46 protein-coding genes (1 of these 46 running past the window's edge) are annotated in these 57,671 nt (G+C 33.8%); 27 read left to right on the top strand and 19 right to left on the bottom strand.

Annotation, left to right across the window (positions count from 1 at the left end):
• Together PQO00_RS06625 and PQO00_RS06620 are read left to right on the top strand one after the other, a co-directional pair.
• A protein-coding gene (locus tag PQO00_RS06625; RefSeq protein WP_274184048.1) for an OmpA family protein crosses the window boundary here: on the top strand, nucleotides 1–1,758 show its 3' portion. 162 nt of this gene lie to the left of the window's left edge; the window shows 1,758 of its 1,920 coding nt (coding positions 163–1,920); its start codon lies beyond the left edge, outside the window; the stop codon is at nucleotides 1,756–1,758.
• A gap of 226 nt (nucleotides 1,759–1,984) precedes the next feature.
• The gene (locus PQO00_RS06620) at nucleotides 1,985–3,907 is read left to right on the top strand and encodes an OmpA family protein (protein WP_274184047.1); all 1,923 of its coding nucleotides are present in this window, start codon (nucleotides 1,985–1,987) and stop codon (nucleotides 3,905–3,907) included.
• Between the two features lie 7 nt (nucleotides 3,908–3,914).
• On the opposite strand, the gene PQO00_RS06615 is transcribed toward PQO00_RS06620, so the two are convergent.
• The 3 genes from PQO00_RS06615 to pdxH form a co-directional block, all read right to left on the bottom strand.
• Nucleotides 3,915–4,046, bottom strand: coding sequence for a hypothetical protein (locus PQO00_RS06615; protein WP_274184046.1), 132 nt, complete (start codon nucleotides 4,044–4,046; stop codon nucleotides 3,915–3,917).
• A gap of 384 nt (nucleotides 4,047–4,430) precedes the next feature.
• The gene (locus PQO00_RS06610; RefSeq protein ID WP_274184045.1) at nucleotides 4,431–4,928 is read right to left on the bottom strand and encodes a CAP domain-containing protein; all 498 of its coding nucleotides are present in this window, start codon (nucleotides 4,926–4,928) and stop codon (nucleotides 4,431–4,433) included.
• Between the two features lie 164 nt (nucleotides 4,929–5,092).
• The gene (pdxH, locus tag PQO00_RS06605) at nucleotides 5,093–5,740 is read right to left on the bottom strand and encodes a pyridoxamine 5'-phosphate oxidase (RefSeq protein WP_274184044.1); all 648 of its coding nucleotides are present in this window, start codon (nucleotides 5,738–5,740) and stop codon (nucleotides 5,093–5,095) included.
• A gap of 394 nt (nucleotides 5,741–6,134) precedes the next feature.
• Between pdxH and PQO00_RS06600 the strand changes: the two genes are divergently transcribed.
• Nucleotides 6,135–6,584, top strand: coding sequence for a hypothetical protein (locus tag PQO00_RS06600; protein WP_274184043.1), 450 nt, complete (start codon nucleotides 6,135–6,137; stop codon nucleotides 6,582–6,584).
• A 168-nt stretch (nucleotides 6,585–6,752) separates the two neighbouring features.
• Here the strand turns inward: PQO00_RS06600 and PQO00_RS06595 are convergent, their stop codons facing one another.
• The 5 genes from PQO00_RS06595 to pyrR form a co-directional block, all read right to left on the bottom strand.
• On the bottom strand, nucleotides 6,753–7,658 hold the full coding sequence (locus tag PQO00_RS06595; RefSeq protein WP_274184042.1) for a ribonuclease Z: 906 nt from the start codon (nucleotides 7,656–7,658) through the stop codon (nucleotides 6,753–6,755).
• 3 nt (nucleotides 7,659–7,661) lie between these two features.
• Complete coding sequence (locus PQO00_RS06590) at nucleotides 7,662–8,132, bottom strand: DUF3291 domain-containing protein (protein WP_274184041.1); 471 nt, start codon at nucleotides 8,130–8,132, stop codon at nucleotides 7,662–7,664.
• A 1-nt stretch (nucleotide 8,133) separates the two neighbouring features.
• Entirely contained in the window at nucleotides 8,134–8,466 is a 333-nt protein-coding gene (locus PQO00_RS06585; protein ID WP_274184040.1) for a ribonuclease Z, read from the bottom strand.
• A gap of 3 nt (nucleotides 8,467–8,469) precedes the next feature.
• Nucleotides 8,470–9,399 (bottom strand): aspartate carbamoyltransferase catalytic subunit, encoded by a 930-nt coding sequence (locus tag PQO00_RS06580; RefSeq protein WP_274184039.1) that lies wholly within the window; start codon nucleotides 9,397–9,399, stop codon nucleotides 8,470–8,472.
• A gap of 117 nt (nucleotides 9,400–9,516) precedes the next feature.
• Complete coding sequence (gene pyrR / locus PQO00_RS06575) at nucleotides 9,517–10,056, bottom strand: bifunctional pyr operon transcriptional regulator/uracil phosphoribosyltransferase PyrR (RefSeq protein WP_274184038.1); 540 nt, start codon at nucleotides 10,054–10,056, stop codon at nucleotides 9,517–9,519.
• Between the two features lie 434 nt (nucleotides 10,057–10,490).
• Between pyrR and PQO00_RS06570 the strand changes: the two genes are divergently transcribed.
• The 9 genes from PQO00_RS06570 to PQO00_RS06530 all read left to right on the top strand — a co-directional run bounded on the left by PQO00_RS06570 (nucleotide 10,491) and on the right by PQO00_RS06530 (nucleotide 18,920).
• Nucleotides 10,491–12,098 carry a phospholipase D-like domain-containing protein gene (locus PQO00_RS06570; RefSeq protein WP_274184037.1) on the top strand — a complete coding sequence of 536 codons (1,608 nt, stop codon included), beginning with the start codon at nucleotides 10,491–10,493 and terminating at the stop codon, nucleotides 12,096–12,098.
• Nucleotides 12,099–12,141: 43 nt separating this feature from the next.
• Nucleotides 12,142–12,681, top strand: coding sequence for a hypothetical protein (locus PQO00_RS06565; RefSeq protein ID WP_274184036.1), 540 nt, complete (start codon nucleotides 12,142–12,144; stop codon nucleotides 12,679–12,681).
• Nucleotides 12,678–14,357 (top strand): GMC oxidoreductase, encoded by a 1,680-nt coding sequence (locus PQO00_RS06560; RefSeq protein ID WP_274184035.1) that lies wholly within the window; start codon nucleotides 12,678–12,680, stop codon nucleotides 14,355–14,357. The genes PQO00_RS06565 and PQO00_RS06560 overlap by 4 nt, the downstream gene beginning before the upstream one ends.
• The gene (locus tag PQO00_RS06555; protein ID WP_274184034.1) at nucleotides 14,296–15,432 is read left to right on the top strand and encodes a ferritin-like protein; all 1,137 of its coding nucleotides are present in this window, start codon (nucleotides 14,296–14,298) and stop codon (nucleotides 15,430–15,432) included. The genes PQO00_RS06560 and PQO00_RS06555 overlap by 62 nt, the downstream gene beginning before the upstream one ends.
• Nucleotides 15,433–15,491: 59 nt before the next feature.
• A complete protein-coding gene (locus PQO00_RS06550; protein WP_274184033.1) occupies nucleotides 15,492–16,058 on the top strand; it encodes a DUF1566 domain-containing protein in 567 nt (188 codons plus the stop codon).
• A gap of 90 nt (nucleotides 16,059–16,148) precedes the next feature.
• Complete coding sequence (locus tag PQO00_RS06545) at nucleotides 16,149–16,598, top strand: SRPBCC family protein (protein ID WP_274184032.1); 450 nt, start codon at nucleotides 16,149–16,151, stop codon at nucleotides 16,596–16,598.
• A gap of 10 nt (nucleotides 16,599–16,608) precedes the next feature.
• Nucleotides 16,609–17,010, top strand: a complete 402-nt coding sequence (locus tag PQO00_RS06540; protein ID WP_274184031.1) for a hypothetical protein — start codon at nucleotides 16,609–16,611, stop codon at nucleotides 17,008–17,010.
• A gap of 713 nt (nucleotides 17,011–17,723) precedes the next feature.
• Nucleotides 17,724–18,257, top strand: coding sequence for a hypothetical protein (locus PQO00_RS06535; protein WP_274184030.1), 534 nt, complete (start codon nucleotides 17,724–17,726; stop codon nucleotides 18,255–18,257).
• A 45-nt stretch (nucleotides 18,258–18,302) separates the two neighbouring features.
• On the top strand, nucleotides 18,303–18,920 hold the full coding sequence (locus PQO00_RS06530; RefSeq protein ID WP_274184029.1) for a TMEM175 family protein: 618 nt from the start codon (nucleotides 18,303–18,305) through the stop codon (nucleotides 18,918–18,920).
• Nucleotides 18,921–19,050: 130 nt separating this feature from the next.
• Here PQO00_RS06530 and rpsA read toward each other — a convergent pair whose 3' ends face one another.
• Nucleotides 19,051–20,883, bottom strand: a complete 1,833-nt coding sequence (gene rpsA, locus PQO00_RS06525; protein WP_274184028.1) for a 30S ribosomal protein S1 — start codon at nucleotides 20,881–20,883, stop codon at nucleotides 19,051–19,053.
• 356 nt (nucleotides 20,884–21,239) lie between these two features.
• Here rpsA and PQO00_RS06520 point away from each other — a divergent pair, with 356 nt between their 5' ends.
• Nucleotides 21,240–21,620 carry a LysM peptidoglycan-binding domain-containing protein gene (locus PQO00_RS06520; protein ID WP_274184027.1) on the top strand — a complete coding sequence of 127 codons (381 nt, stop codon included), beginning with the start codon at nucleotides 21,240–21,242 and terminating at the stop codon, nucleotides 21,618–21,620.
• A gap of 352 nt (nucleotides 21,621–21,972) precedes the next feature.
• Here the strand turns inward: PQO00_RS06520 and cmk are convergent, their stop codons facing one another.
• The 4 genes from cmk to PQO00_RS06500 form a co-directional block, all read right to left on the bottom strand.
• Nucleotides 21,973–22,665 carry a (d)CMP kinase gene (cmk, locus tag PQO00_RS06515; protein WP_274184026.1) on the bottom strand — a complete coding sequence of 231 codons (693 nt, stop codon included), beginning with the start codon at nucleotides 22,663–22,665 and terminating at the stop codon, nucleotides 21,973–21,975.
• Nucleotides 22,666–23,505: 840 nt separating this feature from the next.
• Entirely contained in the window at nucleotides 23,506–24,525 is a 1,020-nt protein-coding gene (gene porQ, locus PQO00_RS06510) for a type IX secretion system protein PorQ (protein ID WP_274184025.1), read from the bottom strand.
• A 284-nt stretch (nucleotides 24,526–24,809) separates the two neighbouring features.
• Entirely contained in the window at nucleotides 24,810–27,260 is a 2,451-nt protein-coding gene (gene lon, locus PQO00_RS06505; RefSeq protein WP_274184024.1) for an endopeptidase La, read from the bottom strand.
• A gap of 189 nt (nucleotides 27,261–27,449) precedes the next feature.
• Nucleotides 27,450–28,100 (bottom strand): rhomboid family intramembrane serine protease, encoded by a 651-nt coding sequence (locus PQO00_RS06500; protein ID WP_274184023.1) that lies wholly within the window; start codon nucleotides 28,098–28,100, stop codon nucleotides 27,450–27,452.
• A 62-nt stretch (nucleotides 28,101–28,162) separates the two neighbouring features.
• Here PQO00_RS06500 and PQO00_RS06495 point away from each other — a divergent pair, with 62 nt between their 5' ends.
• The gene (locus PQO00_RS06495) at nucleotides 28,163–29,041 is read left to right on the top strand and encodes a lysophospholipid acyltransferase family protein (protein ID WP_274184022.1); all 879 of its coding nucleotides are present in this window, start codon (nucleotides 28,163–28,165) and stop codon (nucleotides 29,039–29,041) included.
• Between the two features lie 415 nt (nucleotides 29,042–29,456).
• Here the strand turns inward: PQO00_RS06495 and glmM are convergent, their stop codons facing one another.
• The gene (glmM, locus tag PQO00_RS06490) at nucleotides 29,457–30,851 is read right to left on the bottom strand and encodes a phosphoglucosamine mutase (protein ID WP_274184021.1); all 1,395 of its coding nucleotides are present in this window, start codon (nucleotides 30,849–30,851) and stop codon (nucleotides 29,457–29,459) included.
• A gap of 79 nt (nucleotides 30,852–30,930) precedes the next feature.
• On the opposite strand from glmM, the gene PQO00_RS06485 reads away from it, so the two are divergent.
• From PQO00_RS06485 to PQO00_RS06475, 3 genes are all read left to right on the top strand, one after another.
• A complete protein-coding gene (locus PQO00_RS06485) occupies nucleotides 30,931–31,530 on the top strand; it encodes an acyl carrier protein phosphodiesterase (RefSeq protein ID WP_274184020.1) in 600 nt (199 codons plus the stop codon).
• A gap of 561 nt (nucleotides 31,531–32,091) precedes the next feature.
• Entirely contained in the window at nucleotides 32,092–33,780 is a 1,689-nt protein-coding gene (gene ggt / locus PQO00_RS06480) for a gamma-glutamyltransferase (RefSeq protein WP_274184019.1), read from the top strand.
• A 73-nt stretch (nucleotides 33,781–33,853) separates the two neighbouring features.
• Entirely contained in the window at nucleotides 33,854–34,576 is a 723-nt protein-coding gene (locus PQO00_RS06475; protein ID WP_274184018.1) for a hypothetical protein, read from the top strand.
• A 149-nt stretch (nucleotides 34,577–34,725) separates the two neighbouring features.
• Here the strand turns inward: PQO00_RS06475 and PQO00_RS06470 are convergent, their stop codons facing one another.
• Nucleotides 34,726–35,250 carry a hypothetical protein gene (locus PQO00_RS06470; RefSeq protein ID WP_274184017.1) on the bottom strand — a complete coding sequence of 175 codons (525 nt, stop codon included), beginning with the start codon at nucleotides 35,248–35,250 and terminating at the stop codon, nucleotides 34,726–34,728.
• A gap of 266 nt (nucleotides 35,251–35,516) precedes the next feature.
• On the opposite strand from PQO00_RS06470, the gene PQO00_RS06465 reads away from it, so the two are divergent.
• From PQO00_RS06465 to PQO00_RS06435, 7 genes are all read left to right on the top strand, one after another.
• Nucleotides 35,517–35,891: a hypothetical protein gene (locus PQO00_RS06465; protein ID WP_274184016.1), complete on the top strand. Its 375-nt coding sequence runs from the start codon at nucleotides 35,517–35,519 to the stop codon at nucleotides 35,889–35,891.
• Nucleotides 35,892–36,024: 133 nt separating this feature from the next.
• A complete protein-coding gene (gene uvrA / locus PQO00_RS06460; protein ID WP_274184015.1) occupies nucleotides 36,025–38,871 on the top strand; it encodes an excinuclease ABC subunit UvrA in 2,847 nt (948 codons plus the stop codon).
• A gap of 132 nt (nucleotides 38,872–39,003) precedes the next feature.
• Nucleotides 39,004–39,693 (top strand): TIGR00730 family Rossman fold protein, encoded by a 690-nt coding sequence (locus PQO00_RS06455; protein WP_274184014.1) that lies wholly within the window; start codon nucleotides 39,004–39,006, stop codon nucleotides 39,691–39,693.
• A 125-nt stretch (nucleotides 39,694–39,818) separates the two neighbouring features.
• Nucleotides 39,819–42,647 (top strand): metalloprotease, encoded by a 2,829-nt coding sequence (locus PQO00_RS06450; protein ID WP_274184013.1) that lies wholly within the window; start codon nucleotides 39,819–39,821, stop codon nucleotides 42,645–42,647.
• A gap of 163 nt (nucleotides 42,648–42,810) precedes the next feature.
• Complete coding sequence (locus PQO00_RS06445) at nucleotides 42,811–45,222, top strand: thiamine pyrophosphate-dependent enzyme (RefSeq protein WP_274184012.1); 2,412 nt, start codon at nucleotides 42,811–42,813, stop codon at nucleotides 45,220–45,222.
• 502 nt (nucleotides 45,223–45,724) lie between these two features.
• Entirely contained in the window at nucleotides 45,725–47,329 is a 1,605-nt protein-coding gene (locus PQO00_RS06440) for a class I SAM-dependent methyltransferase (RefSeq protein WP_274184011.1), read from the top strand.
• Between the two features lies 1 nt (nucleotide 47,330).
• Complete coding sequence (locus tag PQO00_RS06435) at nucleotides 47,331–47,801, top strand: hypothetical protein (protein ID WP_274184010.1); 471 nt, start codon at nucleotides 47,331–47,333, stop codon at nucleotides 47,799–47,801.
• Between the two features lie 12 nt (nucleotides 47,802–47,813).
• Here the strand turns inward: PQO00_RS06435 and PQO00_RS06430 are convergent, their stop codons facing one another.
• Nucleotides 47,814–49,472, bottom strand: a complete 1,659-nt coding sequence (locus tag PQO00_RS06430) for an energy transducer TonB (protein ID WP_274184009.1) — start codon at nucleotides 49,470–49,472, stop codon at nucleotides 47,814–47,816.
• Nucleotides 49,473–49,707: 235 nt separating this feature from the next.
• A complete protein-coding gene (locus PQO00_RS06425) occupies nucleotides 49,708–50,919 on the bottom strand; it encodes a redoxin family protein (RefSeq protein ID WP_274184008.1) in 1,212 nt (403 codons plus the stop codon).
• A 153-nt stretch (nucleotides 50,920–51,072) separates the two neighbouring features.
• On the opposite strand from PQO00_RS06425, the gene pheT reads away from it, so the two are divergent.
• Both pheT and PQO00_RS06415 read left to right on the top strand, forming a co-directional pair.
• The gene (gene pheT, locus PQO00_RS06420; RefSeq protein WP_274184007.1) at nucleotides 51,073–53,499 is read left to right on the top strand and encodes a phenylalanine--tRNA ligase subunit beta; all 2,427 of its coding nucleotides are present in this window, start codon (nucleotides 51,073–51,075) and stop codon (nucleotides 53,497–53,499) included.
• An 82-nt stretch (nucleotides 53,500–53,581) separates the two neighbouring features.
• The gene (locus tag PQO00_RS06415; RefSeq protein ID WP_274184006.1) at nucleotides 53,582–54,361 is read left to right on the top strand and encodes a phosphatase PAP2 family protein; all 780 of its coding nucleotides are present in this window, start codon (nucleotides 53,582–53,584) and stop codon (nucleotides 54,359–54,361) included.
• Between the two features lie 546 nt (nucleotides 54,362–54,907).
• Here the strand turns inward: PQO00_RS06415 and PQO00_RS06410 are convergent.
• Entirely contained in the window at nucleotides 54,908–55,534 is a 627-nt protein-coding gene (locus PQO00_RS06410) for a hypothetical protein (protein ID WP_274184005.1), read from the bottom strand.
• Nucleotides 55,535–55,881: 347 nt separating this feature from the next.
• Here PQO00_RS06410 and PQO00_RS06405 point away from each other — a divergent pair, with 347 nt between their 5' ends.
• Complete coding sequence (locus PQO00_RS06405) at nucleotides 55,882–56,121, top strand: DUF2007 domain-containing protein (RefSeq protein WP_274184004.1); 240 nt, start codon at nucleotides 55,882–55,884, stop codon at nucleotides 56,119–56,121.
• Between the two features lie 275 nt (nucleotides 56,122–56,396).
• Here PQO00_RS06405 and PQO00_RS06400 read toward each other — a convergent pair whose 3' ends face one another.
• Nucleotides 56,397–57,167, bottom strand: a complete 771-nt coding sequence (locus PQO00_RS06400; RefSeq protein ID WP_274184003.1) for a hypothetical protein — start codon at nucleotides 57,165–57,167, stop codon at nucleotides 56,397–56,399.
• Nucleotides 57,168–57,671 lie beyond the last annotated feature (504 nt).

Here is a 57,671-nt window from a genome sequence, read left to right as displayed (position 1 = left end):
AAAGATTATGCAACCCGTCAATTAGCAGACTGTTATGCTTATTTAAGAGATCCTAGAAATGCGTCCAGATATTATAAAAATGTTGTTAAACAAGAAAATGTACCTATAGAATATTACTATAAATATGCGCAATCTCTTCGTGGGATGAAAAAGTATGATGAATCTCAAGTTTGGTTAAAGCGTTTCAAGGACTCTGGAGGTGTAGTAAGTGCTAATGATTTCTCAAAAGACATCAATTTTATTACCAGTGTTTTTGGAGCAAAGCAACAGTATTTTCTAGATCGAGTGCGTTTCAATTCAAAATATAGTGATTTTGGCGCTTTTGAACATGATGGTAAAGTGTACTTTGCCTCTTCCAGAGACGAAGGCGTTTCCATAAAACGTCTGTATGGTTGGAACGAGCAACCTTTTTTAGATGTTTACGTAACAGATGTTGGGTCTAAAAAAAATGTTGACCATACCGGAAAAATAAAAGGAGATGTAAATTCCATTTATCACGATGGACCAGTAACTATCACAAAAGATGGTCGTACCATGTATTTTTCAAGAAACAACTTTACAGAAGGCGTAGAGGTAAAGGATAAAAAGGGCTTGACAAATATGAAAATATATAGAGCTACTTTGGTGGATGGTCTATGGACCAACATTGAAGACTTACCGATCAACAGTGATGATTTTTCAACACAGCACCCTGCTTTAAATATCGATGATACCAAACTGTACTTTACATCAGATAGACCTGGCACAAAAGGAGGTTCGGATATTTGGGTTATAAATATAAACCCCGATGGGACCTTAACGGAATTACAAAATGTTGGAGATGTGGTAAATACAGAAAATGCCGAAGGGTTTCCATTTATAAATAATGAAGGCGTGCTTTTCTTTTCTTCAGATGGGCATACAGGTTTAGGGTTATTGGACATTTTTGCCACTATTAAAGGAGAAGACGATGACAGTATCGTAGATGTCATAAATTTAGGAGTCCCTGTAAATTCCAATAAAGATGATTTTTCATTTGCCATGAATCCAAATGGAATTACCGGTTATTTTGCTTCGAACAGACAGGGTGGCCGCGGAAGTGATGATATCTATGCCTTTCATAGAAAGCCAGTTTTACATGTTGAAGGTGTCGTAACAGATGCTATCAATACAAACCCCATAGCTAATTCGGTCATTACTCTATATGATGATAATGGCAACGAAATAGCCAATATGGTAACCGATGAAAACGGCTATTATCAAATAAATATCGATAGGAATAAAGATTATAAAATTGTTGCCAGTCAAGATAAATATATTGATGACTACAGAACATTTACATCCAAAAACATTCAGACCGAACTAACAACTATTACGGCCAACTTGTTGTTAAACCCAGAGCCTAATGTTATAAAACTTGCAGAACTAAACACTATATACTTCGATTTCAATAAATATAATATCAGGGAAGACGCTGCTTTAGAGCTGGATAAAATTGTTAACCTGATGCAAAATGATTATCCTGAGATGGTCATAAGAATTGAGTCCCATACCGATTCAAGAGGTAATCTAACGTATAATGATAAATTATCTATAGATAGAGCAAATTCAACTTACGAATATTTAATTTCCAAAGGTATTGCTCCTGAAAGAATTACGGAACATCAAGGTTTTGGTGAGCGTAGATTGACTAATGGTTGCGAGGATGGAGAAGACTGTGAAGAAGAAGACCATCAATTAAACAGACGTACCCAATTTATAGTTGTAAAAATGGAATAGTAAACACAACCAATTGTGTTTGAATAAAAATAAACCCTAGGGCGCAAGCCTTGGGTACTGACAATAGATCCAAGGATCGAGGTGTTGAACCTGGGATCCCGCTGAAAAAAAGGTATTAGTTCAACTATCTGTTTTAAATTCATTGCTTCGCAACTTTTCAAAACAGAGTTTCACTAATAAAAACTATCACTAATTAGTATAGGTTTTTAATTAAAACTATGACCCCATGAGATTAAAAAAATACATATTAACTAGTATTATATTGATGGCAAGCTTCCCTACACTTGCACAATATGGTTCCCAAAAAAGAGCAGACAACCTGTTTAATAAGTTTTCGTTTGTTAATGCTGCCCAAATGTACCGTAATCTTATAGAGAAAGACTTTAATGCAGATTATGCAACCAGACAATTAGCAGATAGCTATGCGTTTATGAGAAATCCAGATAGTGCGGTCGTATACTATAAAAAAGCGGTAGAACAACCCAATGTACCCATAGCTTATTATTACAATTATGCACAAGCACTAAGAGGTATAAAAGCCTATAAAGAGTCTCGGGTTTGGATGAAACGCTATAAAAATGCTGGCGGAAAAATAAATGATGAAACCTTTTCTAAAGACTCCGATTTTATTAATTCCATTTTTAACGCGAAACAACAATATTTTTTAACAGAAGTTCATTTTAATTCAAAATATAGCGATTTTGGGGCTTACGAACATGACGGTCATATTTACTTTGCCTCTTCTAGGGGCGAAGGCGTTTCAACAAAACATATTTACGGTTGGAACGAAGAACCTTTTTTGGACATATATGTAACCGCCAAAGACGCTAATGATAGTATTGTAGATCATAAATCCAAACTAAAAGGAGACGTAAATTCTATTTACCATGAAGGCCCAATTACCATAACAAAAGATGGGAAAACCATGTATTTTTCCAGAAACAATTATGCCAAAAATACTTTAGAAAAAGATAAAGAAGGCATCTCAAACCTTAAAATCTATAGAGCCTCCCTAATTGAAAATGAATGGACAAATATTGAAGAACTTCCTTTCAATAATAATAACTTTTCTAATGGACATCCTGCTTTAAACAACGATGAAACAAGGTTGTATTTTGCTTCTAACATGCCAGATGGCTATGGAGGCACAGATATTTACTATGTAGATATAAATAACGATGGTTCTGTTGGTTCTCCCAAAAATTTGGGAAATGTAGTAAATACAGATAAAAACGAAAGGTTCCCTTTTATTAATAGCGAAGGCGTGCTTTTCTTCTCTTCCGATGGTCATCCCGGATTGGGGCTATTGGATATTTTCGGAACTGTTCTTGACAAAAACGATCATATTACTGGTGTTCTTAATCTTGGTGTTCCTGTAAACTCAAGTAAAGACGATTTCTCATTTTTTATGAACGAAGATGGGCTTTCGGGATATTTTGCATCCAATAGAAACGGCGGTGTTGGTAGTGATGATATTTATGCATACGACAGAGTTCCACAGTTAAAAATAGAAGGGTCCGTAACAGATGTTACTACAAAAGAACCTGTACCTAATGCCATGGTAGCCCTGCGCGACAGCAATAATAAGCAAATTGCGTATGTAGAAACAGATGAAGATGGAAATTACGAAATAAATATAGATAGAGATTCCGACTATATCATAAACATTAAAAAGGATAAATATATAGAGGATACAAGGCACGTTACCTCTAAAGGTATCGAAAATAAAGTGACGAGCATCACTGCAGATTTTAATTTAAATCGCGTTGTAGAAAAAGTGACTCCAATTACCGAACTCTATCCTATTTATTTTGACTTTAACAAGTTTGACATTAGACACGATGGTACTGTCGAATTAGATCGAATCGTTAATTTAATGATGAATACATATCCTAATATGGTCATTAAAATAGAATCGCATACAGATTCCAGGGGCTCTTCAGAATACAATGATAAATTATCTGTAGATAGAGCAAATGCCACATACAAATACTTAATAGATAAAGGTGTGGATCCTGCCAGAATTACCGAATACAAAGGCTCTGGCGAACAAAAACTAACCAACAATTGTGATGGTACCGTACCTTGTACAGAAGAGCAACACCAAGCCAATAGACGTACGCAATTTATTGTAGTAAAAATGGAATAATTTAAGCCTAGTTCAATAACAATAAAAGACCATCAAAAGATAAATCTTCTGATGGTTTTTTATTAACCCTAAGCCAAATTAATTCGTAACACTTCATTCCTGCAAAAATAGGAATGACAAGAATAAAATTATACGACATGGCCTCTTTTTAAATAATTGGTATAAAATCATACTGAATGTCCGTAATCATGCATAATGATATTTTTGTCATTCAGAACGAAGTGAAGAATCTGTCGATAATCAATGAGATCCCTCGTTGCCTCGGGATGACAAAATCAATATATTTTTAGGTTTATGGCAAATTACGGACAATCAATAAATCATATAATAAATAGGTAATAACAAACAAAAATCCTCTCAATTTTTTGAGAGGATTTTTTACCTAAAGCTAAATTCAATAACACAAAGTTATCAATAAATAACCTATTCAATTCTACATAGCATAATTAAAACCATGCCAGTTTTGCTAAAAATTTAGTACATCAAATTAGGTTAAGTTTTCATGGCTTTTATAAAAGCGGCTTTACTTTTTTATAAAAATATTAGTGTAATACCACCTGCCATTTTCATTTTTCTCAGCAGAAACATCAAAGTCTGTAAAGTCGCCTTCTATAGTCCCTCTGTGTCCTTCACTCTTAATCCAAGCCTTTACGACAGTTTCGGCAGAACTATATCCGTATGCAACATTTTCGGATACTTTTTTTGCTCCAGCATTCGCTTTTAAATAGTTACTACGGGTATAAAAATTATCATGTGATACTTCATTTTTATCTACCATGTAGTCCGTATGACTATATGCCACAGACTTCACCACGGACATATCATTTAAGGCTTTCAACCCTAATGACACCCTATGCGCATTAATCAGTTCAAGTATCTCTATTTCAATGTTTTTTGATTCTTTTGTAACAAGGCTTAATTCAATAGCATCAGCCTTATCATCCATGCTGTCTGTTGAACAAGAAGTAAATGTCAACATAGCAAACAATGCCAATAATGGCAGTTTAAATAATGACTTCATAAGTAGGTAATTTAGATTAGGTTCTGTAAAATTAGCAGCCTACTTGGAAGTAAATGTTAAAATAATGTTAAAATCGATTAAAAACACGTGTTTTGTCGTAATATATTGCTTTTAATCGATGAAATGCCATTTGTAATAAAAATATTATGAATTTCAACGATCATTTAAGGAGATAATCGATCTATTTTCCAATTATAGTCCGTTTGAAGTGTAAATCTAATTCTGTCGTGTAATCTATTTGGGCGACCTTGCCAAAATTCAATTTCTGAAGGTCTTACCATATACCCTCCCCAATTTATTGGTCTTGTTATTTCTTTTCCTTCAAATTCTTTTTCTAATTTCAAGAGCTTCTTTTCAATGACATCCCTACTCTCTATAACTTCGCTCTGATTTGAAGCTAAAGCACCTAATTGACTGCCTCTGGGTCTAGATTCAAAGTAACCATCACTTAGGTTCTCTGCAATCTTTTCAGCTTTGCCTTTTATAATAACCTGGCGTTCGGCTCCATGCCAAAAAAAAGATAAACATACGTTTGGATTTTTATCTATCGCTTTTCCCTTTTCACTGTTATAATTTGTGTAAAAAATAAAACCTTCATATGTAAAGCGTTTTAGTAGCACCACTCTATTTTTTGGAAAGCCATCCAAACCAATTGTAGAAACCGTCATGGCATTAGTTTCATCCTCAATAAAGAATTTGTCTACTTCATAAAACCATTTTTGAAACAACTCCATTGGGTTTTCTGGTACATCTTTTAAAAGCAACTCTTGCTTTTCGTAAGATTTTCTATAGTTACTCAAATCCTTTTCCATAGGGCATATATTATTTCGTAATAACTTTCTTTTAATTAAAGCAAAAAAAGTAATGATTTTAAATAAAATACCAATTTATGAAATTTGAAGATTCTAGGTGCTACAATCCCGTAATTTCAAAAAAAATTACTTTAAAATTAGTCTTTTTACTTTTCTAAACATTTCTGTAAATCTTTTAAAACACTAGAATATATTGAATAATGATCAAACAAAGCATCGACAATTTCATTGGGCTTTCAAATACTTTATTAAAAGCAACGCCCTTTTTTGTATCACTTTCTATTGTTGCTTAAACGCTCTTCCGCAGATTACAAAATAGTAAAAAATAATGCTTGCTTTACCATTAAAGTTTTATGAAACATTGTAAATTAGTAGTGCCCTAAAATACCTTTTTATGAAATTTGAAAATTCTACCTACAGTAAAACCCTAAATCATTATAAACTAGAAACATCATTTGGAAATTTTTATTTCTGTGAAAAGATTTTAATCGCAGAGTTACATACCGGTGTGCACTTTGATTGGCCCAAGATTGAAATACTGTTCCATAAAATTATAGAGTTTTATGGTAAAGGCGTTAAATTGGATTATATATCCAATAGGGTCAATTCTTATTCAAATGACCCACAAAATTGGATAAAAATCGAACAGTATAATATAATTATGAGGAGTGCCATTGTATGTTACAACGATATGATGTATATGAATGCTAGTTTAGAAAAACACTTTTCCAAAAGTAAAATCAACCCTTGTACATCTTTAAATGAAGCTATAGAATGGATTCTGAAATTGAAAGAAGTAAACCTTGGACGAAATAAATTAAAACCCAAAAAAGAATCATCTTAATATAATTCTATACTAGAACTTATTTTTTATATTTTTTAATCGCAGCATTATATGCTAGTATGGGGTTTAGATTAGTTTAAGACTAAAATACGACCTAAAGAGATGTTTATAAGATTTTCAAGAAGTAAAATATATCCTTGTATATCTTTGAACGAGGCTATAGAATGATCAAAACTCAAAAGTTTTTCCATCTTCACATAATTCTACATTATCAAAAACTTCTTGCGCTTCTTCTTTAAAAGCATTTAAGTTATCGTATCGCGTTGAATAATGCCCAAGCAACAATGTGCCTACATTTGCCAACTTTGCTATTCTAGCGGCTTCTTTTGCAGTAGAATGTTTAGTTTTAAGGCCTAAATGGGCATGTTTTTCCAAAAAAGTGGATTCATGATATAGCACCTCTACATTTTTAATAATGGATACAATATCTTCTTTATACATCGTATCACTACAAAATGCATAGCTTTTTGGTTTTGAGCCAGATTTAGTGACCGATTTATTTTTTATAGTCTTACCACTTTCATTTATAACATCAAAACCCTGTGTTAGTTTTCGGTAATAAGCAACATTAATGTTAGCAGCCTCAACCGCCTTAATATCCAACTTTCGGTCGCCTTCTTTTTCTTTAAACAAATACCCATTCGTATAAACTCGATGATTTAATGGAACGGTATGTACTTGCACCTTGTCATCTTCAAAAATCAATTCGGATTTGTCTGAAGTTAATTCATGAAATATAAGGTTATAATTAGTCCAGGAATCTGCTAATTTCATTTGTAGCGTCACAACTTCTTTAATGCCTTTAGGTCCATAAATATGTAAATCCGTTTCCCTGGTAAGCAATCTAAAAGTTGATATTAGGCCAACCAATCCAAAAAAATGATCACCATGTAAATGAGAGATAAATATATGCTTAATACGATTAAACTTTATTTTATGTTTGCGAAGTTGTACCTGTGTACCTTCTCCGCAATCAATTAAAAACATATGCCCATTAATCTCTAATACTTGAGATGTCGTATTGTTTAGTGTTCTTGGGGTCGCACTATAGCAGCCTAAAATCTTGAGCTTCATATATTACAAAAGAGGTTTGTAATTTAATGAGTCCATTGCTGTGAATTTACTTTTAAAGCCAAAAGCATAAGGGGTATCTCCATGTTTATTTATATAATCTAATCTCTTTTTAGCACCTTGAAATGTTGGCTCATACCCTTTTGGAACGTACCAAAATGCCATATGGACCATCTTCATTTTACTAAACCATTCCTTTTTGCGTTTAAAAACTTCAATATGGTCCGATTTATAGGTATAATTAAACAATGTTTCCAAATTTTCCCATACAGACATATTAATAAGTAACGTATCATCCTGGAATACTTGGGCTGCTAGGTCTTTATCTTCATCTTTTAAACGCCACACGAAGCCTTCACTTTCATCTGCTAAAGCATTAATTCTATCTAAGTTGTCTACAAAATCTTTCATGATGGGATCCTCCATTGGAGCTAATCTTTTTGCAATATTTATCTGTGCAAGATGTAATTCCTTCATATTAAAACTCTAAATCGCGCTCTATTTCTTCCATCTCAATAATATCATAAGCCTCTTGAATAGTTGGTACGACTACAATTTCGTCTGGAATATTTTCTGAACTAATGTTATCTGAGACAACAACAAAGGATTGTTTTGAGGCACGATGGGTATTTGATATTTCAAGAAACTCAATAATATCTTGTAATCCCAGTTTATTTAAAGCAGTTAAGACAACTATAATATTATTGTTTTTAAATTTTGGATATAAAGCCTGTAGTTTTTTAACTAATTCTATAACCGTGGCTTTTTCTTGTGTGATTATAGAGGTGTTCCCATTTTGATCTAAAATCATAATCTACTGTTTTATTTTTGATGCTAGTAAATAAATAGCTGCCATTCTTATAGCTACCCCATTTTGAACTTGGTCTAAGATAATAGATTGTTTTGAATCGGCAACATCGCTGGTAATCTCGACACCTCTATTAATAGGCCCCGGATGCATGATCGTTATTTCTTTGTCTAATGAATCTAGTAATTCTTTATTAACACCAAATTGTTGTGTGTATTCTCTTGTTGATGGAAAATAGCTAATATCCATACGTTCATTTTGTACACGTAACATATTTGCTACATCGCACCAATTAAGTGCTTTACGTAAATCTGTTTCTACTTTTACGCCAAGTTTGTCAATATACTTTGGCAGTAAGGTTTTTGGTCCACAAACCATAACTTGCGCGCCTTGAAGTTGCAGCGCAAATATATTTGAAAGTGCTACACGGCTATGAAGAATGTCTCCCACTATAACGACTTTCTTTCCTTTTACACTTCCTAATTTTTCTCTTATGGAATACGAATCTAAAAGTGCCTGTGTTGGATGTTCATGGGCACCATCTCCTGCATTTATAATGCTAGCATTAATATGTTTTGATAAAAATACTCCTGCCCCTGGATTTGGGTGTCTCATAACAACCATATCTACTTTCATAGATAAGATATTATTAACCGTATCGATTAAGGTCTCCCCTTTTTTAACTGAAGACTGCCCAGATGAAAAATTAATAACATCTGCAGAAAGTCGTTTTTCGGCTAATTCGAATGATAGTTTTGTTCTGGTTGAATTTTCAAAAAAAAGGTTTGCAATGGTTATATCCCTAAGTGAGGGTACTTTTTTTATTGGTCTATTAATAACTTCTTTAAAATGATCGGCTGTTTCAAAAATAAGTTGGATATCTTGTTCTTTAAGATATTTTATTCCTAATAAGTGATTGACACTTAATTCGCTCATATTTTTTTAGTATTCAGTGGCAATTTCAAGTTGCCTTTTTATTTTTAAAATCCTTTCGACTGCACTCGATCCAACCCCTAACTTCTAACTTCTAACTTCTAACTTCTAACAAAATTATTATTTTTCGATTAAATAAACGGAATCTTCATTATCATTTTCTTTCCAGTTTACTTTCACTTTTTCATTATTTATAACATCCACTTGCCTACCTCTATAATCGGGTTGTATAGGTAAATGCCTACTAAAACGCCTGTCTATTAACGTTAATAGTTCTATTTCGTTTGGCCTTCCAAAAGATTGAATGGCTGTTAAAGCTGCTCTAATGCTACGTCCAGTATGCAAAACATCATCAATAAAGACAATGTTTTTATCCTCAACTAAAAAGTTTATTTTAGTGGTATTAGCTTCAAGTGTCTTTTCTCCTCTACGAAAATCATCTCTATAAAATGTAATATCCAAATGTCCTAATTGAATGTTTTTAACCTTGTAATGGTCTTCTAATATTTTTGTTAATCTGTCAGCTAAAAATACACCGCGCGGCTGTAAGCCAATTAAAACGGTATTAGAAAAGTCGGTGTGTTTTTCAATGAGTTGACAAGCCAATCGATGAAGAATGATGTTTACCTCTTTTGCGTTAAGTAAAACTTTTTGACTCATATATACTATCCAAACGTGTTTGGAGTACAAAGATAATGCAAAATTTTAGAAGTAGAAACATAAAAGTTATAACCAATACTATTGAATAAAAAGTCCCAACGTCTCGAAAGCTTTAAATTGTAGACTACATCTATCTGCAAATTATTTTAATGCCCATCATAACTTTTAGTTTATAAGCTATGATAAATATAACATCATGATTATAAACACTGTATGCTTCTTATTCTTTTAAAATTTAGTCCAAAATGAAAAATTAAAAATGATCAACCCTATAAATATGTAGGATTTTTTTTGCTATTATAAAAAATAAATCTAAATTAGCGAAGAAACTTCTCTCAATAAGACAAAGAAATTACTGTCTTTTTTTCTATAAACGCGTATTAATTTATTATATCTCTCTAACATAGACATATTTAACCTACTAAATTGAAAATATGAGATTAAGAAATCAAGTAAATGGAGTTTCATTGCATGTTATAGCGGGAACCCATGTAGTGGTACTTTGCTTAGATGTAAATGAAACTGCAAGAAAAGAATTATTGGGTTTTTTGCTTAAACGTAAAGAAATCAAAACTGGAAAAGCGACCAACCTAAAAGGGTTTAAGGAATTTAAAGAAAATGGCTATAAAAATGATACATCCATAATTCAAGCCTTTCTTTGGAGTGATTATACGGCAGAACCAAATACCAATTACGAATATTCTGCAACACCAGTTTATGGTACTCCTGAAAACAGAAAAAATGGTCATGAAATTAAAGTAAATATTACTACTGAAAATCCAAATTCAGGGACACATGGTGTCTTTTTTAATCGTGGTACTGTTGGACAAGCTTATGTTAGAAAGTTCGACAATAAAAGTCCGGACAAAGTTCCTAATAATGAAGCTTACAAATGGCTATCTCGAGGTTTAGAAGAAGCCATGTTGGCTTTTATTAGTGAAGCTAAAGGAAAGGATTATGCTTTGCGTGTTGCTGCTTATGAATTTGACCATGTACCGGTCATTCAAGCTTTATATGATGCTTCCAAAAGAGGTGCTGATGTGAAAATTATATACGACAGGTCAAAAGTTGGTCCTTGGAAAAATACAGATAAAGCCATAACCAATGTACCCGGTGTAGAAAAATTAATGATTCCCAGAACAGCAAATTCATCTATAAAGCACAATAAATATATCGTGCTGCTCCATAAAGGAAAACCTATAGAAGTATGGATGGGCTCTACCAATTTTACAAAAGGGGGCATTTTTGGACAATCTAATGTTGGACATATTGTAAGAGATGAAGCTATTGCTCAAGCATATTTTGAATATTGGACACGACTTTCCAGGGACCCTCAAATGAAAGATATACGTCTTTTAAACGAAAATCACACCCCAACTCCTAATGGAAACCTACAAAAGGGAATTACGCCTATTTTTAGCCCTAGGCCAGATTTAAGTATTCTGGATTGGTATGGAAAACAAATTGAAACCGCAAAACAATCCATTGGATTTACCGCTGCTTTTGGAGTCAATCAAGAATTTGCGGATATCATGAGCAAAGAAGACCATTCACTTCGGTACATTTTATTAGAGCATGAAGGAAATACATTTAATGACTTTAAAGATACACCAAACAACAGAATTGCTTTAGGTGCCATACTCCATCAACTAGAGATAAAAGAAGAAGGCTTAAAAAATTGGGAAGCCGAACACCTTACCGGCTTAAATGATCATGTTAAGTATTTGCATACAAAATACCTTTTTATAGACCCCTTAACAGATGACCCCATACTTATTACCGGATCGGCTAACTTTTCTAAAGCTTCTACGCAAAATAATGATGAAAACATGATTGTTATTCGCGGCAATACCGCTGTTGTAGATATTTATATTACAGAATTCATTCGTCTTTTTAACCATTATGAATTTCGTGACCAAATGGCCAATAAAGGATTGGACGAAGTCTATTTTAGCGATTATTTGGCAACAGATAACTCTTGGACAGATATCTACTTTAAAGAAGGCACCCAACACTTAAAGGAACGTGAATTATTTCGCTAATCACATCTAAAAAACATAATCAATAACCCAAATAATACACATTATGATAGGAGGTCCTGTTTGTAATGAGAATCTTTCTGCTGGTTTAATTTTTGCAGAAGGACAACATCTTACATATCAAAACAAAGAAGCTTTATGGGATATTTTTGAAGCTATTGGCAAAAATTGGTCTAACACTATTTACGATTCCAATAACCAAAGAAGTTCCTGGTACGAAATGATAAAAGCAAAAACCGAAAACGCCCCGAATTATTCAGGTGAATATGTTAACGCTATTTATGTTTTAAATGAATTATATGACTTGTATGGTAAAGAAGAGGCTTTTAAAAAGTTGTTTTTTGAGAGCGGTGTAGATAACAGTGCGCCACCAACTACTCGATTAGCACATTGTAAAATATATGTTGTTAACGAGTTTATCCGAATGCAAGTCACAGCTGGAGGGTTTAAAAGTTGGGGTACTAAGTACGGAGGAGAACAAGCTAAGAATTATCATGGTTTTTTGGGAGGAACCCGTTACAATCGTATTCCAAAAGTACGTGCTTATGATCCAGATACTACTAATTTAAAAAACGACCAGGAATGAAAAATCAATTTGACTATGTTATAGTTGGAGGAGGAGTTGCAGCGGCAACTCTTGCTAAAGGGTTATTAGAACATAAACATGATACTGCTATCTTAATTTTAGAAGCCGGGCCAGAAATTATAGCAAAAGACAGACGTTTTTGGTGGGATTACATTACCCGAGGGGAAAGACCATATACATTTACATACGATCAAAAATTTGAAGCCGATTCAACGGGAAATATCGACTATCAAACCGATGGTGTTCGTGTAAAAGCGTACGGAGGTTCTACCATGCACTGGGGAGCTTGGTCCTTACGTTTTAGACCAGAAGACTTTAACCTTTTTACCAATACGGGAGAAGGTGCAGATTGGCCTATTAATTATGAAGACTTAGAAACATATTATAATGACGCAGAGTCATTTTTATCGGTTTGTGGTGATGACCGTGCCAACTGGGTACCTAGATCAAAACCATACCCAGCACTACCTTTCGAGTGGACTGCAGCAGATGGCGAAATGATCAAGGCCTGGGAACAATTAGATGTTGTATATCAAGATGGCGATATAAACCCTGGTGTCACAAAAAAAATAAAATCTGGCAAAATGCCGATTGCTCGTTACCGAAAATGTATGACAACAGGAACCTGTAAATACTGCCCTATTGGAGGCCGATTCAATGCGCAATATGTATTAGATGATTTAAAAAATGACTCCCGGTTCATTAATTTTGAAATTCGGATAAACGCGCCAGTACACCAAGTAAACACTTCAAGTAAATCTAAAATAGAATCTGTAACATACACAGATAATTTAAGTGGCAAACAACATACGGTTATAGGTAACACTGTCATTTTAGCTTCAGGGGCTTACAACGTTCCTAAATTATTAAGAGCCTCTAAAAATGAATTCTGGAAAGACGGCATAGGTAACGATTATGATTTAGTTGGACGTTTTGTGGTATCACACTCCATGTTAAATGTCGTTGGTAAAGCACCGTCAAACCCCAATGGATGGTTCCAAGAGTATGATTTTCCAACGCTAATGTCGCATAGCTACAACACTAAAGAACATCAAAAAAAAGGGAAGATTTTTATGTTTAAAAACCGTACAACACCCAATGTAGATATTGCTCAATTAATGATTGATGGAAAGACCAGGGAAGAAATCGATGCCATGGTATATGGTGAGATGACTGTTAATATTCAGGCTTTTTTAGAAGAAAAAGGAAAGTTCAATAATAGATTAGAAGCAAAACCAGGAAAGGATCGTTTTGGTTTACCACAAACAACAGTGCATTTTAGTAGAACAGAACAAGAAATGAAAAATGCCAATGATCGCTTAAAATTATTGGAACAGATTATTGAAAAAATGGGATTGGAAATAACATCCTCTCGTATAGACAAACCAGGCGGACACCATACTACAGGAACTGCCCGTATGGGCACAAGTCCAGAAAACAGTGTGACCGATAAATTTATGAAGGTACATCATACCGATAATCTATATGTATGTTCCAACGCTACTTTTCCAACAGGGAGCGCAGTAAACCCAACACTTACACTTACGGCAATGGCTTTTAGATTAGTAGACCACTTTATAAACAAACAACCAAAAATTAATTCAAAAACAAAAAATGTCAACAAAAGAGATACAATTCAAAAATTCCTTTCAGGAGAAAGCCACAAAATTAAATAATGTAAAAGAGCTTATTCAACATTCTAAATCTGTAGGTAATGTAGATGAAGACAAGTTACATGTTTTAAAAGAATTATTAAATAGCGCTGTCATATTAGAATTTGCAACCATTCCCATTTACCTACAAGCCATGTGGACCATCAAGGACAATAAATGTGAAGTAGCAAAATCAATTCGTAATATTTTTCAGGAAGAAATGCTTCATATGGCAATGGTCTGTAATATGATTGTTGGAATTGGTGGAGAACCTAGAATATACAACACGAAAAACAGACTAAAGTATCCTTCCGGGCTTCCAGGTGGTGTACACCCAGATCTTTTTCTATACTTAGAAGGATTAAATGATTGCTCACTTAGGAATTTCATGGAGATAGAATTGCCAGAGGAAATTGCCAAAATATATGATTATGAAACAAAAGAACCTGTAACCATAGGAAGGCTTTGTAACAAAGAAGGGGTGATTAGCGATACTAAGCACCATCAAAGTTACGAGCACAATACAACGATAGGAGCATTATATGACCGTATTAACGAATTATTTCAAGAGCTACAACCAAAAATGAATGTAGAGCGCCAATTAGCAGGTCCCTTATCTTGGTGGGTAATGGCAGATGCCCAAAGTGTTTCTAAAGCTATCGATATGATTAAAGAACAAGGAGAAGGTTCTGAAAATGTAACGCCTGCCAGTACTGGAATAGATAATTTAGCCCATTTTTATCGTTTTTGGGAAGTCTATTACAAAAAGAAAATTGTGCAGGAAGGAGACAAATATTACTTCAAAGACCCCATGCCCCGACCAGAACTATATCATGTTGCGAGAATCCCTGAAGGTGGTTATAAAAAAGAAGATGTTTCGCCCGAAGTCTGGCATTTAGTAAACAGTTTTGATGAAGTATACACAGACTTGTTGAAGTTCTTAGAAGATGCCTGGGCCATAAATGGAAGAGGACAAGCCGCTCTAGTAAATGCGATTGAGGTTATGTTCAAATTAGAGCAATTCGCCCTACCCCTTATGCAAATCCCAATCCCCGACAAAGAAGGCTTACATTATGGCCCTTGTTTTAGAATTCTTTAAACAATGATAATCATATAAATAAACCAACAATAAAATTTCAACATTAAAAAATTGATACCATGAAACAAAAACAAAATATTTTAATCGCTTTTTTGGTTTTACTAACTATAAACACCTTTGCACAAAGCAAAAATATACCTAAATATACCATTGGTCAAAATGTGCCAGCATTGGGAGGCATTATATTCTATTTGGATTCAACTGGACAACATGGATTAGTATGCGCTCCAGAAGATCAGAGCACAGGAAGTCAATGGCATTATGGAGCCTTCACTAATACTAAATCATATGACAGTATTGTTGGTTCGGGAAAAGCCAATACAGCAAAGATTATTGTGAGCCAAGGGGTTAAACCTTATGCCGCAGAGCTTTGTTATAATCTAAATCTAAATGGTTTTACAGATTGGTATTTACCATCAAAAAAAGAATTAAGTCTCATGTTTTCAAATATTGGGCGTGGCGCTAAACCTCCAAATAAAGAAGTTGGTAATTTTGCTAGCGACTTCTATTGGAGCTCTACAGAACTAGATCTTAACTTCGCTTGGGCACAATACTTTTTGGAAGGCAACATATTCACAGACCTTAAGAACCATGAATGCCGTGTTAGAGCTGTTCGTTCCTTTTAACAAATGGATAATGTCCGAGATAAGATATTTATAGCAGCGAGGAATTATCAAAATTAAGATTTCAAACAAAAGAAAATTATCTATAACAAAATGAATAACGAATATAAAAATTGGCGCGTCGTTGTGGTATGTGAGCTAAATGCTTCTGCTGCTAAAATATGGCATATAGTTGGTGGCTTTTATAATATTGATCAATGGCATCCAGATATTCCAATTTGTGAAGTTCCAGAAGAACAAGGAGAAGAAAGGGACATTCGCAGAAAATTAACTTTTCCCAATCAATCTCCAACATGGGAAGAATTAGTTTTTATGGATAATGAAAATATGTGCTATAAATATAAATGGCATAAAGGTGAATGGGGTGAAACTACACAAAAATATCATGCCCAGATTAAAGTCATAGAAACCGAGTTGAATAAGTGCTGTTTAGTACAATGGTCCTCAAGTTTCTATTCATTTGAAGATGGTTTAACACCATTTTACAAGAATGGATTTGAAAATTTGGTAAAAATGTTTGGAGGAAAATTAATTAATAATTAAAAACAAAAAAATGGGAAGTTTCGTAGAGATTAATGACACATTACAATTAACAACTGAGCAAGGATTTCCAGCTCATATTTTCGACTTAGAAAAGCACCAAAAGAACCCTGTTACATTAAAAGATGTAGAAGGAATGGTATTTGAGTTTAAAGACAAACCTAGTGCCCGTATTTTTCAAATAGATCCGGTAAGAGTTTATTTTGTACATAATGTAGATGGGAAATGGCTGTTTTGGGGACGTGTTTTAATTCAATCACAAAAAATAGAAAAACAATTTAATGATGATGGTACTTGGGACGAAGGTTCATGGAAAACTTCTGGGTCATACACTATATTGAATGTATATGATCCCGAATACCAGCATAAATTCACTTTAAATGAAGCACCAGACGATAGAAATTATTATAAATAAAAAGTATCAACTGAAAAATGAGAAACTTTAAGTAACGATATTCTTGCCAATATTATTGCTATTATTATGGTTTTGGGGTTAACAAATAAATCATAATTTAAAAGCTTTTTATATGGTTAATATCTACTAGGTTTCTCATGATTCGGTTATTTAACATACATAGAAAAACTATGGCTTCATTGTTTACAAATGTCATTGGTTAATCTTATACCAAATAAACTTTAAAATGAGGGTAAAATAATTTAGAATATAGCATGCACAGATGAATAATAAAATCTAAGCATAGCCTAAGCTCAATGTTATTAAGTTAAGGCCGTAATGTCAGTCTGAGCGCAGTCGAAGACCTATTGGAGTTCTAGTTTTTATTAGCATTTCGACTTTTAGTTTATACTGAGCGTAGTCGAAGTACTCAATGTGACAAATAAAGAACAAATTTCCTTAACTTAATGACATTGAGCCTAAGCTACGGTTCTATACCCAGTCAAGCTGAGCACATAGTTTTATTATGAAATATGTGCGCGATAGAAATGAATTATTAGCTTCATTTTAAAGTTTATTTGGTATTAGTATCTAAACATACACTAGCTATCATTTATTTTTTATTGGCTCCATACAGGAAAACCTGTTGAGTTTTTAGGCTAATCAATAAAAATACAATCATATAATATTCAAAAACATAGCTTTAACATTCATTGGAAGCAAAAACAAAAATCATGAAAAAAATATTTATTTTACTTATCGGAACTTTAGTTATCTCTTGTAATCAAGGTAAAAATGAAAAATCAAAGACAAATGAGAGCACGACTAAATCAACTAAAACAGTGGATAATTTTGATTGGCTATTAGGTAAGTGGAAAAGGAGTAATGAGGAAATTGGGAAAGAAACATTTGAAAATTGGGATAAAAAAAGTAACACTGAATATGTAGGATTTAGCTATACAACCCAAAAAAGTTATACAACCCAAAAAGGAGATACTATATACGAAGAAAAATTTAGGCTTGTAAAATCAAATAATAATTGGAATTTTAAAATTGAATTAAAAGGTGAAACCACACCATCTTCATTTAAAATGACGAGCTATAACACTCAAGAGTTTATTTGCGAAAACAAAGCTTTGAACTACCCTAACAGGAAGTCTGATTCTCCCAACGAAATAAAATATTGGAAGAGCAACGATAAACTATATGCTACAATCTCGGGAAAAAAAATGAAACTGCAGTTTGAATACGTAAGGTTAAACAACTAATTATAAATAGATAAAGACCCACTAAAAAAGTTTAGAATATTTATAATGAAAAACGACATGACATCGGAGAGATTAGAGGCTTTTAGTGATGGTGTACTTGCAATTATCATCACCATTATGGTCTTAGAATTAGAAGCACCTAAGGAATACACTATAGAAGCTCTTTTTGAAATCTTACCTACATTTATTAGTTATTTGGTAAGTTTTTTATACGTAAGCATCTATTGGGTTAGCCATCATCAGTTATTTAAAATAGCAAAAAAAATAAATGGTCAAATTTTATGGACGAATTTACACTTACTATTTTGGCTATCTGTAATTCCGTTTACGACAGATTGGATAGGAGATGGCAATCATCATTCTGACATTATTCCTGTTGTTTTGTATGGTTTTGTACTTCTTATGAGTCAGTTGTCATTTCTATTATTAAGAAGTTCTATTGTTAAAATTCATGGAAAAACTTCTCAAGTAGGAAGCTACTTAAGCGGAAATTCTATAGACTTTATCTGTGTGCTTACTTATATTATTGGTTTATACTTAGTTTTTTTAAATACATATATAGCTATGACCATTTTTTTATTGGTAGGCATACTTAAAGTCATTGAGTTAAAGTCTATTTCTAAAAAAATACAATCCAGAGGTTATGGTTTCTTTTCAAACTAATTACTGTTTTTTGTTTTATACCATTTTTTTAGAGCGATATATTCCAAAACAAAAAAGCCTTCAATCTCTTGAAGGCTTTAATTCTATAATGGATTTCCATTTTCACGGAAATGAAAAATTAATTTTTCAATTATGCTTTTCCGTCCATTTTATCTTTAAGAGCTTGTAAAGCATCATTGGCATCACCTAAAGTTGGTTTTGCTTCTGCTGCTGCACTAGCTGCTTTCTTAACTGCCGCTTTAACGTTAGCAACCTCTTCAGCTTTAAATACAGCTGTGTGAGACGCTACAACACGTTTAAACTCTTTATTAAATTCTATGATCTTGAATTCTGCAGCTTCGCCTTTCTTAAGTTTACTTCCATCTTCTTTTTCAAGATGACGAGAAGGCACAAATGCAACGATGTCTTCATTAAACTCAACAGTCGCACCTTTATCAACTATTTCTGCAATAGTCGCATTATGAACAGTTTCTAAAGCGAATTCTGTTTCATATTTATCCCAAGGGTTATCTGTTGTTTGTTTATGACCTAAACTCAATTTACGTCCTTCAACATCTAACTCCAATACGATAACTTCCAACTTATCTCCTACTGCACAGAACTCGGATGGATGTTTAATTTTCTTAGTCCAAGATAGGTCCGAAATATAAATCAATCCGTCGATACCTTCTTCTAGTTCAACAAATACACCAAAGTTTGTAAAGTTACGAACAACACCTGTGTGCTTAGAACCTAACGGGTATTTACCAGTAATATCCGTCCATGGATCTGGAGTTAATTGCTTAATACCAAGAGACATTTTACGATCTTCTCTATCAAGAGTTAAGATAACAGCTTCAACCTCATCACCAACGGAAACGAAATCTTGGGCTGAACGTAAATGTGTAGACCATGACATTTCAGATACGTGAATTAATCCTTCAACGCCATCAGCTACTTCAATAAATGCACCGTAATCTGCAATAACAACGACTTTACCTTTTACTTTATCGCCTACCTTCACCTCTTCTGCAAGCGCTTCCCATGGATGTTTGCTTAATTGTTTTAATCCTAATTGGATTCTTGATTTGTTTTCATCAAAATCAAGTATTACAACATTAAGTTTTTGGTCCAATTCTACAATTTCATTTGGATGATTAATTCTAGACCAAGATAAATCTGTGATATGAACTAAACCATCTACACCGCCAAGATCGATAAATACACCGTATGAAGTAATGTTTTTAACAACACCTTCTAATACTTGACCTTTTTCTAATTGACCAATAATTTCTTTTTTCTGTATTTCAATATCAGCTTCAATAAGAGCTTTATGGGATACTACTACGTTTTTGAATTCGTGGTTGATTTTAACAACTTTAAATTCCATAGTTTTATTTACGTACTGGTCGTAATCCCTAATTGGTTTTACATCAATTTGAGAACCTGGTAAGAATGCTTCAATTCCGAAAACATCTACAATCATACCTCCTTTTGTTCTACATTTAACAAAACCATTAACGATTTCACCTGTGTCATGAGCCGCATTAACACGATCCCATGCTTTAATAACACGTGCTTTTCTGTGAGATAGTACCAATTGACCTGTTGCATCTTCACGAACATCGATCAATACCTCTACTTTATCACCAACTGCTAAGTTAGGATTGTAACGGAACTCGTTTAAAGAAATAACACCTTCAGATTTTGCATTGATATCAATAATCGCATCTCTATCAGAAATGTGAACTACTGTACCTTCAACAACTTCATCGTTAAGAGTGTCAACGAAATTTTCTGCTACTAATTTTTCAAATTCTTTAAGTTGTTTGTCATCAACCTCATCAATACCTTCCTGATAATTGTGCCAATTGAACTCTTTTAAGAATTTTTCTGGATTTGCTTTAGCCTCAGATACTACTGGAGCCTCTACTTCTGGAGCCTCTGTTACTTCAACTTCAGCTTTTTTTGCTTTTTCAGCCATTTAAAAAATTGTGAAGTGTTATTAAATATCGCTTTTGCCGAAACCTAATTACACGACGTTTTTGTATTCTGTATGTTTTGGAAGATGTTAAGCGGAAAACACACAGAAGTGTTAATTTCATTATAGTTTCATTCCTTTTATCTTTCAAAATCCGCTAAAAGGAGCGCAAAAATAAACATTATTAACTTAATTACCTAAAGAGATATGAAAATAATAGTCATATATGTCACTATAAACCATAATTATAAAGATTAACATGCCTCCTTTTTTAGCAATAAAATTTAATCTTTTGAAATGAATTTTTGACTAAAAATTCCTATATTGTAAGACATGTATTAACTTAAAATTTTATGACTATGACAATAAAATCGAAATACCAGCCAGTACTAGATTTAGGACAGGAACTCAACATTCAAAACGGTGATGTAAAAGAAGAAAATGGGACTTTAAAAGTTTGGGGGACCGCCAAAACCCAATACGAAAAAAACATACTTTGGGATAAAATAAAAGAAATTGGAGGCGAAAACCCAAGTGATATTATGGCAGATATTAAAGTGGCCGATGAAAGTGTTTATCATAGACATACTGTAAAAAGTGGAGAAACACTAGGAAAAATAGCGCTTCAATATTATGGTAAGGCTTCAAAATACCAAGATATTTTTAAAGCAAACTCTGATATATTAAAGAATCCTGATTTAATTCATCCAGACCAGGAATTAATTATTCCAAATCCGTAAAAGGCAGATAAATCTAAAAATAAAAGAAATCAAACCAAAGATCCCGCTTTTCGGCGGGATTAGCCTGCCACAAAGGTGGTTAAACTATTTGTTTTGACTACATTGCTTCTCAATTTCTCCCACGCTATAAGTATGGACCAAAATACCATTTACACCTTGAATTTACCCAATAAAATGTGTCTTTTTGCACTACATTTCGTTATAAAAATAAAACAGAGTGAAGGCTATGTTTAATTTTTATGCCTCATCTATCACAAAAAACCATCATTTTCTTTTTGTGTAAATTCAAAGTATAACTAGTATAAAAAGCAGCTGTATATCGAGACCATTCATAAACACTTGCTTTTTTTTATTAGCAATCTTCTAAGGTCTTATTTACTAATTGCAAAATTTTATCGAATTGCTGCTGCAATGTCAAGTTTGAATTATCAATTTCAATAGCATCTTTAGCTTTAACGAGCGGAGAGTCTTTCCTATTGGAATCTAAATAATCCCGTTCTTCAACATTTTTTAAAACGTCTACATATTTAACTTGGTCGCCTCTTTCAATAAGTTCATCATAACGTCTCTTTGCCCTGGTTTCTGTAGAAGCCGTCATAAACAACTTAAGGTCTGCTTTAGGAAAAACCACGGTACCTATATCTCTTCCATCCATAACGACTCCCATATTTTTTCCCATCTCCTGCTGTTGCTCAACCAATTTTTGCCTTACCTCGGAAACAGCTGCCACTTTACTAACAAAACCCGACACCTCTAACGTTCTTATTTTTTTCTCAATATTAATTCCATTTAAATACACCTCGGCAAAACCAAGAGTTTCATTAAACTTAAAGCTTATTTCTATATTGGGTAACTTATAAATAAGCGCTTCAACATTAAAGTCTTTATCGCCAATAAGCCCGTTTTCCATGGCATAAAATGTAACAGCTCTGTACATAGCACCAGTATCGACATATACATAACCTAAATGTTTAGCAAGTTGTTTGGCTACAGTACTCTTTCCCGTTGAAGAAAATCCGTCTATAGCTATAGTAATTTTGTTCATTTTTTAAGTTTGAAGTGCCTAAAATACTTAAAATGCCTAAAGTGAAAAACAAATAACCTAAATTAAATTTAAGTTTGAAGTGCCTAAAGTACTTAAAGTGTCTAAAGTGTCTAAAGTGTCTAAAGTGTCTAAAGTGTCTAAAGTGGAAAACTAATAACTTGAATTGAATTTACCTTAAGTACTTATAACTTTAAATACTTGCAACTTTAGGTACTAATTCTCGTAAACCAGTTTGAAGTGCCTAAAGTACTTAAAGTGCCTAAAGTGCCTAAAGTGTCTAAAGTGTCTAAAGTGTCTAAAGTGAAAAACAAATAACTTGAATTGAATTTACCTTAAGTACTTATAACTTTAAATACTTGCAACTTTAAGTACTAATTCTCGTAAACCAGTTTGAAGTGCCTAAAGTACTTAAAGTGCCTAAAGTGTCTAAAGTGTCTAAAGTGTCTAAAGTGTCTAAAGTGTCTAAAGTGTCTAAAGTGAAAAACAAATAACTTGAATTGAATTTACCTTAAGTACTTATAACTTTAGACACTTATAACTTTAAGTACTAATTCTCGTAAACCAGTTTGAAGTGCCTAAAATACTTAAAGTGCCTAAAGTACTTAAAGTGCCTAAAGTGTCTAAAGTGTCTAAAGTGTCTAAAGTGTCTAAAGTGTCTAAAGTGAAAAACAAATAACTTGAATTGAATTTACCTTAAGTACTTATAACTTTAAATACTTGCAACTTTAAGTACTAATTCTCGTAAACCAGTTTGAAGTGCCTAAAGTGGAAAACTAATAACTTGAATTGAATTTACCTTAAGTACTCATAACTTTAGACACTTATAACTTTAAGTACTATTTATCGTAAATCTATTTGCAAACCAAAAAAGTTTGAATTTGCGGCACTTGTATATTTTGCATGCGTATAACTAAAACGCATCTTATTCATTTTAATTGAAATCCCTGCAGATAACCCTGAGAAGTTACGCTGATCTACAATTCGTAATTCTTCACCTCTACGAAAATTATAACCTAGCCGTATATTAAAACCGCCTTCGGGAAATATCTCAGCACCAATGATGGTATGCCTTATTATTTGGCCCAAAAAACCAATCTTTTCATTCGTTTGGTTTCCTCCTAAATCACTAACAGACTGAGCGGGGTTTGGTCTAGCTATTGGCCAGTTCTGAAGATTTTCAAAAGTAACATGCCAACGAATTGGCACATTTTCCAACCGTTGGGACATTCCAAAATCAACTTCAAACGGAAGACGTTCATTAAGTCCGGCATATGTTGTGATTTGGGTCCCTATGTTCCTAATGGCTATCGCGGCATTAAAATCCAATGCTTCATTAATATACAACAAGCCTAGATCTACGGCCACACCGAGCGAATTATATTGCTCTAATTTTGATGTAATAAGCTTAACATTGGTCCCAAAATAAAAATCAGAATAGCCAATTTGAAGCGCATACCCCATAGAAAGAGCAGCTTCATTACCTGTAAATGTGCCTGTACTATTACCACTTTCATCATACCCGTCAAATGAACCGTAGTTAATATAAGTAACACCAGCATGAAATGTTTGTGTTCGCCTGTCTACAGTATATGCATAAGAAGCAGTACCATAACCAATATCTCCTAAATAACTTGTGTAATTTACTGCCAGCTGATTATCCATTTCAACATTTATAGTTGCAGGATTGAAAAGCCCCTGGGTGACATCATAGTCAACATTGGTCAACACCTTACCTCCTAATGCAGCCTGACGAGGCGACGATATCAAATTAAGAAATTGATAGGTCGTTTCTCCTCCAACTTGAGCCATAGCCGGAACACTGAGAGAAAAACAGAAAAAAGCGATAATTTTCTTTAGCATATTGTGAGACACAAAGTAAGTAAATCTATCTTAAAACGATAGCAAGTATCTTTTATTTTGTAATGAATTCATCAAAACGCAAAACCAGTACAAGTTCCCATAAAAAAAGAAACTGTCTAAAAGACCTATATCATTTAATTTGTCTGGTTGAGCACTTCGCCTGTGCTAAGCACAGACTTTGTCGAAATAAACATTTAACTTACTGATTACTATTAAATTAAAAATATTTCAACAAGCTCAATATAACATTAAATTTATCTTTTAGACAGTTTTTTTATTTGATTTTAAAACTTTTTGGCATTCTTGACTTTTTGGTCTGTAAGCGCTATTTTAATAACATCGCTCATGTCCGTTACATAATGGAATGTGAGCCCTTTTAAATAATCTGCTTTAATTTCCTCTATATCGCGTCTATTCTCTTCACACAACAAAATCTCTTTTATGCGTGCGCGTTTTGCGGCTAATATCTTTTCTTTAATCCCTCCAACAGGAAGCACTTTTCCACGAAGTGTAATTTCTCCTGTCATCGCTAAACTTTTCTTTACTTTCTTTTGTGTAAATAGCGAAACTAATGATGTTAGCATGGTTACACCCGCACTTGGTCCATCTTTTGGTGTGGCACCTTCTGGTACGTGAATATGCACATTATATTTGTCAAAAACAGTCGCGTCTATTCCAAAATTATCTGCATTGGATTTGATATATTCCATAGCAATGGTAGCAGATTCTTTCATCACTTTACCTAAGTTACCTGTAATAGAAAGTGTGCCTTTCCCTTTTGATAAAATAGATTCAATAAACAGGATGTCGCCACCAACGCGTGTCCAAGCTAATCCAGTCACGACACCGGCCACATTATTATTTTCATATTTATCGCGTTCTAATTTAGGGCCTCCTAAAACTTCAACGACATCTTCATTAGAAACCTTAATATTATAATCTTCTTCCATGGCAATATTTTTGGCAGCATAGCGTACCATTTTTGCAATTTGCTTTTCTAAGCCACGAACACCAGATTCACGTGTATAACCTTCTACGATCTTCTCTAATTGCGCTTTACCAATCTTTAAGTGGTCTGTAGACAAACCATGTTCTTCTAATTGTTTGGGCAATAGATGACGTTTAGCTATTTCAACTTTTTCTTCAATAGTATATCCAGTGACATTAATAATCTCCATACGGTCATGTAATGCTGGTTGAATAGTAGATAAACTATTAGAGGTTGCTATAAACATCACTTTAGAAAGATCGTATCCCATTTCTAGGAAATTATCATAGAACTCACTATTCTGCTCAGGATCCAAAACTTCTAACATAGCTGATGACGGATCACCTTGATGAGAATTGGATAGTTTATCTATTTCATCTAAAACAAAAACAGGATTAGACGTGCCTGCTTTCTTTAGACTTTGGATGATACGCCCAGGCATAGCTCCAATATAGGTTTTACGATGCCCTCTAATTTCTGCTTCATCACGTAAACCCCCCAGTGAAATACGTACATATTCCCTACCTAAAGCTTCTGCTATAGATTTACCTAGCGATGTTTTACCAACTCCAGGAGGTCCGTACAAACATAAAATAGGTGATTTCATATCGTTGCGCAACTTCAGTACCGCAAGATATTCTATGATTCTACGCTTAACGTCTTCCAATCCAAAATGATCTCTATCCAGAACCTTTCTAGCACGTTTTAAATCAAATTTGTCCTTACTAAATTCGTTCCAAGGCAAATCTAAAAACAACTCTAAATAATTACGTTGAATAGAGTATTCTGCTACTTGTGGATTCATGCGCTGCATTTTGGATATTTCTTTATCAAAATGCTTGGCCACTTTCTCATCCCATTGCTTTTCACTAGCACGCAATTTCATTTCTTCGAGCTCTTCATCATGACTTACGCCTCCCAACTCTTCTTGAATGGTTTTCATTTGTTGGTGCAGGAAGTACTCACGTTGTTGCTGACTCATATCCATTTGAACTTTAGACTGAATATCATTCTTAAGTTCTAATTTTTGAAATTCAACATTCATAAACTTAAGCGTGGCCAAAGCACGCTTTTTAAGATCGTTCATTTCTAAAAGCGCCTGCTTTTCTGCGACCGAAAGATTCATGTTAGAAGACACGAAGTTTATCAGAAATGAATTGCTTTCTATATTTTTAATGGCGAAAGATGCCTCACTTGGAATGTTTGGGTTCTCCTTGATAATTTCCAACGCCAAGTCTTTTATAGAGTCTATAATGGCGGAAAACTCTTTATTGTTATCTGCGGGCTTTGCCTCTGCCAAGTCTCTAATAGTCGCATTCATATAGGGTTCTTCAGTAAGAACTTCTGCCACTTTAAAACGTTTTTTGCCTTGGATAATAACTGTTACGTTACCATCCGGCATTTTTAAAACACGTAGTATTCTTGCCACGGTACCTGTTTCATTGATATCTTTCGCTGTTGGGTTTTCTACAGTCTCATCTTTTTGAGAGACTACACCAATAACTTTCCCGCCTTTATTAGCGTCATTTATTAGTTTAATGGATTTGTCCCTACCTGCTGTAATGGGAATAACCACTCCTGGAAACAGTACCGTATTTTTCAATGATAAAATAGGCAGTGTTTCTGGCAACTCCTCACTATTGATAGCTTCTTCATCTTCTGGTGTCATTAATGGAATTAATTCTGAGTTTTCATCAAATTCCTGTAATGACAAACTGTCAAAGGCTATAAAATTAGATTTCTTCATATATACTTTTAGGTCAATATGTCATTAAAACAATATTGAATATTTTTTATGTTTATTTTTTAAAAAATTAAATTGATGAATATCAGGTATTTAAATATTAATAGCGCTATACATCATTTCTATAAATTCAATAGCTATGCCATATATTATTTTAAAGCTTTAAAATTAGTAGAAGTATATTTTAAATACTTACACCTTCCCCATTTTCTTTAAAACAAATAGCAAGACAATAGGTATTGCCAATAAACCGATCATAAGTAAATTGGTTTTAAACAACCCGGGCGACAAGATCAAAGTAATAAGGTAACCGCCAATAGCACCTCCAAAATGAGCATCATGTCCAATATTCCCTACTCTGTTTTTCATCCCGTAGATAGAATATAATAAATACCCAATCCCAAAAATATATGCTGGGATAGGTACTGGAATAAAAAACAGATACAAATTCATTCCCGGTCTCAATAAAATAGCGGCATATAAAATCCCAGTAACAGCACCACTCGCTCCAACGGCACTGTAATGATACTCCCTTTTGTGGAAATAGAACGATAACAGACTACCAAATAATAGACTGCCTATATAAATTAAGAGAAAATAAAGCGGACTTAAAAGCGTAATAACAACCCCCGCAAAAAAATACAGGGTAAGCATATTAAACAATAAATGTTGTGTATCTGCATGTAAAAATCCAGAGGTAAACATTCTAATCTGTTCGCCTCTTTGAATGCCCCCTATATGAAATTTATACTTATCGAAAAAGCTATAATCACCAAAACCTTTATAGGATATGATAACATTAGCAGCTATTATAATTATGGTAATTAAGTCTAATTTGCCCATGTAGTGTAAACGTTTAAAATCTATTTAACATATATTTGTCGCTACAAATCTAAAATTATTTAATGCAATTTCTAACTTATATTATTGTTTATCCATTTTTATGGTCTATATCCAAACTTCCCTTCAGGTTATTGTATATAGTTTCAGATGGTCTTTACCTATTACTTTATTATATTATAGGCTACAGAAAAAAGGTGGTCAACAATAATTTAAGACTTGTTTTTCCTAACAAAACAGAAAAGGAAATTGCCACTATTAGAAAAAAATTCTACAGGCATTTATGTGATATGTTTTTAGAAATGGCAAAAACCATGTCCATATCTAAAAAAGAGCTAAAAAAACGTTTTAAAATCACCAACCCAGAAGAGCTTAAACGTTTAGAATCTTTAGATAAAAGTGTTATTTTAATATTTGGACATTATGCCAGTTGGGAGTGGTCTATAGTGCTTCAAAATTATATAAATTTTAAAGGGTTGGCGGTTTATAAAAAGCTAGCAAATAAACATTTTGACAAGTTGATAAGGGGCATTCGTTCCAAATTCAACACGACATTAATTAGCACCAAAGAGACGATAAACATTATAAACCAAAATGAGTCCAAGGGCATTAAAAGTATTACAGGGTTCTTAAGCGATCAATCTCCCAGGCTAAGCAAAGATATATATTGGAATCATTTTATGGGAATTAAAGTGCCATGTTTCACTGGCGCAGAACGTTTAGCAAAAAAGTTAGATTTGTCCACTGCTTATTTAAAAGTAACCAAAGTAAAACGAGGGTTTTATGAGGCAGAAGTTATAACCCTTGCAGAGGATCCTAATAAACATAAGGATTATGAATTGACCAATCTATTCCTTAAAGAAGTAGAGAAGCAAATCCATGAAGCTCCCGAGTATTATTTCTGGACGCATAAACGCTGGAAACATAAGGACAAGATAGCCTAAGCGTTTTCTTTTATGAATCTTTAATACCAATTATGAATTAAAATACGCTATTCAAACTCATTCATTAATTCGTTTTTTCTCTTTACTCATCATTTCCATAGCTTAGGCAATGCAAATAACTCGCAGCTGGCTAAAACAAATAAGCAATGTCGCTTTCTGTAGCTCATTTTAATTCATAATTGGCATAATAAACTATCTTAAAGTAAAATTATAAGCCAAGAAAGCAAATATGATTTTAGGCGAAAGAAAAAACAGCGTATGTCAAACAATCTTTCCTAATGTTTATTAACATAAACACCAAAAAAGAGGACTAAATGACATGGCCTCAAAACTTAGCTTCGGGAAATTCTTTACGAATTAAAAAACTAGTTTTGCGCCTGTAAACTTTATAACGAAGTGTTACTATTAAAACAAGTTAAACTTCTGCATTCGCAATAGCTCCTATCTCCTCAATAAACTTATCTGCCAAAGTGTTGGCTTCTTCTTGCGATTTTGCCTCGGTATAAATTCTAATAATAGGTTCTGTATTACTTTTACGAAGATGCACCCAACTTTCAGAAAAATCTATTTTAACGCCATCAATAGTGGTTAACTGTTCATTTTTATAACGATCCTCTATGGCTTTTAAAATCCCGTCAACATCTAACTCTGGAGTTAATTGAATCTTCTTCTTACTCATAAAGTAGTTAGGGTATGTTTTTCTAAGCTCACTAACACTTATGTTTTTATCAGCTAATAAACTTAAAAACAAAGCAACCCCAACCAATGCATCACGACCATAGTGGGATTCTGGGTAAATAATCCCTCCATTGCCTTCTCCACCTATAACAACCTTATTTTTTTTCATAAGGCTAACAACATTCACCTCACCTACTGCGCTCGCTTCATAAGTACCTCCATGTTTTTCGGTAATATCCCTTAACGCTCTGGTAGAACTCATATTGCTAACAGTATTTCCGGGGGTTCTGCTCAGTACGTAATCTGCACAGGCCACTAGGGTATATTCTTCTCCAAACATCTCCCCATTTTCATCCATAAAAGCTAAACGATCCACATCTGGGTCTACAACAATACCAAAATCTGCTTTATGTTTCTTTACTTCAGCAGACAAATCCGTTAAATGTTCCTTTAAAGGTTCTGGGTTATGCGGAAATTGTCCATTTGGTTCACAGTATAATTTTATAACATCTACACCTAAACGCTCTAAAAGCAACGGAATAGCAATACCCCCTGTTGAGTTCACACCATCTACCACCACCCTAAAACGTGCTTGTTCAATAGCTTTTACGGTCACCAATGGTAAATCTAAAACCTCTATAATATGTAAATCTATATATGCTTTGTTTTTTGTTATTTTTCCCAGACTATCAACATCAGCAAAGCTCATACTGTCACTTTCTGCGATATCTAAAATTTTCGCACCTTCTACAGCATCTAGAAATTCCCCTTTTTCATTTAATAATTTTAAAGCATTCCATTGTTTTGGATTATGACTTGCTGTTAATATAATGCCTCCATCTGCATGCTCCATAGGTACAGCTACTTCAACTGTTGGGGTTGTAGACAATCCTAGATCAATCACATGAATTCCCATACCCACTAAGGTATGCATCACTAGATTCTGAATCATTTTCCCAGAAATACGGGCATCCCTACCAACAACCACACGATAATTTTCTTTTTCCCTATTCTGTTTTAGCCAAGTGCCATAGGCAGCAGCAAATTTCACAGCGTCAATAGGTGTTAGATTTTCGCCTACCTGTCCGCCTATAGTGCCTCTAATTCCTGAAATTGATTTTATAAGTGTCATGTTATTATTTTGAAATTAAAAAAGCAAATATACAATTCCAAAATGGGAATTCTTAAAACGGAATTCGTAAATTTCACAAATGAACTACTTAGCACATATTTATCTTTCAGGAGAAAATGATTTAGTAACCATTGGTAATTTTATTGCAGATGGCATTAAAGGAAAAGATTATAAAAAATATCCAAAAAACATTCAAACAGGTATTTTATTACATCGAAATATAGACACCTATACAGATGCTCATAAAACGGTTAGACTAAGCACAAAAAGGTTGCACAAGAAATATGGCCATTATTCCGGGATCATCGTAGATATTCTTTACGATCATTTTCTTGCTAAAAACTGGAATCAATATAGCACCATATCTTTAGAAAAATATGTAAATGCTTTTTACGACTCTTTGGAAGAGCATTACAGCATACTACCCTTGCGGGTCCAAAAAATGATGCCATATATGATAGCAGATAATTGGCTTTTAAGTTATGCTTCTATCGGCGGTATCTCCAGGGTCTTGGACGGTATGAATAGAAGGACTAAAAATCGATCCGGGATGAATGAGGCTATTGTTGAACTGGAAGCCTTCTATAAAGAATTTGAAAATGAATTTACAGTATTCTTTAATGAATTAATTACCTTTTCCAAGCTAAAACTTAAAGAATTGAATAAAGAAGCGGTTTAAAAACTAAATCACTATACATTGGAAATTCATAGGTTAAATCTCGAATAAAATTCGATTATGAGGATGAATATTGGCTAGAAGATGGAAGTTGGAAGTTGGAAGATTGAAGATTGAAGATTGAAGATTGAAGATTGAAGATTGAAGTTAGAAGTTGGAAGTTGGGAGTTGGAAGATTGAAGATTGAAGATTGAAGATGGAAGATGGAAGATTGAAGATGGAAGATGGAAGATTGAAGATGGAAGATTGAAGATTGAAGATTGAAGATGGAAGATTGAAGATTGAAGATGGAAGTTGGAAGTTGGAAGTTGGAAGTTGGAAGATTGAAGATTGAAGATTGAAGATGGAAGGTTGAAGATGGAAGATGGAAGATGGAAGATTGAAGATTGAAGATTGAAGATTGAAGTTGGAAGTTGGGAGTTGGGAGTTGGGAGTTGGGAGAACACGCCCTTTTTTGAAAACAACTTTGTGTTTCAAACTTCCAGCTAAAAAAATAAAATGTATATAAACTAAAGTAACTATAATAAATTGCAGGGACTTAACTTTTAACCTGATATATAAATTATGAAACGACTACGATACGCGATCTTATTATTTACCATTTGTTTCTCATGTAAAAAAACCGTCGAGCCTAGAAAAACAGGTCTCATAACCAAAAACGCCATGGTCGTTTCTGCTCGAGCCGAAGCCTCAAAAATTGGTAGTGACATCCTTAAAAAAGGAGGCAATGCCTTTGATGCCATGGCTGCTATGCAATTGGGTTTAGCAGTTGCTTACCCTTATGCGGGTAACATAGGCGGGGGCGGCTTTATGGTTTACCGAAAATCAAATGGTGAAATTGGCGCCTTAGATTATAGGGAAAAAGCACCATTAACAGCTACAAGGGATATGTATTTAGATGAAAAAGGAGACGTTATACCCGAAAAAAGCACATTAGGGGCTATGGCTGTTGGTGTACCAGGGTCTGTAGCGGGTCTCTTTGCCGTTCATGAAAAATTTGGTAGCTTACCTATAGAGGATATTATAAAACCATCTATTGATCTGGCATATAAAGGGGTAATAATAACCAAGAAACAAGAAACTAAAATAAAAAGATACCAGCCTCTTTTCTTAAAAGCCAATAAGGATTCCATACTGTTTAGCAAAGTGTGGAAAGCTGGTGATACCATAAAATATCATGCATTAGCAAAAACATTGGAACGCATTTTACAACACGGAAAAGACGAATTTTATAAAGGTGAGACGGCTAAACGACTGGTCAAGTTTATTCAAGAAAATGGCGGCATTTTAACTGAAGAAGATTTAGCAAAATATAACGTTAAATGGCGCCAACCTACTACATTTATGTACGATGATCTAAAAATAATTTCCATGCCTCCACCATCTAGCGGAGGTATTTGTTTAGCGCAAATAATGACCATGATCGAACCCTATGATTTAGATAAATTTGGTCATAATTCGGTGAAATCCATTCAAGTAATAACAGAAGCAGAACGCCGTGCCTATGCAGATAGAAGTTTTTATTTAGGAGATCCCGATTTTGTTAATATCCCAGGTGATACACTAATAAGCAAATCCTATTTAAATGATAGAATGCATACCTTTTCTTTTGAAAAGGCAACACTATCCGGCCATGTTTCACACGGCGATGTTCAAGTCATTGAAAGCGATGAAACCACGCACTACTCTATCGTCGATCCATTTGGTAATGCCGTATCTGTAACGACAACCATTAATGGCGCCTACGGTTCAAAACTATACTGTTCAGATTTGGGGTTCTTTTTAAACAATGAAATGGACGACTTTAGCAGCAAACCCGGTGTTCCAAATATGTTCGGGCTTATAGGAGCAGTTGCCAACAGTATCGTTCCGGAAAAACGGATGTTGAGCTCCATGACACCCACAATAGTTGAAAAAAACAACAAATTATTTATGTCTCTCGGTACTCCCGGCGGCTCTACCATTATAACATCTGTTTTACAAACGATTCTTAATGTACATGAGTATAATATGACCATGCAGGAAGCAGTAAACGCACCGCGCTTCCATCACCAATGGCTTCCAGACGAAATTAGAATGGAACCAAATTCTTTTAATGACACCTTGATCTTTCAGCTCGAAAAGTTAGGGTATTCCATAAACGAAAAAGATTCACCAGTAATAGGCAAGGTCGATGGAATACTTGTTTTAGATGACGAATTGTTAGAGGGAGGTGCAGATTATCGAGGGGATGATACAGCCATCGGTTTTTAAGGTTTTCCTTTCCCTAAAACAATAGTATTTAATAATTTAGTCCTGTTTTAAAAAAAATAATCATAAAGGTTTTATGACAAAAAAATCAAAAAAAATTTTTAAGATAATATCTGGAGTCGTTATATTTTTAACACTACCCAGCTTATTGTTCTTTGGTTTTTTATTTTTTAAATACAACGAGGACCTACCTAATGGCATTCAAGGTGAAGAAGCAGATGCCCTAGCTTACAATATGCTTAAAGCCCTGGATTATAATGCCTTTAAAAACACCAATCATATTGAATGGACCTATAAGAAAAGACATCATTATAAATGGGATAAGGCAAATAACATCTGCGAAGTTTACTGGAAAGAATTTAAAGTAGATCTGGATTTAAATGACCATACCCAAAGTAAAGCTTATGTACACAGCTTTAAAGTGGAAAATGATATGGCTGAAGAATTAAAAGAAAAAGCTTTAAATTATTTTAATAACGACTCCTTTTGGCTAATAGCTCCTTATAAAGTTTTTGACAAAGACACCGAGCGTCGGCTTGTAACACTTGAAAATGGCGATAAAGCACTTTTAGTGACCTATATCTCAGGAGGATCCACCCCAGGGGATTCTTACTTATGGTTGTTTGACGAATCAGGCAAGCCTACAGCTTTTAAAATGTGGGTATCTGTACTCCCCATTGATGGTCTAGAAGCCTCATGGAGCAACTGGACCACTACAGAAAGTGGCGCTCAATTACCGACGTTTCACAAATTACTTGTTATAGGTCTAGAAATAAACAATATCAAGGGAACCAAATGATTTAATCGCAGTACTCAGTACTCAGTAAGCTTTTCTAGCAGATGTATGATTTTTTTACTTTTATTTAATACTACACAGATAAGACTAGTACTGCGACTGAGTACTGAACACTGAGTACTGAACACTGAATACTGAGTACTAAGACTAAACTATTTACCCCGCTGTCCTACAAAATGATGACTCTTAGATTTAAACAATACATTAAAACTCGTTAGACTACCATAAATTCTGGTAATATATTGCTGTAAATCTATTTTACCCTGTTCGTCTAGATTACTGGAGTTTATACGTTGCTCCATAACTCGCAACCTATCCCTAACCATCGTTATTTTATGAAAAAAGGTGTCAATTGGTAATTCGTAAGGTTTTAACCCCTCATCTGCTGGCTTTAAAATCAACGTACCTCCTTTGTATTTATCGGCAATAGGCACCACCTCACTGGCATCGCTCCATTTTTTTAAAATATCCACCAAACTGCTCTCAACATCAAAAAAGCTAACAGTGTCCACATCGCCATCAGCAGCCTCTATAATTTCAAATTCACTGTCTATATCTATGGTTTCTAATCCCTTTTCTATAAAAGTCACCCAATAATGCTGTGTAGTCACATTGGTTACCACACCTTTCCCATATTCTGGATGATTAATCCTTGATCCTATTCCTAATAATTTCATAATATTATTATTCCCTCGAAAGAGGGAATCTGTTAATGGTTAAATAAAAATATTATCAAAAATAAATATATAAAATTGAAATACAACTTTTCTAAACATTGAACTTATCTTGAGAGAAACCGAAAAGGCAGAAATGAAATAAAACTTTACAAAAATTTATCATTAAAACGTATTTAAAAACATTCAAAATACCAGGAAAACAATTGACAAACAAGTAATAAAAAATTATATTTGCTGCTAATTTTGTTTAATATGTTACCTCCCTTATGAAAAGTTTAACTATCACAATATTTTTTTTAGGCCTTTGCCTTTTAACCAACGCACAGGACAAACCCGAAATTGGAGATGAATTAGTCATAAATCCCCCAAATGGAGTGAGCTATAATCACATAGATTTTCCTAAACTAAATTTTCTCGTTAAAAGAGGGAAATTAGCAAATTATAAAAATGTTTATGGCACTAAAGTTATTATTAAAGATATTGAGGATAAAGGTGACGGCCATATTTACGTCATTCTTAAAAAAAAGCATGGAGGAAAGTTCTTTGGTTTTCTTAATGAGGTTGAAGCGAATTATAATAAATCCATAGAATCTGAAGAATTATCTGTAGTCATGTCAAGTGAACAAAAAAGTGCCCAATAATAAATTTTGAATTATATTTAACGGAATAGAAAATAGAATCATAACCTTAGTATTGAAGCTATTTTAATAAGTCTAATTAAAGTTTATAAAAAATTTAACTTCTAAAATCGTAACTTCGCAATTTTGCAATTTTATGAGTTCATTTAATGATTTTATTGAAGTAAAAGGTGCCCGCGTACATAACCTTAAAAATATTGATGTATCTATCCCTAGGGAAAAACTTGTAGTGATAACAGGTCTGTCCGGTAGCGGAAAATCATCTTTAGCCTTCGATACTATTTATGCCGAAGGACAACGCCGATACATTGAAACATTCTCTGCCTATGCAAGACAATTTTTAGGGGGTTTAGAAAGACCAGATGTTGATAAAATTGATGGGCTCTCCCCCGTTATTGCCATCGAGCAAAAAACAACAAGCAAATCACCGCGATCTACCGTTGGCACTATTACCGAGATTTATGACTTTATGCGTTTACTGTTCGCACGAGCCAGTGACGCCTATAGTTATAACACAGGAGACAAAATGGTGAGTTACAGCGATGAACAGATCAAAGAACTCATTATTAGTGATTTTAACGGGAAACGGATCAATATACTAGCACCTATAGTACGCTCGCGTAAAGGGCACTATCGTGAATTATTCGAGCAAATTTCAAAACAAGGTTTCGTAAAGGTAAGGACCGACGGCGAAATTAAGGATCTCACAAAAGGAATGAAGCTAGACCGTTATAAAACACATGATATTGAAATTGTTATTGACAGGTTGGTTATTGATACATCGATAGATAACGATAAACGCCTTACCGAAACTATTAATACAGCGATGTATCATGGTGAAGATGTACTCTTGGTTATTGATCAGGATACCAACGAAACCCGTTATTTTAGTAGGAATTTAATGTGTCCGTCTTCCGGGATCTCATATCCAAACCCAGAACCCAATAATTTCTCTTTCAACTCTCCTAAAGGCGCTTGTTCAAATTGCAATGGTATTGGAGAATTGTATCAAGTAAACGAAAATAAAATTGTTCCAGACGATAGATTATCAATAAAATCCGGGGCATTGGTACCTCACGGGCCAGAAAAAAACAGTTGGATATTTAAACAGTTTGAAACCATTGCACAACGTTTCAATTTTAAATTAACCGATGCTTACAAAGACATTCCCAAAGAAGCCAAACAAATGATCTTATATGGTGGAAATGAAAAATTTTCTGTAGAAAGTAAAACACTTGGGGTTACCCGTGATTATAAAATAGACTTTGAAGGCGTCGCCAACTTTATTGAAAGTCAGTACAGAACAGCCGAATCTACCTCATTAAAACGCTGGGCAAAAGATTATATGGATAAAGTGGAATGTCCAGAATGCCACGGCACCAGATTAAAAAAGGAATCACTCTATTTTAAAATAAACAATAAAAATATAGCAGAGCTAGCCAACACAGATATTGATGAGCTAGCTACTTGGTTTAATAGCCTACATAAGCACTTATCAGAGAAACAACTCAAGATCGCAGAAGAGGTTTTAAAAGAAATAAAGGCCAGGCTACAGTTTTTATTAGATGTGGGGTTAAATTATTTATCCCTTAACAGAAGCTCTAAGTCTTTATCTGGTGGGGAAGCACAACGCATTCGTTTAGCAACTCAAATAGGCTCGCAATTGGTTGGCGTCCTGTATATCCTGGACGAACCAAGCATTGGCTTACACCAGCGCGATAATGAAAAACTAATTAATTCCTTAATATCACTTCGCGACATTGGAAATTCGGTTATTGTTGTAGAGCATGACAAAGACATGATCGAACGTGCCGATTATGTTATTGATATTGGGCCGAAAGCAGGAAAATATGGTGGTGAAATAATCAGTATTGGGAATCCTAATGAATTAAAGACGCATAAAACTTTAACTGCCGACTATTTAAATGGCAATAAAGAAATTGAAATACCTAAAAAACGTAGACAAGGCAACGGTGAATTTTTAACGCTCACAGGCTGTACAGGAAACAATTTAAAAAATGTATCCGTAAAATTCCCTTTAGGAAAAATGATAGGCGTTACCGGTGTTTCTGGTAGTGGTAAATCGACATTGATCAATGAAACCCTCTACCCTATTTTAAATGCGCATTATTTTAACGGCGTAAAAAAACCAATGCCATACAAAAGCATAAAAGGTCTAGAACATATTGATAAAGTGATTGATATTAACCAATCGCCCATTGGCAGAACACCAAGAAGTAATCCTGTTACATATACAGGCACTTTTAGTGAAATTAGAGCTTTATATGCTAAAATACCTGAAGCCATGATTCGTGGTTATAAAGCTGGTCGTTTTAGTTTTAATGTAAAAGGAGGTCGTTGTGAAACTTGTCAAGGTGGTGGTTTACGAGTTATTGAAATGAATTTTCTTCCAGATGTATATGTGGAGTGCGAAACCTGTCAAGGGAAACGTTTCAATAGGGAAACGTTGGAAATTCGTTATAAAGGAAAATCGATTAGTGATGTATTAAACATGACCATCAACGAAGCTGTTACATTTTTTGAGCACATCCCTAAAATTTACAATAAGTTAAAAACCATTAAAGATGTCGGTTTAGGTTATATCACCCTAGGACAACAAAGTACCACGCTTTCTGGAGGTGAAGCACAGCGTATTAAATTGGCGACAGAACTAAGCAAGCGTGATACCGGGAATACTTTTTATATTCTTGATGAACCCACAACGGGTTTACATTTTGAAGATATAAGAGTGCTTATGATGGTGCTTAACAAGTTAGCAGACAAAGGAAATACGGTCCTTATTATAGAACACAATTTAGATGTTATTAAAACCGTTGACCATATTATCGATATAGGCTATGAAGGCGGGCAAGGTGGCGGACAGATTATTGTTGAGGGATCACCTGAAGAAGTGGCCAAGCATAAAAAGAGCTACACCGCTAAATTCCTTAAAAAAGAATTGAATCTGTACAGTGTTCAGTAGTAGTGTTCAGTGGGCAGTATTCGATTTCAATTTCGATTTCAATTTTGATTTCACCACAGTGTCCAGTAAGTTATGATGGAAATAATTTAACACGGGCAAACAGATAAACGCATAAATAAACTTGTATATATTATGAGAAAAGAACAACATCACAAAGGATGGAATGAAATAAAAACAAACGATTCTTGGGCTATTTTTAAAATAATGGGGGAATTTGTTAACGGATTTGAGAAAATGAGCAAAATAGGACCCTGTGTATCTATTTTTGGATCGGCCAGGACTAAACCAGAGGACAGATACTATAAGCTGGCAGAAAAAATAGCAAAAGGAATTGTAGAAGCAGGGTACGGTGTTATTACCGGTGGTGGCCCGGGAATTATGGAAGCTGGAAATAAAGGAGCCCACCTAGGTGGTGGCACCTCTGTAGGTTTAAATATTGATTTACCCTTTGAACAGCATGACAACCCATATATAGACCAAGATAAAAGTTTGGATTTCGACTATTTCTTTGTCCGTAAGGTCATGTTTGTTAAATATTCCCAAGGGTTTGTAGTGATGCCGGGAGGCTTTGGCACTTTAGATGAACTGTTTGAAGCCATAACCCTTATACAAACACATAAAATAGGGAAATTCCCAATTATCCTTGTAGGTACGGATTTTTGGGAAGGCTTGATAGACTGGATCAAAAAGACCTTACTGGATTCTTTTTTAAACATAAGTGCAAAAGACTTGGATTTAGTTCATTTGGTAGATACCAAAGACGAAGTTATAGCTGTTCTTGATGCTTTCTATAAAGAATCCGGTTTAAGCCCTAACTTCTAAAGACCGTATCTTTTATGCCTAAAATGTTTTAGACATATCAATATTGGTGAAGTTTTAAATCGCCTTATTTTGTTATATTGCAGTGCCTTGCATGAATTATTAACCTTTAAATGTTTTATAATAAATTGAAATTACGTCTTTTTAATTACTTCTTTTTTACCTTAATATGCTTTACAGCTTTCAGTCAAAATAAGATTGATATAAAGGCGGTTTTTGATATTGAAAATAAACAAATCAAAATATCCCAAACTATTCAGTATCAAAATACAACAGAAGATGAATTACAAGTTATTTATTTAAATAACTGGAGCAATAGTTACTCAACAAAAAAAACACCATTAGCCATACGAATTGCAGATGAATACAAAAATGATTTTCATTTAGCAAAAAGTAAGGATAGAGGATATTCTGTTATTACTTCCATTAAACAGAATAATAAAGATTTAGTATTTCAGCAATTAAAAGACCAAGCCGATATTGTTAAAGTTGAATTAAATACGCCCTTAAAACCAAATGGCACTTATAGAATTTATTTAGAGTATACTGTTCAAATCCCAAATGCAAAATTCACAAGTTATGGTATCACAGATTCTGGCAATTTAAATTTAAGATATTGGTACATAACACCTGCTGTATATGATGGGGAATGGCAATATTACAGCAATAAGAATTTAGATGATTTATTCATTCCTAAATCAGATATCACACTGGAAATCGAGCATCCACACAACTATACCTTAACTTCAGAATTAGATTTAAGTGAACAAATACAACTACCTAATAAACAAATTGTTAAACTAGAGGGAAAAAACAGAAATAACAATAAGTTATTTTTAAATAAGGGTTCAAATTTTAATACCATACGATCTGGGGATTTCTCTATAGTTTCCAATATAAGTGATGAAGGATTAGAAGTTATAGAGAAAGTTTTAATCACAGAAAAAGTAACCAAGTTTATTTTAAAAAACTTTGGAGAATATCCACACAAAAGGCTCTTATTAACAGAAATCGACAACGAAAAAGACCCTGTTTATGGCGTGAATTTTTTACCGAAATTTATAAAAACCTACCCGACCCATTTTCAATACGAGCTTAAATTATTAAAAATAGCATTACGCAATTATTTAGAAAATACCTTGCTCGTAAATCCAAGAAAAGAACAGTGGCTGTTAGATGGTATACAAATTTATTATCTAATAAATTATGTTAATGAATACTACCCTAACATGAAATTTCTTGGTGCTTTAGCCAACTTTTGGGGCGTTAAATCTTTTCATATTGCAGATATGAAGTTCAATGATAAATATACACTAGCTGCCATGTCTGCTGCAAGAACAAATAGAGACCAACCGCTTACCATGCAAAAAGACTCTTTACTGAAGTTTAACACTAATATTGCCAACAAATACAAAGCAGGTATCGGACTTAAGTATTTAGATGATTTTATAAACAGCCAAATATTGGAAACGAGTATAACATCTTTTTTATCTGACAATAAATTAAAACAAATTACGACCAAAGACTTTGAAACCTATTTAAAATCCAAAACAAACAAAAACATTGACTGGTTTTTTGAAGATTACCTAACAACTCGGAAAAAAATAGATTTCAAAATAAGAAAGGTCATTAAAACCGAAGACTCCATAACCCTAACCATTAAAAACAAACGAGATAATAGCATGCCTATTTCTTTATATACTTTAAATAATGATAGTATTATCTCTAAAACATGGATAGAAAATATTACAGAAAGCAAAACGCTCACAATACCTAGAAACCATGCAGATAAACTTGTTTTAAATTACGAAAAAATAGTTCCAGAAATCAATTTGAGAGACAATTGGAAATCATTAAAAGGTTTTTTCTTTAACAACAAACCATTACAGTTTAGACTTTTTAAAGATGTAGAAGACCCTCATTACAACCAGGTGTTCCTCATGCCTATTGCAGAATTCAATAATATTTACGACGGGTTCACCTTAGGCATGCGGGCCTATAACACAACCATTTTAAGAAAGCTTTTTAAATACAAAATTGAACCATCGTACGCTTTTAAGTCAAGAGCCCTAACCGGCTCAGCTGCTTTATCAAAAACCCATTATTTCGACAACGACCTATTTGCTATCAATTATGGCATTGTTGGAAGCTATACATCCTATGCCGAAGACTTATTTGTTAGGCAAATAAAACCTTCAGTAACATTGTTGTTTAGAAGAAATGACGATTTACGCTCAAACAAAATACAAACATTAAAGTTTAGATATTTAGATATTAAAAGAGATGAAGACGTCCTTAATATCTCTCCCACTTTTAGACCAAATTATAAACTTTTCAATATTCGCTATCGAAACTCAAATGATAATCTCATAAATTTCAATAAATGGCATGTCGATTTTCAAATTGGAGAAAAGTTCAGCAAAATGTCCTTTAACTATGAATATAGACAACTGTTTCAAAGTAATAGACAATTAAACTTACGCATGTTCGCTGGTGCTTTTTTAAAAAATAAAACAGACATAACCTCAGATTATTTCAGTTTTGCATTAGATAGGCCCACAGATTACCTGTTTGACCTTCCTTACCTAGGGCGTTCCGAAGCTTCAGGAATCTTCAGCCAACAATATATAGATACCGAAGGCGGGTTTAAGTCTAAACTAGAAACACCTTTTGCAAACCAATGGATCACCACATTTAACGCCAGTACGACACTATGGAAATATGTGTTGGCTTATGGTGATATTGGGTTTGTTAAAAATAAGTTCAACGCGCCACATTTTGTATATGACTCTGGCGTAAGAGTAAACTTAGTTACTGATTATTTTGAAATTTATTTTCCCGTATATTCTAACCTCGGTTGGGAAATAGGACAACCAAATTATGATGAAAAAATCAGATTTAAATTTACCGTAGACCCACAAGTACTTTTAGGTCTATTTAGAAGAAGATGGTATTAATATGTTGTCGAATAATCAGTATATATTCGTTTTTATTGCGTAATCATTATTTTAATTCTTTTTTTTTGGTTATTTTTAATAATACTTCAAAAATTTAGATACCGATATAATTGCAAAAATCACAAATTTTAACTACTTTTGCACGAGCAAAAAGCACAGCTAAATGCAAACTATTCCAAATTTGAAGACCGACATATCATTTGATGATTTTAAAGCAGAAGTACTAAACGATTTCAAAATAGCTATTAAAAGTCGTGAATGCAGTCTACTTGGCAGACGCGAAGTATTAACTGGTAAAGCAAAATTTGGGATTTTTGGAGATGGTAAAGAAGTGCCACAGTTAGCTATGGCCAAAGCCTTTCAAAAAGGTGATTGGAGATCTGGTTATTATAGGGACCAAACATTCATGATGGCTATCGGTGAATTAACTACGGAACAATTTTTTGCAGGGCTATATGCCAATACCAATTTAGAATTAGAACCGATGTCGGCCGGTCGCCAAATGGGCGGTCATTTTGTGACACATAGTTTAAGTGAAGACGGAAAATGGAAGGATCTCACAAAACAATATAACTCAAGTGCAGACATCTCTCCCACGGCTGGGCAAATGCCTCGCTTGCTTGGCTTAGCGCAAGCTTCAAAGATATTCAGAAATGTTGACAATATTAACACGACGAATTTCTCTATTAACGGGAATGAAGTTGCTTGGGGTACTATAGGAAATGCAAGTACTAGTGAAGGTTTGTTTTTTGAAACCATTAATGCAGCAGGCGTTTTACAAGTACCTATGGTTGTTAGTGTTTGGGACGACGAATACGGCATCTCTGTACATGCAAAACATCAAACCACTAAAGAAAATATCTCTGAAATTTTAAAAGGATTTCAGCGAAATAAAGAACAAAAAGGCTACGAAATACTACGCGTTAAGGGCTGGGATTATGCCAACCTTATAGAAATTTACCAAGAAGCTTCTAATATTGCTAGAAATGAGCATGTACCAGTACTCATTCATGTACAAGAGTTAACACAACCACAAGGTCATTCAACTTCCGGATCCCATGAAAGATATAAAAGCGCAGAGCGTTTAGAATGGGAGGTTCAACACGATTGCATCTTAAAAATGCGTGAATGGATTATAGAAAGTGGGATAGCCACAAATGAAACGCTTACAGAAATTGAAAGAACCATTAAAAGGGATGTTCGAGAAGCCAAAAAGAAAGCATGGAACACCTATTTAAAACCTATTTTAAAAGAGAAACAAGAGCTCATTTCTATATTAACACAAGTAGCATCATCTAGTCCTAACAAAGTCTTTATTACTAAAATTAAAGAGGACTTAACGCATATAGATGAAGCGTCCAGAAAGGACATTCTATCAAGCGCAAGAAAAGCTTTAAGGTACGTTATAGGTGAAACATCTAAAGAAAAGCAACAGCTTAGTGATTGGATTAACACCATCTTCGAAAAGGTACAGCCCGATTTTAGCTCGCATTTATATTCCGAAACCAGCAGATCGAATATTCATGTAAAAGAAGTCAAACCGACATACGATAACGATGCCGTTCAAGTTGATGCACGTATCATTTTACGTGATAATTTTGATGCCATTTTCAGTAACTACCCCGAAGCACTTGTTTTTGGAGAAGATACAGGTAATATTGGTGATGTAAATCAAGGTTTAGAGGGCTTGCAAGAAAAACATGGCGAATTACGTGTAGCAGATACAGGCATAAGGGAAGCCACTATAATTGGACAAGGCATAGGCATGTCATTACGAGGATTGAGGCCTATTGCAGAAATTCAATACCTTGATTATATTCTATATGCACTGCAAATTATTAGTGATGATTTAGCAACAGTGCACTACAGAACAAAAGGCAAACAAAAAGCGCCTTTAATAATAAGAACCAGAGGACACAGACTTGAAGGTATCTGGCACTCTGGCTCTCAAATGGGCGGTATTTTAAATTTAGTTAGAGGTGTGCACATTCTGGTACCAAGAAGTATGACCAAAGCCGCTGGTTTTTACAATACACTTTTACAAGGTGACGATCCTGCCATAGTTATAGAATGCCTTAACGGTTATAGGCTAAAAGAAAAAATGCCAAACAACTTAAGTACTATAAAAACACCTATTGGAGTTGTTGAAACCGTTAAAGTAGGTACAGACATCACATTGGTTTCTTATGGGTCGACATTACGTATTGTAGAGCAAACTGCAAAAGACCTGTTGGCCATTGGTATTGATGCAGAAGTGATAGACGTACAATCCTTACTACCTTTCGACCTAAATCATGATATCGTAAAAAGTATTGCCAAGACAAATCGGGTAATGATCATTGATGAAGATGTTCCTGGCGGTGCTTCGGCATATATTTTAAACGAAATATTAAATACTCAAAACGCCTATCAATATCTTGACAGTCAACCAAAAACACTTACTGCGAAAGCACACAGGCCCGCATACGGAAATGATGGTGATTATTTCTCAAAACCTTCTGCAGAAGATATTTTTGAAGCTGTTTATGAGGTCATGCACGAATTAAACCCTTCTGATTTTCCTAAATTACGATAAACAAAAATAAAATCTGAATGTCCGTAATCATGCATAATGATATTTTTGTCATTCAGAACGAAGTGAAGAATCTGTCGATAATCAATGAGATCCCTCGTTGCCTCGGGATGACAAAATCAATATATTTTTAGGTTTATGACAAATTACGGACAATCAATAATAAAATCTTTTTTAAAAGCCTTTCCTAATCCATTTGGAAAGGTTTTTCTTTTTATATTTAAAAGTCATTTATAGCACCGCTACGGAATAAAAAAGGTGAAAAATAGGTACAAAAGGATAATTTTTTATCCCATTTTAAAAGTTTAAATGAGTATCTTATACCAATTATGAATTAAAATGAGCTACAGAAAACGACATTGCTTATTTGTTTTTGCCTGCTACGTGTTATTTGCATAGCCTAAGCTATGGAAATGATGAGCAAAGTGATAAAACAAATTAATGAATGAGTTTGAATTGCGTATTTTAATTCATAATTGGTATTATATAACAAACCGATTATCGTATGTTAACAAAATTAGATAAAGAGCAATTTCGAGGTACCATTTTTAGGCATCTAGATGGTATTGCCACAGCAACCACCGCCTATTCGCTTTACAAAAATGGTGTCTTACAATATTTGCTGAACAATAAAAAATCGAGCATTGAAAACTTATCTAAAGAATTTAATGCAAATGAAGGCTATCTAAATGTTGGTTTGCGTGTATTATCCTCTCAAGGTTGGTTAAACATGACTATTAACAATACCAATAACACCGTTTATTATGAGACGAATGCCAAAAGTGAAAAAGCATTTAAATTAGTGCCAATATATGCGGATGCTGTAAACTTGTTGAGTTACTCTGTCAAATTTACGGAAGAAGGTATTGGAGCAGATGCATTTAATGCCCTAGAGAAAGTATTTGTAAAGTATAAACAAAGCTTTGGTCTTCCTCCAGTTAAAGAAAACACCATTGAATACCAAGTCCTAAAACATATAGAAGGCGTTATTGCGGCTCCCATAATTGTTTTACTGGGGCTTAAAGGCCTGTTTCATAAATACTTTATGGAAGCCTCCTTTAGAGCCCAGGAATATCATAAAGACCCTGAAAGCTTTAAAAAAATACTTGATTTTTTTGCTTATTTAGGTTGGTTCTCCAAAAAAAAAGACACCTACCAGTTTACTGATAAAGGGCTTTTTTTTGCAAAACGAGCCAGTGCATACGGCGTTACCATTTCATATTTACCAACATTTACGACATTAGACGAACTTATTTTTGGAAACCCTTTAGTATTAAAAACAAACGCACCGGACGAAAAAGAAAAACATGTAGATAGAGAAATGAATGTTTGGGGAAGTGGTGGTGCACATGCTACTTACTTTAAAATAATAGATGATATCATTATCGAGCTATTCAACAAACCTATTGACGAGCAACCAAAAGGGATTTTAGACATGGGCTGTGGTAATGGTGCTTTTATCCAACATGTTTTTGACGTCATCGAATACAAAACCCTAAGAGGCAAAATGCTTGATGAATACCCATTATTGCTTGTTGGTGCCGATTTTAATCAAGCGGCCTTAAAAGTGACAAGAAGCAACTTAATTAAAGCAGATATTTGGGCAAAGGTCATTTGGGGCAATATAGGCAGACCCGATTTATTGGCTAAGGATTTAAAAGAAGACTATAATATAGATTTAAAGGATCTATTGAACGTTAGGACTTTTTTAGACCACAATCGTATATGGGAAACACCAAAGCGGCTTACAGAACGCCTAAGCGATTCGACAGGAGCTTATAGTCACCAAGGTCAGCGAATCAGTAACAATTTAGTAGAAAGCTCTTTATTGGAACATTTACAAAAATGGAAAGGCTATGTAGAGCGTTTCGGTCTATTAATTATAGAATTGCATACTATAGCCCCCAAATTGACAGCCAACAATTTAGGAAAAACAGCAGCCACAGCCTATGATGCCACTCATGGCTATAGCGACCAATTTATTTTGGAAGTCGATATTTTTAATAAAGTTGCTATGGAAGCTGGCCTATATCCAGATTCCAACTATTTTACAACATTTCCCGATAACGAATTAGCAACAGTAAGCATTAACCTATTAAAAGGAAACTAAAATGAAAGCTGTTACATTAAGAGAAATCAAACAAGAACTAAATACGCTGTCAACATCAGAGATCCAAGAGCTCTGCCTTCGTTTATCAAGATTTAAAAAAGAAAACAAAGAGCTTTTAACCTATCTTCTATTTGAATCCCATAATGAATCCGGGTATATTGAAAGTGTAAAGGGTTATATAGACGAAGCGTTTGAATTGATTAATAGGGACAGCTATTTTTATATTAGAAAAAGTGTTCGGAAAATTTTAAGAAACATAAAGAAATATGTTCGTTATTCACAAAACAAAGAAACCGAAGTAGCTCTTCTTCTCTACTTTTGCCAGAAACTAAAAGATTTTTCGCCCAGTATTAACGGAAGTGTCCAACTACATAATATCTATAAACGACAGATCCTACTTTCTAAAAAAATCATCTCAAATTTACACGAAGATTTGCGGTATGATTATAATGTGATACTGGATAATCTATAAAAAGGATATGAACTAAAATGTTTTTTTAAAACCAATAGGAATGCCATAAGACACCTTAACTGTTTGCCCTAGTTTCATAGCAGGTTGCATTTTTGGTAACATTTTAATTATACGTTCTGCTTCTTCTTCCAAACTTTTATCCGGACCTCTTGATCGGATATTGACAACATGTCCATTAGTATCTACATTAAACATAACAAATACACGTCCCTCTATATTATTGTTCAGTGCTGCTTCTGGATATTTAAAATTTTGGGTTATATGGGACTCTATTTTCTTTTGAAAACATTTTTTAGATTCTCCTTCTGCCACTTTTTCGCATCCCGAAAATGCGGGTGCTTTGTCAATAAGTTCAAAGGGGTACACAAGATTTTTATTTACCGTTATTTTACTTTTGGCTATTTTATTCTCCTTTTCTGCTTTTTTGGCATCGGCAATAAATACTTTTGCACGATTCCCTGTAGAGAACATATTTAAAAATTCTTTATTAGTATACCAATTTTCCAAAGCTTTGTTATTAGCCGTATCATTTGACCATACATATCCCACACAATCCTTGAAATGTATCTCTGTAATTTTAATTTTTTCTAAATTTTCTTGATTATCTAGGATTTCATTTTTTAACATAATTGCTGGTTTGAAACCAGAAACTGTACTTTTATTCAGGCTAAACATAGTATTTTGCCCCACATAAACACTTTCTTTTATCAACCCTGATTGAATATCAAATTCTAAATCCTTGCTATTATTAATTAAATCTAAATTTTCAGCAACTAAACTTGTACCCTTTTTAGAAAAATCAACATTTTCTTTCTTATCAAAAGACCTTATATCTAAACATCTTGCACCTCTACTATTGGACGTATAAGGGAATCTAATAGCCAATGAATTGGTTAAATGGGATTGAGTACCAAAATTAAAGCTAAAATCATTTCCAGCAGACCTATAGGAAACCATATTCTTTAAATTGACGGTTCCTCCCCAAACTTTAAAGGCGTCTCCTGCAGAAAAACTTACCATCACATTTTCTATAATGGTTTCATTGCCTACACCTGCTAATAATAAACCACTAAAACTACCATCTGCTGTGTATTCTTTTTTACCTGCATATTCTATCCTTACAAATCTCAAAATACCAGAATTACTTTTAGTATTTTCACCTCCATAATTTGTGTTTTTATAAAACTTCGGATCTAATTCTGAATAAAAAGAAGAAACAGATCCTCTTCCAAATTTATTTAAAGGTGCATCGCCCAATAAAATGATGCCTCCCCAATCTCCAGCTTTTTTAACACTTCTATTAGACGTAAAAACGATAGGATCTGTTTTTAAACCATCTGCAATTAGACTTGCTCCTTTAGCGATGGCTAAAGATCCTTTTGTATCGTAATCCCCAATTATTATCGTCCCTGGCTCTATAGTAAGTGTAACACCTTCTTTTACAAAAACAGGCCCTAACAATAAATAAGTTTCTCTTTTATAAAGTTGAAGGTCTTCGGTAATTTCGCCTGTTAATATCTCTGTGGGCTCGTTTATATCGGCTAAATTCGGCTCAAAATCCGTCCAATGCTTCAACCATTCATTTTGTGTTACCATTTCTTCTTCCAGTTGGGCATTTATACTATGAGTCAGCAAAAAGAAGAGCCAAAATATAATGTGAAAATTTTTCATGTTAAATGATTGCTATTTAGTTAGATAAATCAAACGTACAATCACAACCTATGAAATGCAAATTTTATCGATAAAATACAGTGTTTTGTAATAATATACAGCTTATATATTTATATTGTATTACTTTACCTACTAAAACTAATTACTCATTTTATTGCCTCAATATTTTAACGCTATAAATTATAAGAATTGAAATACCCTGCATATATCAAACACTAAAAATGGAAGTCACGGATCATTCCTCCAACAACACATCAACAAAAGTTTTAAACCCCTTTTTAAATGCCACGTACTTTTCTTTGGTAGCCGGCCCATTAAACCCAGTGTGGATTTTTCTAACTTTTCCTTTTTTATCAATAAAGATAGTGGTTGGATAAGACAGCACATGGTTAAGCATAGGTAACTTTTCTTGTGCCCTAACCTTACTGGAAGAACCATATTGTGCCAATAAAATAGGATAAGTAATACCCGTTTTATCTTTTAAACGCTTTATATTGTTAAAAGCAACGTCTTCTGTTTTTACATACTCAAAAGCCAAAGCCACTATTTCTATATCTTTATCTCGATTGTTTTTATAAAATTCTGAATAAAACTTACTTTCATCTAAACAATTTGGGCACCAGGTTCCCATAATTTGCACCAAAACGACCTTATTATTAAAACGTGCGTCGTTTAAAGAAACCATTGTTCCTGTTTCATCAGGAAATGAAAATTCAACTTTATCATAGCCTTCTTTTAGGAAAGTAAGAGTATTCGCATCTGGTAATTCATAAGTATCATTGCGCTTGGCTACAAATGGTTCTTGAAAATGGTTTCCAGAATAAAAGGTGCCAACCATAGAGCTATCGGTGACCATAGCTATGAACAAAAAGGCATGCGCACCATCGAAAGTTGATAACTTAAGTTGATCTCCATCCAAAACGCCTTCCAAATAACGATAATCGCCTGTAGTCGTTCTAAAAGTTCCCGTAACTATATTTCCTTTGTGACTAAAAGTTCCTTTTGCCATATATTTATTGGTATCAGAATCCGGGCTAAAAACCGTTTCCCAATGGCCGGAAATATCATGTTTAGCACTTTCCGATCTATCAAATCGAATCATACTTTTTTCGGCAGAAAACCCCATGACCCTATTCAAACCTTTTTTTACAAAACGTCCTACTAGCGCATTGTTTTCGATTTTAGCAACCAAATAGCCTTCAAAAACCGGCATTTTTATAAATACCGAGTCATATTTATAGCTAACATCATCAACTTCAATAACCTCTTCAGCATTTAAAATATGTATTTTGTTTTCTGAAATCACCTTAAAACTAAATGGTAAATCGGTAGCTTCATTAACTTTTAACAACCCACGATATGTTCCTTTTTTGAGCTTATTTATTTTAATATCTTGTTTACAAGCTATCACAAAAAGAACCAATAGCGTTATGGCAATATGTTTCATAAAAGATTGTTTGAATTACATTATTCGAAATAACAACATAATACTAACAAATAAAAGATAATATTTATACTTTTTACCTTCACAAATTACAAGCAATGTTTGAATGCTAGCTTCAATATTTTATCTTTGCACTCTTAAAACAGCGGATTTTTTATGAAAATTTCTTACAATTGGTTAAAGCAGTTTTTAAAAACGGAGTGGACACCAGAACAGACTAGTGAATTACTTACGGATTTAGGGCTTGAAGTTGAAGGTGTTGAAGCCTATCAATCTGTTAAAGGCGGACTGGAAGGTATTCTTGTGGGAAAAGTTTTGACCTGTGTTAAACACCCAAATGCAGATAAGTTAAAAATAACTACAGTAGACATAGGGACTGAGACCCCTTTGCAAATAGTTTGTGGAGCCCCGAATGTAAGTGTTGGGCAAAAAGTACCTGTTGCTACTATTGGAACGACTTTGTATACTGAAGAAGGTGAAGCTTGGACTATAAAAAAGGGCAAGATACGTGGTGAAGAAAGCCATGGAATGATTTGTGCTGAAGATGAGTTGGGCCTAGGAAAATCCCATGATGGCATCATGGTCTTAGATGCTGCCATTAAAGAGGGAACGCCAGCTGTTGATCTTTTTGATATAGAAAATGATATCGTATTTGAAATTGGACTAACCCCCAACAGAGCAGATGCTATGAGCCATTTAGGTACAGCTCGTGACCTAAAAGCTGGCTTAATTCAAAAAGATATCAATTTAGAGCTCATCACACCATCTGTAAGCGCATTTCGTATAGATAATCGCACCCTGAAAATTGATGTAGATGTAAAAAATAAAGATTTAGCACCTCGTTACTGTGGTGTCACTATATCTGGATTAAAAGTTAAAGAGTCCCCTTCGTGGTTACAGCACCGCTTAAAGGCTATTGGTTTAAGCCCAATTAATAATATTGTTGATGCCACAAACTATGTACTACATGATTTGGGACAGCCTCTACATGCTTTTGATGCCGTAAAGATCTCAGGTAATAAAGTTGAAGTAAAAACGCTAGCTGCAGGAACAAAGTTTACAACCTTAGATGGTGTAGAGCGTGAATTACACGAAGACGACTTAATGATCTGTGACGCCGAAAAACCAATGTGTATTGCTGGTGTTTTTGGAGGTATTGACTCAGGAGTAACAGAAGCTACAACCAGTATCTTTTTAGAAAGCGCTTATTTTAACCCTATTAGTATACGCAAGTCTGCTAAAAGACACGGGGTAAATACAGATGCCTCTTTTAGATTTGAACGTGGTATCGATCCCAATATTACAGAATATGCACTAAAACGTGCTGCCTTATTGATCCAGGAAATAGCAGGCGGGGAAATTACCAGTGATCTCATTGATCTCTACCCTAATAAAATTAAAGATTTCGAGGTTCGATTAAGCTTCGAAAATGCAAAAAAACTCATTGGAGAAGAAATTCCAAAAGAAGTTATTAAACGTATTTTAACATCATTGGATATTAAAGTAAACAATGTAACCGAAGCTGGTTTGGGTTTAACGGTACCTGCTTACAGAAACGATGTGCAAAGAGAAGCTGATATCATTGAAGAAATATTGCGTGTTTATGGATACAACAATATCAATACGACAAAAAAATTAAACGCTTCTATTTCGGGAACATCAAAGTTTGAAGATTATAAAATACAGAACACTGTAGGAAATCAATTAGTCTCACAAGGCTTTTACGAAATCCTTTCTAATTCATTAACAACTCCAGCCTACACAGCTTTAAGCGAACAATTAAAGGAAGAACACAATGTTAGTATCCTAAATGCCTTAAGTAGCGACTTGTCTGTTTTAAGACAATCCCTATTGTTTTCTGGCCTAGAAGCTATATCATTTAACATCAATAGAAAACGTGCAGATTTAAAGTTGTTCGAATATGGTAAAACATATCATGATTTTGGTAGCAAAAGGGAGGAGTTTAAACATTTATCACTTTTTGTAACCGGCAATCAAACATCTGAAAACTGGCATAATGCCAATAAAAAAAGTGACTTCTTTTTAATTAAAGGATACATTATTGCTATATTACAACGTTTGGGGATCTCGAGGTTTAATGAAACGCCTGTTAAAAATGACTTTTTTAGTGAAGGTCTGGAATTTAGCCAGGGAAAAACCAAATTAGTTGACTTCGGATTAATAAAAAAACCAATACTTAGGCATTTTGATATTTCTCAAGACGTATTATTTGCAAATTTTAATTGGGATGCTGTTCTAGATTTAGTGAAGCATAACAAGATTAAATTTAAAGCGATTCATAAATATCCGGAAGTACGTCGTGATTTTGCTTTATTGCTAGATGATAAAATTACTTTTGAATCTATTTATAAAATAGCCAAACAAAGTGAAAAACAATTATTAAAAAATGTCAATCTATTTGATGTTTATCAAGGGAAAAACTTACCTAAAGGCAAAAAGAGCTATGCGGTTAGTTTTACGCTGCAAGACGAAAATAAAACGCTTACCGATAAACAAATAGATAAAATAATGAATAAGCTACAAGCAAACTTCGAAAAGCAACTTGGAGCAGAGTTGCGATAATATTATGACATGGCAAAAAGTTTTTTTTCTAACTGCTATATGCTTCTTTGCCTCCTTTAAATTGAGCGCACAGAAAATACACTTGAAAAAAGTTAAAGACACCGCTTCTGTAATGCAATTAGCAGGCTATGATCTTAAGCAAACCCTCTTAAGTGTTAAGCATTCTTTTACCAGGCCCCTTCATTGGAAAAAGAAAGATTTTACAACTTTTGGAGCTATCGGTCTCGGGCTTTTAGGGCTTTCTACCATAGATGATGAAAGTAGTAGTTTTTTTATTCGTCAAGAAGCTAAGGTTCCAAATGTATTTCAGGAAACTGGTACCAGGTTTGGAAGCCCGCAGGTTTATTTTATTGCAAATGCCGGATTATATGGTATTGGTTTATTGACCAAAAGTGAAAAGATTAGAAAAACAAGTGTGTTAATTATTTCATCTTCATTTACCACGGGAGTTATACAAAGCCTGAGTAAAACTGCTTTCGGTAGAACCCGTCCCAAAAACGGCCATAAAAGTACAGAATTCAGGTTTTGGTCAAACGAACCCCAATTTCATTCATTTCCATCCGGACATACTATTTTATCGATGACCATGACGCATGCGCTTGCTAAACAGTTTGACAATACATGGTCTAAAGTTGGTATATATACATTAGGTTCGGTAATTCCTATTTCAAGATTGTTCACAGGTGCACACTGGCTTACAGATGTTGCCCTAGGAACGGTAATAAGTATTGCTGTTGTGGACTCTATAGATAAGTTTCTATTCAATACAAAAGCCTATAACGATACCGTCAAGGAAAAGAACCATGTTTCCTGGAAACTCCATTTTACAGGAAACAAAATTGGAGTCACTGGCGTGTTTTAACAGCTTTTATTCTCTATGACCGAATAACAGCTATTTTAGATCAAGATAAATAGAGCGCTTTGATAGGTATGTCATGTTATAGCTAAGTGGATATAAAATGGCATAGAATATTTAGATATAAAAAATTGAAGTTCAAGGCAAAAAGCGTAGGCAAGCCTAGTTACGGCGAGTATTTTTAACGAAGAAATTCGGTTTTTTACTCTGAAGATTCATGTTGTTTTATATTGATTTAGCTATAAATGAAATTGCACACTCGAGCTATTTATACATCCTTCCTAAATGTCTATAAAATAGAATTGTTCCTTCCTTTTAAAAAGGAGGAACAATTCCGGTTTGTATTTTAGAGTACAGTTTTAAATATTAGTCATCATTTTAATACAACAAATTAAAAAGGAAATTGAATTCCTGTTTTTGAGAGAAAGAGAGTAGGTTGTTATTATTTATGATGGACTATTTTGTCTCTAAAACACCTATAACACCCATTAGTCTTATCTGAATTTATCTTCTAGCGACCATGCCGCTATTAAACATGATTCACGTATAATACTAAAAAGTAATTATTAACTTATTTGCTGCAGCATTTAACTTCTCTTGCGCTGTCAAACTATCTGTTTCTGTCCAATTATTGGTATAAGAACCAATTTCTACTTTATTTGTAGATCCTGAGAATGAAACTACCAAAACTTTCACTCGAACAGTATAAATTCCTGCATCAAGATTAATAGCATGGGAAAACTTAGAAGTGTTCATTAAAAATCCATGACTTCCTCCTGGACTATAAAGCATTGGTAAATAATTAGAAGATGTAGCATCATTAACACCATTAACTTCAAGAATAGTGAGCATTTGTGCAAAACCCGAAGCGGATGAAGAATTAGCCTGACCAGCAAACAACGTCCAATCTATTTTTACAATGTCCTTTTCTGAAATTGTAAACGTAGCAGTCAAATCTGGTACATTAAGCCATTTATTTTTATTTGATGCGTTAATTTCTAAAGAAGTACTAGAAATAATCACGGTTGGTGTGGCTACATGATCATTAGGAGTGGTTACATGATCACTATCTATATTAGATACTGATAAATTACTTGGTGCTATTGTCCCAATACCAACTTGAGTATAGGCAATGGAAACAAAACACAACAAAAAATAGGTTAGAGTAGTTTTTTTCATTTTAGATTTTAATTAGGGCACGGCAATTATACACAAAAATAAAATAACCTACAACTAACTGATTACAAATACGTTAAACTATTATGTTTTACATAAAATAACTTATTTATCTTACAATAAAATAAAGAAAATTAGTAATGATTATAGATGTATTTATTTATAAAAATAGATCATTAATATCTACAAAAAAAAGATTTAAATTCTTACTATATATAACATAAAATGGGTTTATTTTATGTGGTATTCATACTTAAAACAGTTTCAAAACATGCCCCAACAGTTCCTTGTGTTTTATATCATTAAAATTTTGTATCTTTAATAGACACGCACTCATTAAACCTATAACTATGTCAGATTCAAATTATATAAAAATATTTACTGGGGATTTTATAATTGTTCAACGCATTATTAATGAGTTAGAAGCCATTAATATTAATGCCATTGTTAAAGATACTACCGAATCTGCTCGCTTGGCCGGTTTTGGTGGGGGTATCGTTCCGGGATTTCAGGAAGTTTTTGTAAATAAAGACGAACTAGATAACGCTGTTCCTATTGTTCAAAAGGTAACTTCTGAATCACAAACATAGAAATTAAAGAATTTCTTGAAGCGAACTATCCCTACCTCGTCGGCAGACAGGCTCGAGGTTGGGCCATAGTGGTATGCTTCGGCTTTTGTTTAGATACTTTCAGAAGTAATGTTATTCACAGGAACCCTATAATTTAATCCTAATGATTTTATATAAAACCATTAGGATTTTCAGTTTTTCAAAACATTTATGGCTGTCTAATTGATTTTAGGAACCGAAAGGCTCAGCCTCATGTTTACTTTTCAAATAGGTCCTTTTTATTATCTTAGTAAGTATTATAGAAAAGAAATTAATAGCTTGTTTGCTGCTGCGTTTATTTTTTCATCATTAATCATATTACCAGTTCCTGCCCAGTTATTAATATGAGCCCCTATACGTACCTCACTGGTAGACCCCAAAAAACTAGCCGCATATACTTTTACTTTCACAGTATAAGTACCTGCATTAAGCCTAATAGCATGTGTAAATGAGGAATTATTCATTAAAAGTCTATAATAATCACCTCCAGGATTATGAATCATTGGTAAGTAATTAGATGATTCTACATCATTAACCCCATTAATATTAAGAATGGTAAACATTTGTGCAAAACCCGAATCGGTCGACGAATCATTTTGACCAGAGAATAATGTCCAATCTATTTTTATCATTTCACTTTCCAAAATTGTAAACGTAGCTTCTAAACCTGGCACATCAAGCCATTGGTTGTCATTTGAAGTATTAAGATATAGAGACGTATTGGATACAATAACACTAGGAATTGTTGCATTGTCTGACTTATTTAAACACTCCCAATTAGGGGCCATTGGAGTTCCTATGTTTACAGAAGTACACTTATTAGATGTATCATAAACCATTAATCCTGTTGCCGGGTTAATAATATTATTTTTCTGGGCATTACTAAGTCTTGGAATCAGGAGACCTTTATTTGCACTTTCTATGTCCAAAATTGATGAAATATCCGGTACGGTAGTACCAATACCAATTTGAGCATAAGTAATAGAAATAAAACAATACAAAATAAAGGTTAGAGTAGATTTTTTCATTATAAATTTAATTAGGGGTTATTAAAGAGTAAACAATTATATTAAAAAAAGAAACACGTAACAACTAACTAATTATAAATACGTTAAAGTGCATCCGTTCGTCTAACATCCTTTATTTTTACAGAAAAACGAGGAAAAATAAGGAGATTTTTAAACGTATTTACTTATTTAAATTAAACTATAAATCCTACAAAATCACATCTAAGGCCTTATAATACCAATTATGAATTAAAATACGCAATTCAAACACATTCATTAATTCGTTTTATCACTTTACTCCTCATTTCCATAGCTTAGGCTCAATGTCATTAAGTTAAGGCCGTAATGTCAGTCTGAGCGCAGTCGAAGACCAATTGGAGTTCTAGTTTTTATTAGCATTTCGTATCCTATGACTTTAGCAAATTTTTTATCATAAATTTTCTCTATTGTCTTAAGCGGCATATCCCATTGTATCAACATATGGTACCCCTCTGTTCACTACAGCAAAAACCCTTGCCAATAGTT

Origin of the sequence: Flavivirga sp. 57AJ16 (genome assembly GCF_028736925.1) — a bacterium.
In the GTDB taxonomy this organism is placed as follows: domain Bacteria; phylum Bacteroidota; class Bacteroidia; order Flavobacteriales; family Flavobacteriaceae; genus Flavivirga.
Note: the sequence above shows the minus strand (reverse complement) of the source record. Positions and strands in the feature narration are given on the sequence as shown.

Excerpts from the sequence above, each read along its gene's own strand:
- PQO00_RS06620 (WP_274184047.1), top strand. The coding sequence starts at position 1,985 with ATGAGATTAAAAAAATACATATTAACTAGTATTATATTGATGGCAAGC.
- PQO00_RS06615 (WP_274184046.1), bottom strand. The coding sequence starts at position 4,046 with ATGTCGTATAATTTTATTCTTGTCATTCCTATTTTTGCAGGAATGAAG.
- PQO00_RS06610 (WP_274184045.1), bottom strand. The coding sequence starts at position 4,928 with ATGAAGTCATTATTTAAACTGCCATTATTGGCATTGTTTGCTATGTTG.
- pdxH (WP_274184044.1), bottom strand. The coding sequence starts at position 5,740 with ATGGAAAAGGATTTGAGTAACTATAGAAAATCTTACGAAAAGCAAGAG.
- PQO00_RS06600 (WP_274184043.1), top strand. The coding sequence starts at position 6,135 with ATGAAATTTGAAAATTCTACCTACAGTAAAACCCTAAATCATTATAAA.
- PQO00_RS06595 (WP_274184042.1), bottom strand. The coding sequence starts at position 7,658 with ATGAAGCTCAAGATTTTAGGCTGCTATAGTGCGACCCCAAGAACACTA.
- PQO00_RS06590 (WP_274184041.1), bottom strand. The coding sequence starts at position 8,132 with ATGAAGGAATTACATCTTGCACAGATAAATATTGCAAAAAGATTAGCT.
- PQO00_RS06585 (WP_274184040.1), bottom strand. The coding sequence starts at position 8,466 with ATGATTTTAGATCAAAATGGGAACACCTCTATAATCACACAAGAAAAA.
- PQO00_RS06580 (WP_274184039.1), bottom strand. The coding sequence starts at position 9,399 with ATGAGCGAATTAAGTGTCAATCACTTATTAGGAATAAAATATCTTAAA.
- pyrR (WP_274184038.1), bottom strand. The coding sequence starts at position 10,056 with ATGAGTCAAAAAGTTTTACTTAACGCAAAAGAGGTAAACATCATTCTT.
- PQO00_RS06570 (WP_274184037.1), top strand. The coding sequence starts at position 10,491 with ATGAGATTAAGAAATCAAGTAAATGGAGTTTCATTGCATGTTATAGCG.
- PQO00_RS06565 (WP_274184036.1), top strand. The coding sequence starts at position 12,142 with ATGATAGGAGGTCCTGTTTGTAATGAGAATCTTTCTGCTGGTTTAATT.
- PQO00_RS06560 (WP_274184035.1), top strand. The coding sequence starts at position 12,678 with ATGAAAAATCAATTTGACTATGTTATAGTTGGAGGAGGAGTTGCAGCG.
- PQO00_RS06555 (WP_274184034.1), top strand. The coding sequence starts at position 14,296 with ATGTCAACAAAAGAGATACAATTCAAAAATTCCTTTCAGGAGAAAGCC.
- PQO00_RS06550 (WP_274184033.1), top strand. The coding sequence starts at position 15,492 with ATGAAACAAAAACAAAATATTTTAATCGCTTTTTTGGTTTTACTAACT.
- PQO00_RS06545 (WP_274184032.1), top strand. The coding sequence starts at position 16,149 with ATGAATAACGAATATAAAAATTGGCGCGTCGTTGTGGTATGTGAGCTA.
- PQO00_RS06540 (WP_274184031.1), top strand. The coding sequence starts at position 16,609 with ATGGGAAGTTTCGTAGAGATTAATGACACATTACAATTAACAACTGAG.
- PQO00_RS06535 (WP_274184030.1), top strand. The coding sequence starts at position 17,724 with ATGAAAAAAATATTTATTTTACTTATCGGAACTTTAGTTATCTCTTGT.
- PQO00_RS06530 (WP_274184029.1), top strand. The coding sequence starts at position 18,303 with ATGAAAAACGACATGACATCGGAGAGATTAGAGGCTTTTAGTGATGGT.
- rpsA (WP_274184028.1), bottom strand. The coding sequence starts at position 20,883 with ATGGCTGAAAAAGCAAAAAAAGCTGAAGTTGAAGTAACAGAGGCTCCA.
- PQO00_RS06520 (WP_274184027.1), top strand. The coding sequence starts at position 21,240 with ATGACAATAAAATCGAAATACCAGCCAGTACTAGATTTAGGACAGGAA.
- cmk (WP_274184026.1), bottom strand. The coding sequence starts at position 22,665 with ATGAACAAAATTACTATAGCTATAGACGGATTTTCTTCAACGGGAAAG.
- porQ (WP_274184025.1), bottom strand. The coding sequence starts at position 24,525 with ATGCTAAAGAAAATTATCGCTTTTTTCTGTTTTTCTCTCAGTGTTCCG.
- lon (WP_274184024.1), bottom strand. The coding sequence starts at position 27,260 with ATGAAGAAATCTAATTTTATAGCCTTTGACAGTTTGTCATTACAGGAA.
- PQO00_RS06500 (WP_274184023.1), bottom strand. The coding sequence starts at position 28,100 with ATGGGCAAATTAGACTTAATTACCATAATTATAATAGCTGCTAATGTT.
- PQO00_RS06495 (WP_274184022.1), top strand. The coding sequence starts at position 28,163 with ATGCAATTTCTAACTTATATTATTGTTTATCCATTTTTATGGTCTATA.
- glmM (WP_274184021.1), bottom strand. The coding sequence starts at position 30,851 with ATGACACTTATAAAATCAATTTCAGGAATTAGAGGCACTATAGGCGGA.
- PQO00_RS06485 (WP_274184020.1), top strand. The coding sequence starts at position 30,931 with ATGAACTACTTAGCACATATTTATCTTTCAGGAGAAAATGATTTAGTA.
- ggt (WP_274184019.1), top strand. The coding sequence starts at position 32,092 with ATGAAACGACTACGATACGCGATCTTATTATTTACCATTTGTTTCTCA.
- PQO00_RS06475 (WP_274184018.1), top strand. The coding sequence starts at position 33,854 with ATGACAAAAAAATCAAAAAAAATTTTTAAGATAATATCTGGAGTCGTT.
- PQO00_RS06470 (WP_274184017.1), bottom strand. The coding sequence starts at position 35,250 with ATGAAATTATTAGGAATAGGATCAAGGATTAATCATCCAGAATATGGG.
- PQO00_RS06465 (WP_274184016.1), top strand. The coding sequence starts at position 35,517 with ATGAAAAGTTTAACTATCACAATATTTTTTTTAGGCCTTTGCCTTTTA.
- uvrA (WP_274184015.1), top strand. The coding sequence starts at position 36,025 with ATGAGTTCATTTAATGATTTTATTGAAGTAAAAGGTGCCCGCGTACAT.
- PQO00_RS06455 (WP_274184014.1), top strand. The coding sequence starts at position 39,004 with ATGAGAAAAGAACAACATCACAAAGGATGGAATGAAATAAAAACAAAC.
- PQO00_RS06445 (WP_274184012.1), top strand. The coding sequence starts at position 42,811 with ATGCAAACTATTCCAAATTTGAAGACCGACATATCATTTGATGATTTT.
- PQO00_RS06440 (WP_274184011.1), top strand. The coding sequence starts at position 45,725 with ATGTTAACAAAATTAGATAAAGAGCAATTTCGAGGTACCATTTTTAGG.
- PQO00_RS06435 (WP_274184010.1), top strand. The coding sequence starts at position 47,331 with ATGAAAGCTGTTACATTAAGAGAAATCAAACAAGAACTAAATACGCTG.
- PQO00_RS06430 (WP_274184009.1), bottom strand. The coding sequence starts at position 49,472 with ATGAAAAATTTTCACATTATATTTTGGCTCTTCTTTTTGCTGACTCAT.
- PQO00_RS06425 (WP_274184008.1), bottom strand. The coding sequence starts at position 50,919 with ATGAAACATATTGCCATAACGCTATTGGTTCTTTTTGTGATAGCTTGT.
- pheT (WP_274184007.1), top strand. The coding sequence starts at position 51,073 with ATGAAAATTTCTTACAATTGGTTAAAGCAGTTTTTAAAAACGGAGTGG.
- PQO00_RS06410 (WP_274184005.1), bottom strand. The coding sequence starts at position 55,534 with ATGAAAAAAACTACTCTAACCTATTTTTTGTTGTGTTTTGTTTCCATT.
- PQO00_RS06405 (WP_274184004.1), top strand. The coding sequence starts at position 55,882 with ATGTCAGATTCAAATTATATAAAAATATTTACTGGGGATTTTATAATT.
- PQO00_RS06400 (WP_274184003.1), bottom strand. The coding sequence starts at position 57,167 with ATGAAAAAATCTACTCTAACCTTTATTTTGTATTGTTTTATTTCTATT.